Below are 56,232 nucleotides of genomic sequence, written 5' to 3' on the forward strand. Positions count from 1 at the left end.
CGCGGTACTTGCCCTGGGCGTGCAGCACATCATCGTGTGCGGGCATTCCGATTGCGGCGCCATGCGCGCAGTGCTCAACCCCCAGAGCCTGGAAAAGATGCCGACGGTCAAGGCCTGGTTGCGCCACGCCGAGGTCGCCAAGTCCATGGTCGAGGACAACTGCGACTGCGCCAATGAAGGCGAAAGCATGAAGGTGCTGACCGAAGAAAACGTCATCGCCCAGTTGCAACATTTGCGCACCCACCCTTCCGTGGCTTCGCGCATGGCCAATGGTCATTTGTTTATCCATGGCTGGATCTACAACATCGAGACCAGCGAAATTCGCGCATACGACGCTGACCAGGCGGCGTTCCGACCGCTGAGCGGCGACGGGCCAATCCCTTGCGCGACGCCTAAAGCGCGCTTCTAAAACACTTCCCTGCCGGGTAAAGCGGTGGCTGCCATGGATGCAGCCAGGCTTTGCCGCGCCCGGCGAATGCCTCGGGAGAGTCATCATGCGTGCTGCTCAATTGAAAGCTGTATTGCCACGGGAGCTGCTCGCGTCCGTGGTTGTGTTTCTGGTCGCCCTGCCCTTGTGCATGGGCATTGCGATTGCTTCCGGCATGCCGCCGGCCAAAGGGCTGATCACCGGGATTATCGGTGGGCTGGTAGTGGGCTGGTTGGCGGGTTCGCCGCTGCAGGTCAGCGGCCCGGCAGCGGGTTTGGCGGTGTTGGTGTTCGAGTTGGTGCGCCAGCACGGCATGATGATGCTCGGGCCGATCCTGCTGCTGGCGGGTTTCCTGCAACTGGTGGCGGGGCGCTTGCGCCTGGGCTGTTGGTTCCGGGTCACGGCCCCGGCCGTGGTGTACGGCATGCTGGCGGGGATCGGCGTGCTGATTGTGCTGTCCCAGGTCCATGTGATGCTCGACGGCGCCCCCAAACCTTCAGGGCTGGATAACCTGGCGGGCTTCCCGGCCGCATTGGTCGAAGCCATTCCGACCCTTGGCGGTGGCCTCGGCTGGCAGGCCGGTTTGCTGGGGCTGTCGACGATGCTGGTGATGTACCTGTGGGACAAATTCCGTCCGCACGCACTACGCTTCGTGCCGGGCGCCTTGTTGGGCGTGGGCCTGGCGACGGTCACCAGCCTGGTGCTGGCGTTGCAGGTCAAGCGCGTGGAAGTCCCGGAAAACCTCGCTGACGCGATCGACTGGTTGCGCCCCAGTGACCTCCTCAACCTGGCTGATCCACAGCTGTTGATCGCCGCGTTCGCCGTAGCGTTTATTGCCAGCGCCGAAACCCTGCTGTCCGCCGCAGCGGTGGACCGTATGCACAGCGGTCAGCGTTCTGATTTCGACAAGGAATTGTCTGCTCAAGGTGTGGGCAACATGCTATGCGGCCTGGTGGGTGCCCTGCCGATGACCGGCGTGATCGTGCGCAGCTCGGCCAATGTGCAGGCCGGCGCTACCACGCGGTTGTCAGCGATGTTCCATGGCCTGTGGCTGTTGGGGTTCGTGCTGCTGCTGTCGAGTGTGCTGCAAAGCATTCCGGTGGCGAGCCTGGCGGGCGTGCTGGTGTACACCGGGATCAAGCTGGTGGACGTAAAGGCGTTCCGGGCGTTGGGCCGCTATGGGCGGATGCCGATGTTCACCTATGCCGCGACGGCGCTGGCGATCATCTTTACCGACCTGCTCACTGGTGTACTGGTGGGCTTCGGGCTCACATTGGTGAAGCTGGCCTTCAAGGCTTCGCGACTGAAAGTCAGCCTGATCGACTTGCCTCAGGACGGTGAGATGGAACTGCGCCTGACCGGCGCGGCGACCTTTCTCAAAGTCCCGGCGCTGACCCAGGTGCTGTCGACGGTGCCTGCGGGGACCACGTTGCATGTGCCGCTGAGTAACCTGAGTTACATCGACCATTCGTGCCTGGAATTGCTGGAGGAATGGGGGCGGGCCAATGCGGCCAAAGGCTCCAGGCTGGTGATTGAGGCGCGGGGGTTGAAGCGCCGGCTGGAAGGCCGGGTGCGCACGACAGTGGGAATCGGTTCGGCGCCTGTCTGAACACCACAAAACACTGTGGGAGCCGGGCTTGCCCGCGATGAGGGCGTGTCAGTCAACACATTGGCTGACTGACACACCCTCATCGCGGGCAAGCCCGCTCCCACATGTGATCTGTATCAGGTCGCAAGTTTAAGCAGGCTGATCCAGCGCCAACTCAACCCCCAATTGCCGCGACAGGCACGGCCAGCGTTTCCACGCCGCTTCCGTGTTCGGGCTCTTGAGCGTCTCGCGATACGCCTCGACCGACTCCAGCGCAAAGCTGTCTTCGTTGAGCATTTCATCCACCGCCAAGTGCACGGCTTCATCCAGCTGGTTGGCGAATGCTTCACCGATCAGTTGGTGGGCAATCACGTTGGCCACAGTGGTATCCGCCGGAATCAACGGTTGGCCGAAATGCTTGATATACAGATCGTTGACTTCCTCCACCAAACGATGGGCCAGGTAGGCCTCGTCCAGCAGCCCGTCGAGGCCTTCATGGCCGGCCAGAATCGCGGGCGGTTGCAGGAAGAAATGCTCGGCGATTTTCAGTACCGGCTTGATCTGGCTTTCGATCCCGGCTTCGCGGGCCACGTCATTGGCGGCTTCCAGCAAGTCCGGGACGAGCTCGATGTAGGCGGTGACAAAACGGGTCATGACAATGTTGCGATCACCGTCAGCCAGGGAGATGGCCGAGTGCAGGTGCGGCAATTGTTTTTCCAGTTGCTGGGCAAGCTGGCCAGTGCTGGCTTCGTGTTGATGGGCACGGGAAATCTGCTCGCGCAATGCAGCGGTGTTCATGAAAGCTCCAGTGAAGCAGGCGTAGGAAAAGGGAGAAGATAAGGTAGCTCGTTTATACGAGCACCTAAGACGCATTTGTCATAATTATTTCATGGTTATGCGCAGGCGTTATATCGAAATGCCATCGCTCGTCGGATAAACGTTTCCGCCCCCGGCTTTATTAGGCCCGCCCGTCTGTTTTTGCTCATTTGCCCCTACACATTGCGGGGTTGGTGCGGCTGTCTATACTCGGTTTTGTACGCAATTAGCTGATGACGCCCAACTGCATGAAGCAGGCAAGGCTTGGCGGTTGTAAGCAGTATGGAAGCCGCTCCCTTCGCCGCAGGTGCAAACCGGCGGGATAACAAGAAACATAAAGGGGAACCCGCAATGACGCGACATCCACATGTTTGGATGGGCCTACTGTTGTGGTCAGTATTCGGCCAGGCGCAAGCCGCCTGGACAACGAATATGGCGCCAGGGGCTACTGAAGTCAGTCACGCCGTGTTTGACCTGCACATGACCATTTTCTGGATTTGTGTGGTGATCGGCATTGTCGTGTTTGGCGCGATGTTCTGGTCGATGATCATGCACCGCCGGTCCACGGGCCAGGTGGCCGCCAAGTTCCACGAGAGTACGACCGTGGAAATCCTCTGGACCGTGGTGCCCTTGCTGATTCTGGTGGCGATGGCCATTCCGGCGACCAAGACCCTGATCAATATCTACGACAGCACTGAGTCGGATATCGATATCCAGGTCACCGGCTACCAGTGGAAGTGGCATTACAAATACCTGGGTCAGGACGTGGAGTTCTTCAGCAACCTGGCCACGCCCGCCGAGCAGATCCATAACCAAGCCACCAAGGGCGAGCACTATTTGCTCGAAGTCGACCAGCCGCTGGTGCTGCCGGTAGGTGCCAAGGTGCGTTTCCTGGTGACGGCCGCTGATGTGATCCACTCCTGGTGGGTGCCGGCGTTTGCAGTCAAGCGCGACGCCATCCCCGGTTTCGTCAACGAGGCCTGGACCCGGGTCGAGAAGCCTGGCATCTACCGTGGCCAGTGCGCTGAGCTGTGCGGTAAAGACCATGGGTTCATGCCCATCGTGGTTGAGGTCAAATCAAAGGCCGACTACGACACCTGGCTCGGCGAGCGCAAGGCAGAAGCCGCCAAGCTCAAGGAGCTGACCTCCAAAGAGTGGACGCTCGATGAGCTGGTAGCCCGTGGCGACAAGGTCTACCACACTACCTGCGTGGCCTGTCACCAGGCCGAGGGCCAGGGCCTGCCGCCGATGTTCCCGGCACTCAAAGGTTCGCCGATTGCCACCGGGCCCAAGGAAGATCACCTGCACCGCGTGTACTTCGGCAAGCCCGGCACCGCCATGGCCGCGTTCGGCAAACAGCTGTCGGAAGTGGATATCGCCGCCGTAGTGACTTACGAACGCAACGCCTGGGGAAACAACAAAGGCGACATGGTCACGCCTAAAGACGTGCTGGCCATCAAGCAGGCGGAAAGCAAATGACTGCCTTCATAGCGTATGCCCTGAACCGCCTCGCCCACTCGTTTGCAGGAGAACGGCCATGAGCACTGTGATCGATGACCATGGTCACGCCGACCATGCCCACGGCCCCGCCAAAGGCCTGATGCGCTGGGTACTGACCACCAACCACAAAGACATCGGCACGATGTACCTGTGGTTCGCCTTCACCATGTTCCTGCTGGGCGGCTCGTTCGCCATGGTGATCCGCGCCGAACTGTTCCAGCCGGGCCTGCAGATCGTGCAGCCAGCGTTTTTCAACCAGATGACCACCATGCACGGCCTGATCATGGTGTTCGGTGCGGTGATGCCGGCGTTCGTCGGCCTGGCCAACTGGATGATCCCGCTGATGATCGGCGCGCCGGACATGGCCCTGCCGCGCATGAACAACTTCAGTTTCTGGCTGCTGCCGGCGGCGTTCCTGCTGCTGGTCTCGACCCTGTTCACCCCCGGCGGCGGGCCGAATTTCGGCTGGACCTTCTACGCCCCGCTCTCCACCACTTACGCGCCGGAAAGCGTGACGTTCTTCATCTTTGCCATCCACCTGATGGGCATCAGTTCGATCATGGGCGCGATCAACGTGGTCGCCACCATCCTCAACCTGCGCGCCCCCGGCATGACGCTGATGAAGATGCCGCTGTTCGTCTGGACCTGGCTGATCACCGCGTTCCTGCTGATTGCAGTGATGCCGGTACTGGCCGGGTGCGTGACCATGATGTTGATGGATATCCACTTCGGCACCAGCTTCTTCAGCGCGGCCGGTGGCGGTGACCCCGTACTGTTCCAGCACGTGTTCTGGTTCTTCGGCCACCCCGAGGTGTACATCATGATCCTGCCGGCCTTCGGCGCCGTCAGCTCGATCATCCCGACCTTCTCGCGCAAGCCATTGTTCGGCTACACCTCGATGGTCTACGCCACCGCGAGCATCGCGTTCCTGTCGTTTATCGTCTGGGCACACCACATGTTCGTGGTCGGCATTCCGCTGGTGGGCGAGTTGTTCTTCATGTACGCCACGCTGCTGATCGCCGTGCCCACGGGCGTGAAGGTGTTCAACTGGGTCAGCACCATGTGGCAAGGCTCGCTGACCTTCGAGACGCCGATGCTGTTTGCCGTGGCCTTCGTGATTCTGTTCACCATCGGCGGCTTCTCCGGGCTGATGCTGGCGATTGCCCCGGCAGACTTCCAGTACCACGACACCTATTTCGTAGTGGCGCACTTCCATTACGTACTGGTGCCCGGTGCGATCTTCGGCATCTTCGCCTCGGCCTACTACTGGCTGCCGAAATGGACCGGCCACATGTACGACGAAACCCTGGGCAAGCTGCACTTCTGGCTGTCTTTCGTGGGCATGAACATGGCGTTCTTCCCGATGCATTTCGTGGGGCTGGCCGGCATGCCGCGCCGGGTGCCGGACTACAACCTGCAGTTCGCCGACTTCAACATGGTCTCGTCCATCGGCGCGTTCATGTTCGGCGCTACACAGATCTTCTTCCTGTTCATCGTAATCAAGTGCATCCGTGGCGGCCCGCCGGCACCGGCCAAGCCGTGGGATGGCGCCGAAGGCCTGGAATGGAGCATTCCTTCGCCTGCGCCGTACCACACGTTCACCACGCCGCCGGAGGTCAAGTGAATACCCTGACCCAGGCTACCTCGCTCTCCTGTGGGAGCTGGCTTGCCTGCGATAGCGGTATGTCAGTCGCCGAATCTATCAACTGCCAGACCCTCATCGCAGGCAAGCCAGCTCCCACAGAAAGTCAAAAGCGGGGTGGCTGCCATGCTTGAGTCCGTGCCCATCAAGCGCCTGGTCACCCGCCTGCTGATCCTGGTAGTGGCGATGTTCGCCTTCGGCTTCGCCCTGGTGCCGATCTACGACGTGATGTGCAAGGCGTTCGGCATCAACGGCAAGACCGCCGGGCAGTACGAGGGCGAGCAGGTGGTCGACCCTACGCGCCAGGTGCGCGTGCAGTTCCTGTCGACCAACGCTATCGACATGGTCTGGGAGTTTCACTCCAAGGCTGACGAGGTGGTGGTTAACCCTGGTGCGGTCACCGAAATGCTGTTCGTCGCCTACAACCCCACCGACAAGGCCATGACCGCCCAGGCGGTGCCGAGCATCTCCCCGGCGGAAGCGGCGATGTACTTCCACAAGACCGAATGCTTTTGCTTCACCCAGCAAGTGCTGCAGCCCGGTCAGCGTATCGAAATGCCGGTGCGCTTCATTGTCGATCGCGACATGCCCAAGGATGTGAAGCATTTGACCCTGGCGTACACGCTGTTTGACATCACTGCGCGCCAGCCGCCCGTGGCTGTACATACCGGCGGCTAGCGACTGTTTGCAGGCTTAATCAGGAGAGCGAATACATGTCGGCTCATGATACGTACTACGTACCGGCGCAAAGCAAATGGCCAATAATTGCGACCTTGGGCATGCTGACCACCGTGTACGGTTTGGCGGTGTGGTTCAACGACTTGAAGGCGGCGCGCCCGGAATCCCACGGGCCGTGGATCCTTTTCGTCGGCGGCCTGTTACTGGCCTACATGCTCTTCGGTTGGTTCGGCGCGGTCATCAAGGAAAGCCGCGCGGGGTTGTACAGCCCGCAGATGGACCGCTCGTTCCGCTGGGGCATGACCTGGTTCATCTTTTCCGAGGTGATGTTCTTTGTCGCGTTCTTCGGCGCGCTGTTTTATGTGCGGCACCTGTCCGGCCCCTGGTTGGGCGGTGAAGGGCATAAGGGCATCGCGCACATGCTGTGGCCGAACTTCCAGTTCACCTGGCCGTTGCTCAATAACCCAGACCCCAAAATGTTTCCCGCGCCAGAAGGCACCATCAGCCCGTGGGGCTTGCCGCTGATCAACACGATCTTGCTGGTCAGCTCCAGCGTGACCATCACCATCGCCCACCATGCCTTGCGCAAGGGCCATCGTGGCGCGCTGAAAATCTGGCTGGCACTGACCGTGCTGCTGGGCTGGGCGTTCCTGGCCTTCCAGGCCGAAGAATACATGCACGCCTACAAGGAACTGGGCCTGACCCTCGGCTCGGGCGTGTACGGCGCGACCTTCTTCATGCTCACCGGCTTTCACGGCGCGCACGTGACCATCGGCACCATCATTTTGTTTGTGATGCTGATGCGCATCCTGCGCGGGCATTTCAATGCCGAGCACCAGTTCGGCTTTGAGGCGGCGAGCTGGTATTGGCACTTTGTGGACGTGGTGTGGATCGGGCTGTTTTTCTTCGTTTATGTGCTCTGAGGCGCCTTACCACGGTGCATGAGAAACCAGCTGGCCGCTGAAAAAGCCCCAGGTGATTAACCCCACGGTGATCGCGGCCAGTACGACACGCACGGTCAAGGCAGTGACGAGGCGGTTGGAGTTGCCCTCGTCCTTGACCAGAAAGAACAAGCCACTGAACAGGCTTACGACAGTCGCGATCAGCATCAGGGCAATGGCTGCTTTGAGCATGGTCAGGTTCCATTCGGATGGGCGGGCAATGAAAACCAGTATAGCCAGCGCCATAAAAGACTTTCGCCCAGGGCTCGCGCCGACGCTGGTAGTGCTGGTGCTGCTGCCGTTGATGGTGGGCCTGGGGTTCTGGCAATTGGCGCGCGGCCATGAAAAACAGCAGCTGGTAGACAGCTACGCTGAGCGACGTGTGGCCGAGCCGATCAACAGCGTGCAACTGAATGACATGGCCGACCCAGCCTTTCGCCGCGTGCGCCTGCGCGGCCAATTCGACGCCGAGCACAGCGTGTTGCTCGACAACCGCATGCGCGACGGCAGGGCCGGTGTAGAGCTGTTGCAAGCCTTTCACGACCAAGCCAGCGGTGCGTGGCTGTTGCTCAATCGCGGCTGGCTGCCGTGGCCGGATCGGCGCACACCCCCCGTCTTTACGACCCCCGAGCAACCTTTGAATCTCGACGCCTGGGTGTACGTCGCCCCCGGCGAAACCTTCCAACTGCACGCCGACCCTGCCACCACGCAATGGCCGCGTTTGCTCACCGCGCTGCATCCCGCCGCGCTGTGGGCTGAATTGGGTCGCAGCGGTTTTGCCTACGAACTGCGCGCCGAACCTGGCCCCGGTACGTACGACACCACCTGGCCCATCGTCGCCATGGGCCCGGAAAAGCACTTGGGCTATGCCGTGCAGTGGTTCGCCATGTCGTTGGCGCTGCTGGCGCTTTACCTCTACCTCGGATGGCACAACAAAAAGGAGAAGTCCCATGGGAGCGGCCATGAATCCACCCAGCACGTCTGAGGCGCCTGATCGGCGCAAAGGCCGCTGGCAGCTGATGTTGATCCTGATGATGGTGATCGGCCCGATGGCGCTGGCCACCTTCATGTACAAACTGCAGTTCTGGGTGCCGGACAGCCGCAGCTATCACGGTGAACTGATCGGCAGCGGCCAGACCCGCGCCGACATTGGCGTGCAGGCGGACGAGGACCGTTGGCAACTGCTGGTGACCGCGCCCACCGCCTGTGCTGCCGAGTGCCAGCAACTGGTGTATCTGGCGCGCCAGCTGCAAATCAGCCTGGGCCGTGATGCTTCCCGCGCCAGCCATGCCCTGGCCAGTGCGCAGCCGGTGAGCACCGAGTATGACGCCAAGCTCAAGGCCGAATACCCGCAACTGCAACGCTACCCGCTGGACCTGTCGACCTTCACCAAGGACGCCGCCGCGCCCGGCGACGCGCAACTGTGGATCGTCGACCCCCACGGCAACCTGGTGCTGCGCTACGACGCCAAGGTCAAGGGCAAGGACTTGCTCAACGACCTGCGCCTGCTGCTGAAACTGTCGAACATCGGATAAGGGCATCGTCATGGCCAAACCTGGATTTCGCCTCGCGTTGTTTGCCACCTTGTTAGCGTTGATCGTTGTGCTGCTCGGCGCCTACACCCGGCTGACCCATGCCGGCCTCGGCTGCCCGGACTGGCCGGGCTGCTACGGCTTCATCAGCGTGCCGCAAAGCGAAGCCCAACTGGCCCATGCCGAGCTGCATTTTCCCGACACGCCGGTGGAGGCCGACAAGGGGTGGGCCGAGATGACGCATCGCTACTTTGCCGGCACTTTGGGTGTGTTGATCGTGCTGCTGGCGGCGCGCTCGTGGAGCCATCGGCGTGACCCCGGCCAGCCGGTGAAACTGCCGCTGTTCCTGTTGGCAGTGGTGTTCGCCCAGGCGGCGTTTGGCATGTGGACGGTGACGCTGAAGCTGTGGCCGCAAGTGGTGACCGGCCATCTGCTCGGTGGTTTTGCCACCTTGAGCTTGCTGTTTTTGCTGACGTTGCGCCTGTCCGGCGTGCTGCCGGCGTTGATCGTGCCCAAGCGCCTGCAATATTGGGCGACCGCCGGTTTGGTGTTGGTGATCGGCCAAATTGCGCTGGGCGGTTGGGTCAGTTCCAACTACGCGGCGGTGGCCTGTATCGACCTGCCCACCTGTCATGGCGAGTGGTGGCCGGCGGCGGACTTTGCCAACGGTTTTCACCTGACCCAGCACATCGGGCCCAATTACCTCGGTGGCCAGCTTGATAGCGAAGCGCGCACGGCCATTCACCTGACCCATCGCGTTGGCGCGATGCTGGTTACGTTGGTGTTGTTCGGCCTGGCCTGGCAGTTACGCGCCGTGGGCATGACCCGGCTCGCGGGCCTGTTGCTGATCGCCCTGGCGGCGCAAATCGGCTTGGGCCTGAGCAACGTGTACTTTCATCTGCCGCTGCCGGTTGCGGTCGGCCATAACGCCGGTGGCGCGGCGTTGTTGCTGACGCTGGTGCTGGTCAATTACCACGCGCGCACCAGCCTGGTCCGGGTGCGCAATCAGCTGCCGTTCGGCTGGCGTTTCATCCCCCGTAAACACGTATCGGGCCTCATCACCCTTAAAGGAGAGATGCCATGGCGACCTTGATCGGCGCGCGTCGCGATCAGGCTATCTGGCGTGACTACCTGGAGCTGACCAAGCCGAAAGTCGTGGTGCTGATGCTCATCACCTCGCTGGTGGGCATGTTCCTCGCGACCCGCGCCGGGGTGCCGTGGACGGTGCTGATTTTCGGCAACCTGGGTATTGTGCTGTGCGCCGGTGGCGCGGCGGCGGTCAACCATGTGGTGGATCGACGGATTGATGCGGTGATGGCACGCACGCATAAACGGCCCATGGCAGACGGGCGGGTATCGCCGGTGGCGGCATTGGCCTTTGCATTGTTTCTAGCCGTTGCGGGGTTGGCCTTGTTACTGGCGTTCACCAATCCGCTGGCGGCCTGGCTGACGCTGGCGTCGCTGCTCGGCTATGCGGTGATCTACACCGGCTTTCTCAAGCGTGCGACCCCGCAAAACATTGTCATCGGTGGCCTCGCGGGCGCCGCGCCGCCACTGTTGGGTTGGGTCGCCGTCACCGGGCATGTCAGCGCCGAGCCGCTGCTGCTGGTGCTGATCATCTTCGCGTGGACCCCGCCGCATTTTTGGGCCCTGGCCATTCACCGCAAGGAGGAATACGCCAAGGCCGACATTCCGATGCTGCCGGTCACCCACGGCGAGCATTACACCAAGGTGCATATCCTGCTTTACACCTTCGCCCTGCTGGCGGTGAGCCTGATGCCTTATGTGATCCACATGAGCGGCCTGCTGTACCTGGCGTGTGCGCTGGTATTGGGCGGGCGCTTTCTGCAATGGGCCTGGGTGCTGTACCGTGGCAGCAAGCCGCACGCGGCGATCAACACGTTCAAGTACTCTATTGGGTACTTGCTGTTGCTGTTTATCGCCCTGCTCGTAGACCACTACTTACTGTTGAACCTATGACTCGAACTCAAAAAACCGTGTTTATCCTGGTGGCCATCGTCGCGTTGATCATGGGCCTGACCGTCAACAAAGTGCTGAACAGCAAAGGTCAGGGCGACCCTACCGCGCTGATCGACGCCGGTATCATCCTGCTGCCGCAAAGCCGCCAGTTGCCGCCGGTGACCATGACCAACCAGGACGGCCAGCCGGTAGTGGTCAACGAGTTGAAAGGCAAGTGGAGCCTGCTGTTCTTCGGCTACACCTTCTGCCCGGACATCTGCCCGACCACGCTCGCCCAACTGCGCCAGATCAAGAGCGAGCTGCCTAAAGAGGTGGTGGATAAGTTGCAGGTGATCCTGGTCAGCGTTGACCCGAACCGCGACACACCGACCCAGCTCAAGCAGTACCTGGGCTACTTCGACCCGCAATTCGAAGGCCTGACCGGCGCGAATGTGGAGGATGTGCAGAAGGTCTCGAATGCGGTGAGCATTCCGTTTATTCCGGCGGACACCAGCAAGCCGAACTACACCGTCGACCACAGCGGCAACCTGGCGCTGATCGGCCCGGATGGTACGCAGCGTGGGTTTATCCGTGCGCCGTTGAACAACCAGAAGCTGGTGGCACAATTGCCGGGTCTGCTGCAGCGCAAATAAGCCGATCGCCGACCCAGCCAACAACACAAATCACCTGTGGGAGCTGGCTTGCCCGCGATAGCGATAGTTCAGTGGCTAATAGGCTGACTGACCCCACGCTGTCGCAGGCAAGCCAGCTCCCACAGTGGTTCTGTGCAAGGGTTGAACGCAAGTGTGTTGCACTGATCTTTCAGGCAACACAAAACAAGTGTGGGAGCGGGCTTGCTCGCGAAGACGATGGTTCAGTCGACCGATTCGGTGACTGACACTCCGCTTTCGCGAGCAAGCCCGCTCCCACATTGGGTTTTGAGCAAGGGTTGAATAGTGAGTCGTCGGACATTTCCTGCAAGTTGTGGCGCTGTGCGTGAACTTGTTGGGTGCGGTTGGGGTGGCTAGTCTTTGCGCTGTCGCTGCAAATTCAGTGACAGGGTGTGGAAGCCCTTATATCGTTAGGCGCACAAAGCGCCACCATGTGTCAGGCGCTTTTTCTTGTCTGTGTTTTATGGTGGCTGTGCGCGGGGCGCTTTCGAGTGCGCCGGGTGCCTAACGTCCCGGTCTTCCACACCTGCGTACAGCCGCCACCCATTACGTGGAAGTAGTGCTTGGCGGTCCCTTGATACGTTAGGAGCCAGACCATGCAAGCACTTACCCCCGACCCACCCGTCACCCCCGAAGTCTTCACCCGCCACCATCACCAACTGCACGCCGTGTTGATCGACAGCCAACCCTGGTTCAGCGCCGCTGACATCGGCCACTTGATGGGCCTGCACCTCAATCCAGCGTTACTGCGCAAACTCGACCCCGATCAACAGCACGCCGTGCCCCTGATCACCCACGGCCAGTGCGCGCCGACCTTGATGGTCAGCGAGTCCGGCGTGTACGCGCTGCTCATCTACCACTACTACCCGGAGAACCGCTGCCTGCGCCAGTGGCTGACCCATGCGGTGATACCGGCCTTGCGCGGTAAACAGCAGACAGGTGTGTTGGCCTGATCTAGCCAACAACACAAAACAAATGTGGGAGCTGGCTTGCCTGCGATAGCGGTGGGCCAGTCAACATCTTCGCTGACTGACGCTCTGCTATCGCGAGCAAGCCCGCTCCCACATTTTTTGATCTTCGGTGTGTTGAAATCGAGTTTGATCAGAACGCCGGCAGAATCGCGCCTTTGTACTTCTCTTGGATGAATTTCTTCACTTCTGGGGTGTGCAGGGCTGCAACCAGCTTCTTCACCGCGTCCGAATCCTTGTTGTCTTCGCGGGTCACCAGGATGTTCACGTAAGGCGAGTCGTTGCCTTCGATCACCAGTGCATCCTTGGAAGGGTCCAGCTTGGCTTCCAGGGCGTAGTTGGTGTTGATCAGTGCCAGGTCGACCTGGGTCAGCACGCGCGGCAGGGTGGCGGCTTCCAGTTCGCGGAATTTCAGGTTTTTAGGGTTACCGGTGATGTCCTTGATGGTCGACAGGATGTTGGTCGGGTCCTTCAGGGTGATCAGGTTGTGCTTGGCCAGCAGCAGCAGGGCGCGGCCGCCGTTGGTGGCGTCGTTCGGAATCACCACGTTGGCGCCGTCAGGCAGATCTTCGAGTTTTTTGTATTTGCTGGAGTAGGCGCCCAGAGGCTCCAGGTGTACAGCGCCGACGCTCACCAGGTGAGTGCCCTTGGCTTTATTGAACTCGTCCAGGTACGGCTGGTGCTGGAAGAAGTTGGCGTCCAGGCGCTTTTCGGCTACCTGTACGTTCGGCTGCACGTAGTCGGTGAAGACTTTAACCTGCAAATCCACGCCTTCTTTGGCGAGTGCAGGCTTCACGAATTCCAGGATTTCTGCGTGGGGCACCGGCGACGCGGCAACCTTGAGGGTCTCGGCGGCGTGAGCGGAAAACGCGGCAACGGCGGCGAAAGCAACCAGTAGTTTTTTCATCCAACAAGCTCCTTGTTCGGGCATTTGCCGGCTTTTTGGCCGGCAATGGCCGTTATTTTCGAGAAAAGTGCACCACCAGCTTGTCGCCGACGGTTTGCAGAATTTGCACCAGGATCAACAGCATCACCACGGTGACCACCATCACATCGGTCTGGAAACGCTGGTAACCGAAACGGATCGCCAGGTCACCCAGGCCACCGGCGCCTACGACACCGGCCATTGCCGTGTAGGAAACCAGTGTAATCGCCGTGACCGTAATCGCCGCGAAAATGCCGGGGCGTGCTTCGGGCAACAGGGCGTTGGTGATGATCTGGCGCGTGCTCGCGCCCATGGACTGCGTGGCTTCGATGATGCCACGGTCCACTTCACGCAAGGCGGTTTCCACCAGGCGCGCAAAGAACGGCGTTGCGCCCACGACCAGCGGTGGAATCGCCCCGGCGACCCCCAGCGAGGTGCCGGTGATCAGTACCGTAAACGGGATCATCACGATCAGCAAAATGATAAACGGCAGCGAGCGCAGGATGTTCACGATCAGCGACAGCAGTGCGTAGAGGCCTTTTTGTTCGAACAGTTGGCGCGGGCTGCACAGGAACAGCAGCACGCCCAGCGGCAGGCCGAGCAATACGGTAAAGAACAGCGAGCCGAACAGCATGGTCATGGTGTCGCCGGTGGCGAGCCAGATTTCGGACCAGTCGATATTGGCGAAGAAACTCAACAGGACTTCCATTAGCGCAGAACCTCCATGTGGACGTCTGCCGCGGTAAAGCGGGCAAAGGCAGCTTCCATGTCCCCACCGGTCACGGCGAGGGTCAGTTGGCCGTAGGGAATGTCTTTAATGCGGTCGATACGACCGGCGAGGATGCTGTAGTCCACGCCCGTTTCGCGGGCGACGGTGCCCAGCAGCGGTGCGTAGGTCGCTTCGCCCTGGAAGGTCAGGCGCACGATGCGGCCCGGCACGTGCGCGAAGTCATCGCGCTGCTCGCTTTCGTCGATCTGATCGGCTTCTTGCACGAAGCGCTTGGTGGTCGGGTGCTTGGGGTGCAGGAACACATCAGCCACCGAGCCGTGCTCGACGATCACGCCGGCGTCCATCACGGCCACTTGGTCGCACACGCGGCGGATCACGTCCATCTCATGGGTGATCAGCACGATGGTCAGCTTCAGCTCGCGGTTGATCTCGGCCAGCAGTTGCAGCACCGAGGCGGTGGTCTGCGGGTCGAGGGCGCTGGTGGCTTCGTCGCACAGCAGGATTTTCGGCTTGGTCGCCAGGGCGCGAGCGATGCCGACGCGCTGCTTCTGGCCGCCGGACAACTGCGCCGGGTACTTCTTGGCGTGGTCCGACAGGCCTACACGGGCGAGCAATTCAGCCACGCGTACGTCGATTTCCTTGCGCGACAATTCGCCGGCCAGGGTCAGTGGCAGCGCCACGTTATCGGCAACGGTCTTGGACGCGAGCAGGTTGAAGTGCTGGAAGATCATCCCGACTTGCTGGCGGAAACGGCGCAGGCCGTTGGCGTCCAGGGCGGTGACTTCTTCGCCGTCGACGTTGATCTGGCCACCGCTGGGTTGCTCCAGGCGGTTGATCAGACGCAGCAGGGTACTTTTTCCCGCGCCGGAGTGGCCAATCAGGCCGAACACCTGGCCGTTTTCGACACGCAGGCTGGTGGGATGCAGCGCGGGGATTTCCTTACCGGCGACGCGGTAGGTTTTATGGACGTTATGAAACTCGATCACGTAGCGAACCTTGTGGGGCGCATGAAAAGGGGATCAGCGGTTAGCCGGGCGCGCATTTTAGCCTGTCCGTATAGCGTTTCTTAGCATTTATTTCGCATTCAACCAGCGATTTGGCAATAACGCGATCAAAGGTCATAAAAAAGGAACGGTGCAAAACCGCGTCAGTCACTACTTAAGCAACTCGATTTCCCAGGTGCCGTGCCTGGGGTTTTTGCTCAAACGAGCCGGGGACCGCTCTGGCCAATTTGAATAAGGAGTTTTGTCTGATGAGTACCAAGAAGCCAGCTACCCCGCCGAAGAGTGAGCTCGCGGGCACCGATACCCTGGACCGTGGCAACACCAACGCCAAGTTGCAGGCCCTGGAGGAATTCCGCTCAGATGCAACCGGCCAGGCGCTGCGCACCAACCAAGGCGTCAACATTTCCGATAACCAGAACACCCTGAAAGTCGGCGCCCGTGGCCCTTCGCTGCTGGAAGACTTCATCATGCGTGAAAAAATCACGCACTTTGACCATGAGCGAATCCCGGAGCGCATCGTGCATGCCCGTGGCACGGGGGCCCATGGTTATTTCCAGACTTACGAGAACCATTCGGCGCTGACCAAGGCCGGTTTCCTACGCGACCCTGGCCACAAAACCCCGGTATTTGCGCGATTTTCCACCGTGCAGGGCCCGCGTGGTTCCGGCGATACGGTGCGTGACGTGCGCGGCTTTGCCGTGAAGTTCTTCACCGACGAAGGCAACTTCGATCTGGTGGGTAACAACATGCCGGTATTTTTTATTCAGGACGCGATCAAGTTCCCCGACTTTGTGCACGCGGTGAAGCCTGAGCCGCACAACGAGATTCCTACCGGTGGCTCGGCTCACGATACGTTCTGGGATTTTGTCTCGCTGCAGCCGGAGTCGGCGCACATGGTGATCTGGGCCATGTCTGACCGTGCCATTCCAAAAAGCCTGCGCAGCATGCAGGGCTTTGGTGTGCACACGTTCCGCCTGGTGAATGCCGAGGGTAAATCCAACTTCGTCAAATTCCACTGGCGCCCTACGGCAGGCACCTGCTCGCTGGTGTGGGACGAGGCGCAAAAGCTGGCCGGTAAAGATACCGACTACCACCGCCGCGATTTGTGGGAGTCGATTGAAAGTGGCGATTACCCTGAGTGGGAGCTGGGCGTACAGGTGATTCCTGAAGACAAGGAGCACTCGTTCGACTTCGATATCCTCGACCCGACCAAGCTGATCCCCGAAGAGCTGGTACCGATCACGCCGCTGGGCAAGATGGTGCTGAACCGCAACCCGGATAACTTCTTTGCTGAAGTCGAGCAGGTCGCGTTCTGCCCAGGCCATATCGTGCCGGGTATCGACTTTTCCAACGACCCGCTGCTGCAAGGTCGCCTGTTTTCCTACACGGATACGCAGATTAGCCGTCTCGGTGGCCCGAACTTTCACCAACTGCCGATCAACCAGCCGGTGACACCGCTGCATAACAACCAGCGCGATGCCATGCACCGCAGCACCATCGACAAAGGGCGCGCGTCCTACGAGCCGAATTCGATTGATGGCGGCTGGCCGAAAGAAACCCCGCCGGCGGCACAGGACGGTGGGTTCGAGTCTTACCCAGAGCGCATCGATGCTCACAAGATCCGTGAGCGCAGCGAGTCGTTCAGCGATCACTTCTCCCAGGCGCGCCTGTTCTTCCGCAGCATGAGCAAGCACGAGCAAGAGCACATCATTGCGGCTTACAGCTTTGAGCTGGGCAAGGTCGAGCGTGAGTTTATTCGTGCCCGTCAGGTCAACGAGATCCTGGCCAATATCGACCTGGAACTGGCCAAGCGTGTGGCACACAACCTGGGCCTGCCTGCGCCGACCAAAGGCACGGTGCCTGAGCGCAAAACCAAGCCGGAGCGTTCACCTGCACTGAGCCAGGCCAACTTGCTGCCCGGCGATATCAAGACCCGCAAGGTGGCGATTCTGGCGGCGAATGGCGTGGAGGGGGCTGCGATTGATGCACTCAAGAAGGCGCTGGAAGCGCAAGGCGCGCACGCCAAATTGTTGGGGCCTACCTCGGCACCCGTGAAGACGGCCGATGGCAAGAGCTTGCCGGTGGATGCGTCGATGGAAGGCATGCCGTCCATCGCGTTTGATGCGGTGTTCGTACCCGGCGGTAAAGAGTCGATCAAGGCGTTGAGCGGTGATGGCGTGGCGTTGCACTTCCTGCTGGAGGCGTACAAGCATCTGAAGGCGATTGCGGTGGCCAGTGATGCGAAGCCATTGCTGGATCTGCTGAAGCTTGAGGTGGATGCGGGGCTGATTGTTGGCGAGGATGCCAAGGCGTTCAAGGCGTTTTTTGCCGCGATCGGCCAGCACCGGGTTTGGGATCGTGAGCCTAAGGCTAAGGCGATTCCGGCTTAAGCTTTTGATTGTTTGTTAGACCTCTATCGGGAGCAAGCCCTCTCCCACATTTGGAATGCATTTCAAATGTGGGAGGGGGCTTGCTCCCGATAGCTTTATTGCGCCTTGCGCGGTATCAGCACAATCTGCGCCGGAATACGTTTCAAGATCTGCCGGTGAATCTTCAGGTCATACCCCGAATCAATTCGCTTCACCCGTTTGGTCAGCAATGTGGCCAGCCATGGGTAATCCTGAGTGCGCGGCGCCTGGATGCTCACGTCGCACTGGTAATTCACCACGTCGGTGGCGATCGCATCCAACTGATGGCGAAGTTCTTCGATGTCAGTGAGGTTCAGCGCCACGGTGGTGCTTTCAGCGGCAGGGTCGATGACTTTGGCAGCCGGTTTTGCTTCGGCCGCTTTCAAGGCGGCTTCGGCTTTATCCAGCTCGGCCTTGCGGGCGTGGCTGATGGCGCTGTTTACGCCACCGGTCAGCGCCGGGGCCTTGGGCATCAGCGCGCGGGCACGGCTCAGGGCGGTGGCGGCGGCGTTGACGTCACCTTTTTGCAGCACGATTTGGCTGCGCTGCAGGTAGGCTTCGGCCAGTTGGCGCTGGTAAGGCTCCAGGGCCGGGTCGTTAGGCGATTGGGCCTGCAAGGCGGCAAGCTCGTCTTCGGCGGTAGCCAGTTCGCTGCTGGCCAGGTTTTGCTCCAGCTGCGCGATCGCCGCAGCGCGGGTGTCCGGTGCCTCGGTGGCAGCGGGCGGCGTGCTTTGACAGGCGCCCAGCAGCAGGGAAAATGCGGCAAGGAGCAGATAACGGAAGTTGAACGGCTTCATTCCTGCGACTCTCTATTTGCGCAAAAAGCGAGCAAGTCTACACCCCTCGACGGGGCAGGACAAAACTCAGCAGAAACAGGGCGGCCGCCGCTACTACAATCGACGGCCCGGCCGGCGTGTCCTTGAACCAGGACAGCGCCAGGCCCCCGCACACTGCAAGCATCCCCAGCAGGCTGGCGCCGATCGCCATCTGCTCGGGTGAGCGAGCGTGGCGCTGGGCAGCGGCTGCGGGAATGATCAGCAGCGACGTGATCAACAATACGCCGACAATCTTCATCGCGACAGCAATCACCACTGCGATCAATAGCATCAGGGTCATGCGCAGGGCCGGTACGGGCAAACCTTCCACCGTGGCCAGCTCTTCATGCACGGTGATCGCCAGCAATGGGCGCCACAGCGCTACCAGCAAAACCAGCACGGCGGCGCTGCCGCCGAGGATCCAGGCAAGGTCGGTCGGGCTGATCGCCAGCAGGTCGCCGAACAGGTAGGCCATCAGGTCGATGCGCACTTCATGCATGAAACTCAGCACCACCAGGCCCAGGGACAAGGTGCTCGGCGCCAGGATGCCGAGCAGGGTGTCGGAGGCCAGCGGCTGGCGCTGTTGCAGGGTCACCAGCAGCACTGCCAGCAGCAGGCAGCCGACGGTCACGGCGATGGTCGGGCTCACATCCAGCAAGAAGCCCATGGCCACGCCCAGCAGCGCGGCGTGCGACAACGTGTCGCCAAAATAGGCCATGCGCCGCCAAACCACGAACGAGCCCAATGGGCCCGCCACCAGTGCCAAAGCCAAGCCTGCCAGCAGGGCGTAGAGCAGAAAATCAGCCATGCTTGCAGCTATCTCCATGAACGTGGGTGTGGGGCGTAGCGGGATCGTCGACGACGGCGCCATGCAGATCGTGGGCGTGGTCGTGATGGTGGTGATAGATCGCCAGGCTTTGGGCGTTTTTGCCGAACAACTCGACGAACGCCGGATCGCCGCTGACCTGTTCCGGGTGGCCGGAGCAGCAGACGTGGCGGTTGAGGCACACCACTTGGTCGGTGGTGCTCATGACCAGGTGCAGGTCGTGGGAGACCATCAACACGCCGCAGCCATGACGGTCGCGCAGGCGGGTGATCAGGCTGTACAGCTCGGCCTGGCCGGCGACGTCAACGCCTTGCACGGGCTCATCGAGCACCAGCAATTCTGGTTCGCGCAACAAGGCGCGGGCCAGCAAGACGCGCTGCATTTCGCCGCCCGAGATACTTTGCACCGGGCTGTCGATGACTTGTTCGGCGCCGACTTCCTTGAGCGCAGCCTGCGCGCGGGTGCGGTCTACACCCGGCACCAGGCGCAAGAAGCGCAGCACGGACAATGGCAGCGTTGGGTCGACGTGCAGTTTTTGCGGCATGTAGCCGACGCGTAGCTTGGGCTTGCGCCACACGCTGCCGGTGTCGGGCTTGAGCAGGCCGAGCACGGCGCGAACCAGCGTGGTCTTGCCGGCGCCGTTGGGGCCGATCAGGGTGACGATCTGCCCCGGTTCGACGCTCAGTGCGATGTTATCGAGCACGGCTTGACCGGCGAACGTGACCCCGACCTGTTCCAGGCGGATTAACGCGTTGCTCATCAAGCCCCCTGGCAGCCCGAGCACAGGCCGACCACTTCGACCGTTTGCCCTTCGACCTTGAAGCCGACCTCGGCAGAGCTCTTGATGATGGCGTCGCTGATGCTTTTTTGTTCAAGCTCGATGGCAGCGTGGCACTCGCGGCAGATCAGGAACTGGCCCTGATGCGCGTGTTCCGGGTGGTTGCAGCCAACAAAGGCGTTGAGTGAGGCGATGCGGTGCACCAGGCCGTTTTCCAGCAGGAAATCCAGCGCACGATACACCGTAGGCGGCGCAGCGCGGCGGCCGTCCTGCTCGCTGAGCACGCCAAGAATGTCGTAGGCGCCCAGCGGCTTGTGGCTCTGCCACACCAGCTCCAGCACGCGACGACGCAGCGCAGTCAGCCGCAGGCCTTGGCGTGCGCACAGGGTATCGGCCTCCGACAACGCGGTATGCACGCAGTGAGAGTGGTCGTGGGGACGGCTGGCAAGCGGTGTAATAGGCATGAGCGGCGACAGACATTTGATAGAGACGTTATTATGTTACCCGTTCCTACGCCATTGAGTGGTCATCGTGTCCCGACTTTTTCCTGTTTTTGTCGTATTTGTCACCAGTTTGCTCATCGCCGGGGCTGCTCAAGCCGAGGTCAAGGTGCTGACCAGCATCAAGCCGTTGCAGTTGATCGCCGCGGCTGTGCAGGACGGCGTGGCCATTCCGGAGGTGTTATTGCCGCCCGGTGCATCGCCGCACAACTATGCCTTGCGCCCATCCGACGTACGGCGCGTGCAGTCGGTGGACCTGTTGTATTGGATCGGCCCGGACATGGAGAGCTTCCTGCCGCGCGTGCTCAAGGGGCGTAGCCTGCCGACCGTGGCGGTGCAGGACCTTGCGGGCATGAAACTGCGTCGTTTCGCCGAAGATAGCCACTCGCATGCCGAGGATGCCGACGAACATGATCACGATCACCGCCCAGGCAGCCTGGACGCGCATTTGTGGTTGTCGACCGTAAACGCTCGCGTCATCGCGGCGCGCATGGCGGCTGACCTCAGCACCGCCGACCCGGACAATGCCGCGCGCTATCAGAGCAACGTGAAGGCGTTCGATGAGCGTCTGGATGCGTTGGATGTGCGCTTGAAGGCTCGTTTGGCGAGTGTGGGTGACAAGCCTTACTTCGTCTTCCACGAGGCCTTTGATTACTTCGAAGACGCTTACGGGCTCAAGCACACCGGCGTGTTCAGCGTTGCCGCCGAAGTACAGCCAGGCGCCCAGCATGTGGCGGCGATGCGTACGCGGTTGCAGGAAGTCGGCAAGACCTGCGTGTTCAGCGAGCCGCCGCTGCGCCCGCGCCTGGCCGAGACGCTGGTCGCCGGTTTGCCGGTGAAATTGGCGGAGCTGGATGCGTTGGGCGGTTACACGCCAGCTACAGCGCAGGGTTACGAGCAGGTGCTGGAGAAGTTGGGGAATGATTTGGCTGGGTGCCTGGAATCGCTCTAACCGCCGCCGCATAACCAATGTGGGAGCGGGCTTGCCCGCGATGGCGATGTGTCAGTCGACACCGCTATCGCAGGCAAGCCAGCTCCCACATTTTTTGACCGAGCAGGTCTTTAGAGTGCGAACGGCAAGTGGACGCTGACCTGCTGACGCTGTGCCAGCCGATGCTCGAACTCTGCCGGGTCATGAATCAACACGTCCTGCCCGGCAAATGATTCAGCGGCGATCAGGCGTGACAGCCAGAAACGCACACACGCTACCCGCAACATCGTCGGCCACAATTGCGCTTCCTTGGCCGTGAAGGGACGCAGCCCCGCGTAGGCACCCAGCAGCGCGCGGGCGCGTTGGCCATCAATCACGCCATCGGCGTCCGAGCACCAGTCGTTCAGCGCGATCGCCACGTCGTACAGCATCGGGCCCGAGCAGGCGTTGTAGAAGTCGATCAACCCGGTCAGGTGCGTGCCTTCGAACATCGCGTTGTCGCGGAACAGGTCGGCGTGAACGTTGGCGCGGGGCAGGGCGAGGATCTGGGCCTTGTGAGCGTCTATTTCGGTCAGTGCATCTTGCAGCAGGCGCTGCTGGGCGTCGTTCAGGTGCGAAATCAGCTGCGCCCCTTCAGTCAGCATCCAATCCAGCCCGCGATCCGTCTTGCGCTCCAGCACCTTCTCGCCTTGAGTCGCCAGGTGAAGGTGGCCGAGCAGGTCGCCGACCTGGGCGCAATGCTGCGCATTGGCGTCCTTGATGTGCTTGCCGGCCAGGCGCGGTTGTAACAGCGCTGGTTTACCGGCAAGTTCGCGCAGGGCCACGCCATCGATGGTCCGCAGGGCGTAAGGCACCGGCAGATCGGCGTCGTGGAGCACGTCGAGCAGTTCGATGAAGAACGGCATTTCTGCGACGGGGCCGCGTTCAACCAGGGTCAGGACGAATTCGCCCTGTTCCAGGCTGATGAAGAAGTTGGTGTTTTCGCTACCGGCGGCAATCCCCTGGAAATCAAGCAGGCGGCCGAGCCCGTAAGGGGCGAGAAAGGTTTCCAGCTCGGGCCGAGCCAGGGGGGTAAACACAGACATGGTTAAAACTGCCAGTACGGGCGCCGCAGTGCGCGGCGCCAATTTAAGTTAAGAAATCATTTCCATTCGAAGATCTTCCATGACGGGATCAGCATATCCGGCTGGTCAGAACGGATGAAGTTCGCATCGGTTCCGTCCGCGCGCACCAGGAAATACGGCGGAAAGCCTTTCTGGGTGACCTTGATCGCGTACAGGAAGCCATTTTGGCGGTATTCCTGAATGGTCTTGTCGCCTTCCGTGCGAATGGTGACTTCCGGGTCGCCCGAAGGCGCACTGTCTGCCGCCATGGCCACCATCGGAGTGAGTGCAATCAAGCCGGTCAACAACAGGCGATTTACTGTACGCATGATAACCTTGTCCCTTTGTCGTCATTGGTCCGGCTATTCTAGCGCCTGACCCGCCGAAAAGGTTGATCCTGCTCATGAGCCAAGCCCCCCTCGTCCTGGTGGACGGTTCTTCTTACCTGTACCGCGCCTTTCACGCGCTGCCACCGCTGACTACCTCCAAAGGCCTGCCGACCGGTGCGGTCAAGGGCGTGTTGAACATGCTCAAAAGCCTGCGCAAGCAATACCCGGACAGCCCGTTCGCGGTCGTGTTCGACGCCAAGGGTGGGACCTTTCGCGATGACATGTACGCTGAATACAAGGCTAATCGCCCGAGCATGCCTGATGACATGCGCCTGCAGATCGAGCCCCTGCACCAAAGCGTGATCGCGCTGGGCTTCCCGCTGCTGTGCGTTGAAGGCGTCGAGGCCGATGACGTGATCGGCACACTGGCCCGCAGCAGCGCGGCGGCCGACCGCCCGGTGGTGATTTCCACCGGCGACAAGGACATGGCACAACTGGTCGACGGGCACATTACCTTGGTCAACACCATGACCGGTAGCGCGATGGACATCGAGGGCGTGAAGGAGAAATTCGGTGTCGCTCCCGAGCAGATCATCGATTACCTGGCGTTGATGGGCGATTCCTCCGACAACATCCCAGGCGTTCCGGGCATTGGTCCGAAGACCGCTTCCGGTCTGTTAGTGGGCGTGAATGGCGGCCTCAAAGAGCTTTATGAACAGTTGGATATTGTGCCGACCCTGCCGATTCGGGGCGCCAAGAACCTGCCGGCCAAGCTGGAAGAACATCGGGAAATGGCGTTCCTGTCCTATCAACTGGCGACGATCAAGATCGACGTGCCGCTGGATGTGGGCCTGGATGATCTGCACCTGATCGAGCCGGATCGCGACAAGCTGCTGGAGCTGTACACGCTGCTGGAGTTCAAGAGCTGGTTTGATGAGATTCAGCGCGACGCCAAGCGCGTTGAATTGAAGGCTTCGGCCCAGGCTGCGCCGACTGCTGAAGCTGTCGTTGAGGAGGTTGCGTCGGCCCCTGTGGAGACGGCGTACACCACCATCCTCGACCAAGCGACATTCGACCGTTGGCTGAAGAAGCTCAATGACGCGACGTTGTTCGCGTTTGACACGGAAACCACCGGGATTGACGCCCAACAGGCGCAGCTGGTCGGGGTTTCCTTTGCCGTGCAGCCTCACGAAGCGGCCTACATACCGCTGACCCACTCTTACGAGGGTGCGCCGCAGCAGTTGGACCGTGACACCGTGTTGCTGACCCTCAAGCCATTGCTGGAAGACCCGACCAAGCTCAAGGTTGGCCAGCACGCCAAGTTCGACATGAACATCCTGGCCAACTGCGCCATCGGTGGTGACTTTGAACGGGGCATTACCGTGCGCGGTATCGCCTTCGACACCATGCTTGAATCCTACGTGCTGAATTCCACTGCGACTCGGCATGATATGGACAGCCTGGCGAAGAAGTACCTGGACTACGACACCGTCAGCTTCCAGGACATCGCCGGCAAAGGCGCCAAGCAGCTGACGTTCGACCAGATCCCGCTTGAGCAAGCCGGCCCTTACGCCGCCGAAGATGCCGACGTGACGCTGCGTCTGCATCAGGCACTGCACGCACAACTCGCGGCCATCCCGAGTCTGGCCAGTGTGCTCACGGATATCGAAATACCCTTGGTGCCGGTGCTTGCACGTATCGAGCGCCAGGGTGCGTTGGTGGATAAGGAGCTGCTGGGCATCCAGAGCATCGAGCTGGGCAACAAGATGGTTGAGCTGGAGCGCCAGGCGTTCGAGATCGCGGGCGAAGAGTTCAACCTGGGCTCACCCAAGCAGCTTGGGGCGATTCTCTACGAGAAACTTGGGCTGCCGGTGCTGAAAAAGACCGGCAAGGGGCAGGCGTCCACGGCCGAAGAAGTGCTGGCCAAGTTGGCCGAAGATGACTTCCTGTTGCCCAAGGTGCTGATGCAGTACCGCAGCATGAGCAAACTGAAAAGCACCTACACCGACCGCCTGCCGGAGCAGATCAACCCGCGCACCGGGCGCATTCACACGTCTTATCATCAGGCTGTGGCGGCTACCGGGCGCTTGTCGTCCAGTGACCCGAACCTGCAGAACATCCCTGTGCGCACCGCCGAAGGGCGGCGGATCCGCCAGGCGTTTGTCGCGCCCAAGGGTTACAAGCTGCTGGCGGCGGACTATTCGCAGATCGAACTGCGGATCATGGCGCACTTGTCCAAGGACGAGGGCTTGATGAATGCGTTTCGCAACGACCTGGACGTGCACACCGCTACGGCGGCTGAGGTGTTCAAGGTTGAATTGTCTGAGGTCACTTCCAATCAACGTCGCAGCGCCAAGGCGATTAACTTTGGCCTGATCTACGGCATGGGCGCGCAGAAGTTGGGCAAGGATATTGGCGTCGATACCAAGACTGCCAAGGCGTACATCGATGTGTACTTCGCGCGCTACCCAGGTGTTCGCGAGTACATGGAGCGCACGCGTGCCCAGGCTGCTGATCAAGGCTATGTAGAAACCTTCTTCGGGCGTCGGCTGTATTTGCCGGATATCAATTCCAATAAGCCTCAGGAACGAGCGGCTGCCGAGCGCACGGCAATCAACGCGCCGATGCAAGGCACGGCGGCGGACATCATCAAAAAAGCCATGGTGCTGGTGGATAACTGGCTGACGGAATCGGGCCTGGATGCCAAGGTCATCCTGCAAGTGCACGATGAACTGGTGCTTGAGGTGCGTGAGGACCTGGTGGCGCAAGTCAGCGAGAAGATCCGCGAGCACATGAGCGCGGCGGCGCAGTTGGACGTGCCACTGGTGGTGGATGTGGGCGTGGGCGATAACTGGGACGAGGCGCACTGATTTCGCGGCTCTGCCACTTTCGAGGGGGTGGCAGAGCGCTTTAGATCAGAAATCGGCGACAGCTATTTCCAATAGTTTTTTGAACCTGCCGGAACTTAACCCGTGAATTGCTACTCAGAGTTACTGAATGGGTGGTGAAGCCCTTCAATGCTCCTATGTTGTGTTAAGTGTTGGCAGATATCTGGACCCCGCCCTAGCGGTCCGGAACTTGAACCCCGAACTTCCCCTCCCCATACGAAGTCCGGGGTTTTTTTTGCCCGCAGAAAAGTTATTCCGCGAGTTCAGCACTCTTGTCGGCCAATTCCATCCAGCCGGCCAGCACGGTGTAGGCGTCTTCCAGGCCCATCCGCTTAGGCGCAGAGAACAACTGGATGGTGATCGCATCACCCCAACCTTTGCGGATGTCGGATTGCACTTTGAGCAGGGTGTTCTTGGCGGCACCGTAGGTCAGCTTGTCGGCCTTGGTCAGCAGGATATGCATCGGCATGCCGCTGGCGACGGCCCAATCGAGCATCAGCAGGTCGAAGTCGGTCATTGGATGACGGATGTCCATCATCAGAATCAAACCCTTCAAACTCTCCCGACCACCCAGGTAAGCCTCCAGGTGACGCTGCCAGTGCAGCTTCAACGGGATAGGTACTTTTGCATAACCATAGCCCGGCAGGTCGACCAGACGCCGATCATCGTCTAGCTTGAAGAAGTTGAGAAGTTGCGTGCGGCCCGGGGTTTTCGAGGTGCGCGCCAGGCTGGCGTGAGTCAGGGTGTTCAGCGCGCTGGATTTGCCAGCGTTGGAACGACCGGCAAAGGCGACTTCAAAGCCTTCGTCATCGGGGCATTGGTCAACTTTGGCGGCGCTGAGCATGAATGTGGACTGTTGGCACAGACCGAGGATGGGATTCTTGAGTTGCATGAGATTTCCGATGTGGGCGGTGCCGAAAAAGGGTGCGGCAAGCGGTGTCGTTTCCGTTTCAGTAGCGCCAGTATATAATGCCGCAGATTTTGTGTGTGCTTTGTCCCAGCGAAGGATGAAGTTCACGGGAGCGAAAGACCTTCATTGCGCATTAGAACGCAAAACGCTCTCAAACCCTGAAAAGGTCGATGTATGACCCGATGGTTGCTCGCTTTTGGTGTCCTGGTGCCGTTTTACGGCGCTCAGGCTACACAGGATCCGGAGGCGGTGTACAACCGAGTTTGCGTGGCTTGCCATGCCGGCCAACTGCCCAACGCCCCCAAACGGGGTGACCAGGTAGCTTGGGCGCCTAGACTGGCGCAGGGTATGGACACGCTGGTGCAACACGTGACCCAGGGTTTCAAGGCAATGCCGCCGCGTGGTTTGTGCATGGACTGCAGTACTGAGGATTACCAGGCCATCATTGAGTTGATGGTGAGTAAACCCGGTAGATAACTCTTAAACCCTTAGCCGTAGTTGGATTAGCTGATGAACAAACTGATCGTGAGTCTGCTGTTGACCTTGGGCATCACCGGTGTTGCCCATGCTGCAGGCGACGCTACAGCGGGCCAGGCGAAAGCCGCCGTGTGTGGTGCTTGCCACGGACCGGATGGCAACAGCCCGGCGCCGAACTTCCCTAAACTGGCAGGCCAGGGTGAACGTTACCTGACCAAGCAGATGCACGACATCAAGGACGGCAAGCGCACGGTGCTCGAAATGACCGGCTTGCTGACTAATCTCAGCGATCAGGACCTAGCAGACATCGCGGCGTATTTTGCCAGTCAGCACGGCAGTGTGGGAGCTGCCGATCCAAAACTGGTGGCTCACGGCGAAGAACTGTTCCGTGGTGGCAACCTGGAAAAAGGCATGCCTTCCTGCCTCGGCTGCCATTCGCCTAATGGCGCCGGCCTTGCCGCTGCAGGTTTTCCGCACCTGAGCGGCCAGCATGCCCAGTACATCACCAAGCAACTGACGGACTTCCGTGAGGGTAATCGCACCAACGACGGCGATACCAAAATCATGCAAAGCATTGCCGGCAAGTTGAGTAACAAGGATATCGAAGCAGTTTCCCAGTACATTCAGGGCCTGCACTGATCCAGGCAGTACGTTAACGCTCGATTAATCTATCGATGCAAGCATAAAAAGGGTGGCTTAGGCCGCCCTTTTTTGTGGCCGGTGCCGTTACACTAACGAACTCATGCCCGCGTAGACCTGTCACAACTAAAGGTCGCGTGAGGCGACTTTATTTGTACAGGAGTAAAGCATGCGTAATCTGATCCTCAGCGCCGCTCTCGTCACTGCCAGCCTTTTCGGCATGACCGCCCAAGCTGCCGACGTGCCGCTTGAAGCCGGTAAAACCTATGTAGAACTGGCCAACCCGGTCCCCGTTTCGGAGCCTGGCAAGATCGAAGTGGTGGAGCTGTTCTGGTATGGCTGCCCGCATTGCTACGCCTTTGAGCCGACCATCAACCCTTGGGCTGAAAAACTCCCGGCCGACGTGAACTTCAAGCGCATCCCAGCGCTGTTCGGTGGCCCATGGGATGCCCATGGTCAGCTCTTCATCACCCTGGACACCATGGGCGTTGAGCAAAAGGTTCATAACGCCGTGTTCAATGCTATCCAGAAGGAAGGCAAGCGTCTGACCAAACCGGAAGACATGGCTGATTTCGTTGCTACCCAAGGGGTCGACAAAGCCAAGTTCCTCGAGACCTTCAACTCGTTCGCCGTCAAAGGCAAAATGGCCCAATACAAAGAGTTGGCCCAGAAGTATGGCGTGCAAGGCGTACCGACCATGATCGTCAACGGTAAATACCGTTTCGACCTGGGCACGACCGGTGGTCCTGAACAGACACTCAATGTTGCTGACCAACTGATCGCCAAAGAGCGCGCAGCCAAGTAAGGGGCCCACCATGCGCCGCTGGGGTACTGAACGTGTCGTTGGCCTGCATGATGCGCAGGTCAACGAACATCACCTGGAGTCCACAGGCCTGCCGGCAGACAGCCGCTTGCGCCTGCTCAGCTTCAATATCCAGGTGGGCATCAGCACCGAGAAGTACCGGCACTACCTCACCCGGGGCTGGCAGCACCTGCTGCCGCATAACGGGCGTGCGGTTAACCTGCAAAAGATCGGCAACCTGCTGAACGACTTCGACTTGGTCGCCCTGCAGGAAGCTGACGGCGGCAGCATGCGCTCTGGCTACATCAACCAAGTGGAACACTTGGCTCAACTTGGCGCGTTCCCCTACTGGTACCAGCAACTCAACCGCAATCTAGGGCGCCTGGCGCAGCACAGCAATGGCGTGCTGAGTCGCCTGAAACCGACCGCTATCGAAGATCACCCATTACCAGGCCCCAAGGGCCGTGGGGCGATCCTCGTGCGATTCGGCGAAGGCCCGGAAGCCTTGGTGGTGGTAATGATGCACCTGGCGCTCGGGGGGCGTGCGCGCAACCTGCAGCTTGCCTACGTGCGTGAAATGATTGGCAACTATAAGCATCAGGTACTGATGGGTGACATGAATACCCATGCCAATGACCTGTTGCAGAATTCTCCGTTGCGTGACCTCGGGTTACTGGCGCCGCAAGTCGAAGCCACGTTTCCCAGTTGGCGCCCGCAGCGTTGCCTGGACCATATCCTGCTTAGCCCGACCCTTACGCTTGAAAGCGTGCAGGTGCTGGCGCAGCCCATCTCCGATCACCTGCCGGTCGCGGTAGAGATTCGTCTGCCGGGTTCGCTCACGGCTGATGCATTACCCGCGTTGAGCCCCAGCCCTCGCGGACCCCTTGCATGAGCGACGACGCCCAGCGCTGGAAAGAGAAATACCTGAAAGGCGTCGAGCAGCAAGACAAGCTCGAACGTCGCTGGGCCGCCCGCCTTGACCTGCTGCGGCGAGGGCTGGTGCGCAGCACGCTGGCGGCTGAAGGGACCGACCGCGCGGTTGATCAATGCATGAAAGAGATGCGCGACGTCGTGCGTACGGACGACATGGACGCCGCTCTCGCCGCGTTGTTGCCGCGCCTGGAAAAAGCCGTGCTCGACTCGGAGCAGCGCCGCGAAACCCGGGTCGACCAGATCAGCACCGCGCTCACCGCCCTGGTCATGCAGTTACAGAAGTTGCCACTGCCGCGTGAGGTGGCCCGCCCGCTGAAAACCTTCGCCAAGCAGCTGGAGGGTCGGGTCGGGCAGGCGCGTGAGATCCCGCTGTTGCTCAGTGAGCTGAGCAGCCTGCAAGAGCAGGCGCTGAATAACCTGGAGCCGGACGGCGAAACCACGCGCACTGGGCCGGGCCTGCTGCAACGTCTATTTGGCGCGAAGGATGTTTCGAATGAAGTGCCGGTGGCCCAAGCTACGCCACTGCCTACACCGGAGCTGGCTGCGCCGAAACCCGCCCCCGTCCCCGCCGCGCCCAAACCTGAGCCTCAGGAACCTGCGCAATCCGAAGAACTGACACACGCCTTGCGCGCCTTCGCGCCGTTGCCGCAGACCCCGGTCGCTACGCAGCCTGAACCGATCACGCCTGTTAAAGCCGCAGAGGTTGCCGCCGAAACGTTTGTCTTTGAGGCCCCGGCGCCAGCGGAACCCACCCTTCTGCCTGCCGCAGCACCTGAACCCGAAGCAGAGGAAGTCGTTCCCGAGAGCGCACTCGCCGCGTTTATCGAGGTCCCTCAGGTTCTGGTCGATACCCCGGACGAAACCTCCATCGGCAGCCTGTCGCTACCTCCGGTGCAGGAAAGCCCGGAGCCTGACCCGGATACGCTGCAATCGGACGGCGTTTACGCGCTGCCCGATTCGCCCGAGCCGTCCTATAGCTCGGTCGCCAGTCATATCGAAGGCACCTTGCTCGGCTTGCTGGATGATCTGTCACTGCCCGAGCGCCACCGGCCCCAAGCCGAAGCCATGCGCGAACGCCTGGCCCACGGCTTGAACTGGTACGAGTTGCTGCCGATCCTTGATGACCTGGCGGTTCTGATGCTGGCGATTACCGACAGCGGCCAGCATGAGTTCGAAGCCTACCTCAAGCAGCTCAACGAGCGCCTCGAGGCATTCCAGGGTCATCTGCAGGTGGCCAGTGATGGCCACGCGGACAGCCGCTCGGCCGCGCGGGAACTGGATACGCAGATCCGTGAGCAGGTCGACGGCCTGCAAAGCAGCGTGCAGGACGCGGCCGACCTGGACAGCCTCAAGCAAGTGCTGGAAAGCCATCTTGAAGGCTTGCTCGGCACTATGGACGAACACCAGCAGCAGCGTGACCAGCGCGAGCAGGAGGTCGCGGCGCGGCTGAAGGGCTTGGCTGAGCGGGTTGCAAACATGGAACAGGAGGCCCAGGGCTATCGCGAGCATTTGGAGGTACAACGCCAGAAGGCCTTGATCGATCCGCTCACCGGCCTGCCCAATCGTGCTGCATGGAGTGAGCGCCTTGACCATGAAGTGAATACCTGGCACCAGCGCGGCAATAGCCTGTCACTGGCCATGCTGGATCTTGACCACTTCAAGCGTATCAACGACGGCTACGGTCACCTGGCGGGTGACAAGGTGCTGAAAATCATCGCCAATGTGTTGCGCAAAAACCTGCGCCCCAACGACTTTATCGCGCGCTTCGGCGGTGAGGAGTTTGTGTTGCTGATGCCTGACTCCGCCTTGGAGGATGCCTTGGCCGTGGGCGAAGGGCTGCGCGCAGCGATTGAAGCGTGCCCGTTCCACTTCAAGGGCGAGCCGGTGACGATCACGATGTCCATGGGCCTGGCGCAGTTTCAGCCAGGTGAGCGCAGTGACTTGGCGCTCAAGCGCGCCGATGAGGCGCTTTACCGGGCCAAGGCTGCCGGACGTAACCGGGTACAGGCGGCGTAAAAAATGTTCCATTTTGTTTAAAAGCCCGGATTTGGCCGCCGGGCCTTAAACGGTACGTTACACTGTTGCATTATCGTCTTCAGTGTAATGCCTTTGCCATGAAATCCTTGTACGTCGCTTTTGTGTTTCTCCTCCTCGCCGGCTGCGCCAGCGGCCCGCGCCTGGACACCAACCACCCTTCGATGAACCACGATAACCGCGTGCAGTTCGTCATTGTTCACTACACGGCCACCAACCTTGAACGCTCCCTGGCGCTGTTGACGCACGGCCAGGTCAGTAGCCATTACCTGATTGGCGACGACGCCTCAGGCACCATCTTCAAGCTGGTGGATGAGAGCCAGCGCGCCTGGCACGCTGGGGAAAGCGAGTGGACGGGGCGCACTTGGCTCAACTCCAGCTCCATTGGCATCGAGATCGTCAACCCAGGGTATCGCGACACGCCGACGGGTCGCGTGTGGTATCCGTACTCCGAAGCGCAGGTGCAGTCGCTGGTCGTGTTGCTCAAGGACATCAGCAAGCGCAATGGCATCAACCCCAGGAATATTATCGGCCACAGCGACATCGCGCCGCTGCGCAAGCTCGACCCGGGCCCGCTGTTCCCGTGGAAGCGTCTAGCCGCTGAAGGTTTGGGGATGTGGCCGGACGCGCAGGCAGTCGCCCGATTCCAGCAGCAGTACGCCGCTGCCCTGCCGAGTATTACCTGGTTCCAGGAAGAGCTGGCACGACTCGGCTACCAAACGCCGCAGACGGGTGAGCTGGATGTAGCTACGCGGCATGTGATCGCGGCCTTCCAGATGCACTTCCGTCCATCACTGTTCGATGGTACGCCGGATGCCGAAAGCGCCGCGATCCTGCGTGCGTTGAACCGCAGCTAAGCGTGTAAACCGATTCCAACGTGGGATCGGGACGGGTTTGCTTGTGGAAGCGGAATGTCAGGCGGCAGCAATGTTGGCTTTGAAATCGCCTTCGCGAGCAAGCCCGCTCCCACATTTTTCACATGTGCGTCGAAGGTTTGATTGTGGTCTTTCAGGTCCGTGTCGCTGTGACAAGGCAACCCGAGCAGCCAGATTACAGCGGCAGCGCCATGTAGAACTGTGTGCCTTGCCCCGGCCGCGAATACACGCCCATGCGGCCGCCGTGCAATTGCACGATCTCTTTGCAGAGTGCCAACCCCAGGCCGGCGCCGCCTTTCTTGCGGCCCACCTGCACGAAGGGCTCGAAGATCCGCCCTTGTTGGCCGTAAGCAATACCCTCGCCGTTATCTTCGACGCTGATAATCACCCGTTCGCCATGACGGCGCGCCTGCAGACGAATCTGGCCACCCTCTGCGGTGTGCCGCAAAGCGTTGCCTAAAAGGTTATCGAGCACTCGCTCCAACTGAGCCTGGTCGGCATACAGCCTGGGCAATTCTGCTTGGGCCTCCACCAATAACTCGATGTTCTGTGCATTCGCTGGCTCAGTGAATCGAGCCCGTGCGTGCTCCAGCAGGTCGGTGACATCACATGGCCCGAGCGTGAGCTTTTGCAGGCCGTTCTGGTAGCGTGAAAAGTTGAGCAGGTCATTGATAAGCTGCATCAGGCGCTGCATCTCTTCATTGACCGTATCCAGCAGGTCCGCTTCACGAGACTCCGCAGGGAACTTTGCCCGTTCGCGGAACAGCCCGAAGGCCATGTGCATGCCGGTCACCGGTGTGCGCAACTCGTGGGAGGCGCGCAACACGAATTCGCTACGCACCCGTTCGAAGGCGCGCTGTTCAGTGACGTCATGCAGCACCATCACCGCGCCAAGAATGTGGCCTTGGGTATGGCTGACGGGTGTCAGGCTATAGGTCAGCAGGCGTAATTCGCCTTCGACTTCGACTTCCAGGTCTTCCGGCGCCCGCTCGAGGTTGCCGCCACGCAGGACCAACTGAAGTTGTTCATCCATTTCCGGGCGGCCCAGTGCTTCGCCCAGCCCCTGGCCTAAGCGCGCCTCGTCCCAGCCCAATTGGCGCTGCGCCACAGGGTTGAGGTGTTCCAGGCAGCCTTGGCGGTCGATCATCAGTAGGCCATCGTCGATGCTGTCGAGCACCGCTTGCAGGCGCTGCTGGCCGGCCAGCAATTCGTCGACATTGGTCGCCTGATGCTGGCGCAGCGCCTCTGCCATGATGCCAAAGCGGCGCGTCAGCTGGTTCATTTCCGCTGCAGACGAGATGGGCAGCGTCACTTCGAAATCGCCTTGCCCGATCTTGTCGGCGGCTTTGGCCAAGGCTTCGATCGGCCCGCCAAACCGCCGTGCGATGCCGTGGGCAGTGACAAAGCCGATGATCAATACCGCGAGGCCAACCAACCCCAAAAGGCCGGCGATCAGCAATGCACGATCTCGCGATTTGTGTTCGCTGGTGTTGATATTCTCCAACGCTTGTTTGTGTTCGGCGATCAGGCCGTTGCGCAATACATTGAAGGTTTCGGTCAGTTTTTGGTTTTTATTGTTTGCCAGCGAGCTTTGGTGGGCCTCGTCGAACGCCTTGAGGAAGTTCAGGTAGTCGACGCGTGCCTGGCTGAACCCGCTGGGTCTGCCGTCTTGCTGTTCGTGGGCTATACCTTGATCCAGCAGGGCGAAATATTGCTGTTTCGAGGTTTGCAGGGCGGCGGGGTCCGGTTGATCCTCCAGCATCAGGATCAACTGGTCGCCCAAGCTCTGGCGCAGCTTGAGGCCCAGGTCCAGAGTAATGAAATTGCTGCGAATCAACGACTCCTGGCTCTTGGCCATTTGCATGACGCTGACCAGTCCCAGTACCAGTCCCAGCAGGGCGACGGTGATCAGCGCTGAGATGCTCAGGAATAGCCGAGTGCGCAGTTTCATCGCAAGCTTCATAAGGTACAGCTCATAAATTGTACTGTTTACGTTTGCGATAAAGGGTCGACGCGTCGATACCGAGGGTGCGGGCCGCTTGATCCAAGGTGTCGCTGGTGGCGAGTACTGCACCGATATGCGCTTTCTCCAGCTCATCCAGGCTCAGCGCGGCGCCGATACGCGGGGCATTGTTGGTCGGTTGTTCGGCCATCCCAAGGTGGCTGATTTCAACCTTTTCCTGTGGGCAGATGATGCTGGCGCGTTCCACCACGTTACGCAGTTCGCGAATATTGCCTGGCCATCGGTAGTTGAGCAGGGCTTCACGCGCGCTGTCGCTGAAACCGCGTGCCGGTCGGGCGTATTCCTTGACGAAGCGTGCCAGGAAGCGGTCGGCAAGGGTCAGGATGTCCTCACTGCGTTCACGCAGCGGCGGCAGGTGCAAAGTGATGACATTGAGGCGGTAGAGCAAGTCTTCCCGGAAGCGGCCGTCGCGCACCATGTCTTCCAGGTTCAGGTTGGTGGCCGCCAGGATGCGCACATCAGCGCGCCGGGTGACCGGGTCGCCTACGCGCTCATATTCCTTGTCCTGGATAAAACGCAGCAATTTTGGCTGCAAGGTGAGCGGGAAGTCGCCGATTTCGTCGAGAAACAGCGTGCCACCGTCGGCCTGGTTGACTCGGCCCAACGTGCTCTCACTGGCACCGGTAAACGCGCCGCGGCTGTGGCCGAACAACTCGCTTTCCATCAATTCCGCCGTCAATGACGGGCAGTTGATAGTAACGCAGGATTTTTTCGAACGTTTGCTCCAGCCATGAATGGCCCGCGCCAACTCACCTTTACCGGTGCCGGACTCGCCCAGAATCAGGATATTGGCGTCCGTGCCCGCGACTTGGCGTGCGGTTTCCAGTACCACCATCATCGCCGGGCTGTGGGAGTCGAGCCCGTCCTTGGGCTGGCGTACTTCGCCTTCCAGTGCTTCCAGGCGTGCGGACAGTTGGCGCACTTCCAACTGCTTGGCGGTGGCCAGCCGTAATTGGTCTGGGCTGCACGGTTTGACCAAGTAGTCGGCGGCGCCGGCCTGGATCGCATCGACTGCGGTGTCTACGGCGGAATGCGCGGTGACAATCACCACGCGCATCCACGGTGCCTGGATACGCATCTGGGCCAATACATCCAGGCCGTTATCTTCACCCAGACGCAAATCCAGGAAGCACAGGTCAAACACCTGGCGTTGCATCAGGGCATCGGCTTGGGCGGCGCTGTTGGCAGTCGCTACGTTGTAGCCTTCATCTTCCAGGCAGTAACGGAAGGTGCGAAGGATCGCGGATTCGTCATCCACTAAAAGAATGCGGCCTTGAAGTTCCTTGGCTGATTCCATCTGTCCCGCGCTCCTTAACTATGAATGATGCTGTTTAGTCCCGGAATAATCGGGCAAGTTGCATGGTTTATTCTGATTGATAAACGGCGTCTTCGCGCAGGTATCTTCACGCTCTCCTACAAACACGCCGATTGATAGCGTTTTCATGCCTTCTTGCCACTTCGGCAACTCCCCAACTGCTTTCGATCCGTTGATCCGACCATTGGCGGTCGTGCATTTCGCACGGCCTGGACAGAGGCATCGTGCAGGATGCTGGCTTCCATAACCTTGATGCATTCATAACGTGTTGATTTTATTGAGTATTATTTTGTAAAAAATCTGGCATGCACCCTGCAATACCTCTCCTGACAGCGTCATGAACGAATAATCAGAATGCGGGAGAAATGCAGCATGACTCGCCAAAGCCTCAGCAGCCAATTGCGTGTATCGCCAGTGCGCTTGCAGCAAGGTCTGTTCGCCAGCCTGGCCTTGATGGTCACGTTGATCGCCGGCCAGCAGCTGCAGCATTGGCAGCAGAGTCAGCAACAAACCCCGCAATTTGAACGTCCGCTCATGACTCAAACCCATTTCCGTTCCGTTGGCAGCGCTACCGCCGACGTAACCGCCCCGCAATTGAGAGTGGCTGACCAGGATTCCACCCTGGGTGAATTGCCAGCTCAGGAACGTTGGGTGTTCTAGGCAACACAAGGTCGCTTGAGTTGAGCGGCTGCACGGCACTACCGCTGTTACCCCTATAAAAGCGTAAGGAGAATCACCATGTTGAGTTGGGCAATCACATTTCTGATCATCGCCATTGTGGCTGCAGTCCTGGGCTTCGGTGGCATCGCGGGCACTGCCACGGGTATCGCAAAAATTCTGTTTGTGGTCTTCCTGGTGATGTTCATCGCTTCGTTCTTCTTTGGTCGTCGCGGCCGAGGCTGAAAATGACCACTCTGTCTCTCAAAGCTATAGCTGCCGCCCTGCTCTTGGGCGGCAGCGGTTTGGTAATGGCCGCCAATGACGGTCAGACCCGGGCCAACGAATTGCTGAGCGCCGATCCACAGTTTCGTGAGACCTGGCAAGGCGTTGTGAAGAAAGAAGAGCGTCTGCCGGAATGGGTAATGAACCTCTCCGGTACGGCCGAACAAATGAATGCTGTGGAAGAAGATGGCGACAAGTACCTGGTCGGGCCGCTCTGCGAGACAGCAGACACGTGCCTGAACAAGCGCTTGGTCGTTGCGTTCAGCTACAACAAGAAACATGCCTACGCCATGTTGGTACAGGTCCCGGCAGGTCTGCCGGCAGACAAGTCACCGACACGGCACGCCGACTACCGTTTCCTCGGTAAGCCGAATGAAGGCATGCAGAAGCTGCTGATGGAGCAGCTTAAGAAAGATCCGAATTGGTACTAGGTTCCGTCTGACGCATCTGTCGTCTGCGGAGCTGGCGTCCATGGAAAGAAGCCACTTTGTTTCTTTCCTCTTGTATCGCTCGCCAAGGGCGATGCATGACCAGGGGGCCGGGTTGCTCTGATCAATCGAGATCGGCGTGACCTACGGGTACAGGGAGTGCCTGCGCAAGGGCCGGGTCAGGTGAAAAGCTGCGACGCAAGTTCACAAGTCCTCAAGCTTGCTGAACTTGCGGCGGGCTTATGACTCTCATTACCCATCTTCTATGTCGTCCATAGCCGCTATTTTCTTTTCTGCCTCCTCCCAACCATTACTTGGTGTGTCGGAGCGACCTTCTATCTAGAAAATTTTGCTCACGCTATAGGACTTCTCCGACGCCAAGCTCATCAAATCCCAGGCATTTTTGCCAGTGACTTGAAGTCGTCCAACATCTCTGAGCGAGCCTGTATTGGCCGGTCCACGGCATATTAACCTGCTTAAATGGCGTATTTGAACTGACCGTTCGGACAGTTATTTTCAAAAAAAGCCATGCCGATTCGGCATAGGGTAGGCGTTTACGGCATTAGACGTCGCTCCCTTGCATGGGAATAGTTGCGCCTTTTTTCGCCTGCCAGTAAGCCATTTCGGCCACGCTGCGGTGACCTTCTACGGAGGCAGATGCACACACTTTTTCGCTTCCGAGCGTTCCAGATGGCGCATTTGCCTTAAGTCCACTTGAAGTAAGGGTAATGACATGAAGAAGGCAAAGCTAAGCCTCGCCTGGCAGATCCTCATCGGTTTGGTGTTGGGGATCGCAATCGGTGCAGTGCTCAACCATTTCAGTGCTGAAAAAGCCTGGTGGATCAGCAATGTGTTGCAGCCAGCGGGCGATATCTTTATTCGTCTGATCAAGATGATCGTGATCCCGATTGTGATTTCCTCGCTGATCGTGGGCATCGCCGGTGTGGGGGACGCGAAGAAGCTCGGCCGAATCGGTGTCAAAACCATCCTTTACTTCGAAGTGGTCACCACCATCGCTATTGTGGTCGGCCTGCTGCTTGCCAACCTGTTCCACCCGGGCGCCGGCATCGACATGAGTACCCTGGGTACCGTCGACATCTCCAAATACACCGCCACCGCCGCCGAAGTGCAGCATGAGCATGCGTTCATCGAGACGATCCTCAACCTGATCCCGTCGAACATTTTTGCGGCGGTCGCCCGCGGCGACATGTTGCCGATCATCTTCTTCTCGGTGCTGTTCGGCCTGGGGTTGTCGAGCCTCAAGCCTGAGCTGCGCGAGCCGCTGGTGACCATGTTCCAGGGCGTGTCGGAGAGCATGTTCAAAGTCACCCACATGATCATGAAGTACGCCCCGATCGGTGTATTTGCCCTGATCGCGGTGACCGTTGCCAATTTCGGCTTCGCCTCCTTGCTGCCGCTGGCCAAGCTGGTGATCCTGGTTTACGTGGCCATCCTGTTCTTCGCCTTTGCGGTACTGGGCTCGATCGCACGCCTGTTTGGCTTCTCGATCATCAAGTTGATGCGCATCTTCAAAGACGAATTGGTACTGGCCTACTCCACTGCCAGCTCCGAAACCGTGTTGCCTCGCGTGATCGAGAAGATGGAGGCGTACGGTGCGCCAAAGGCCATCTGCAGCTTCGTGGTGCCGACCGGCTACTCGTTTAACCTCGACGGTTCGACCCTGTACCAGAGCATCGCCGCCATCTTTATCGCCCAGCTGTATGGCATCGACCTGTCGATCGGCCAGCAGCTGATGCTGGTGCTGACCCTGATGGTCACCTCCAAAGGTATCGCCGGCGTGCCGGGCGTATCCTTCGTGGTACTGCTGGCCACATTGGGCAGCGTGGGCATTCCGCTGGAAGGCTTGGCGTTCATCGCCGGTGTCGACCGTGTGATGGACATGGCGCGTACCGCACTGAACGTGATCGGTAATGCCTTGGCCGTACTGGTCATCTCCCGTTGGGAAGGCATGTACGATGACGCCAAGGGCGAGCGCTACTGGAACTCCCTGCCACACTGGCGCAGCAAAGAAGCGCTGCCGGCCGGCGAGGCCAGCCGCGGCTGATGCGCGAGTGATTTGAAACAAACCCCGGGAAATCCGGGGTTTGTCGTTTCTGCCAGCCCCGTTATCATTCGCTCCATCTTTCGGGGGATTCAACTGATGCTCAATGGCCTGTGGCTTGGCTTCTTTGTCGTGGCAATGGTGTCAGCACTGGTGCAGTGGCTGGTTGGCGGTAATGCCGGGATTTTTGCGGCGATGGTCGAAAGCATTTTCGCCATGGCCAAATTGTCGGTGGAAGTGATGGTGCTGCTGTTCGGCACCCTGACCTTATGGCTGGGCTTTTTGCGTATCGCCGAAAAGGCTGGGATCGTCGATTGGCTGGCCAGGGCCCTCGGGCCGCTGTTTCGCCGCCTGATGCCTGAGGTGCCCGCTGGCCACCCGGCTATCGGCTTGATCACCCTCAACTTCGCCGCCAACGGTCTGGGCCTGGACAACGCCGCTACGCCTATCGGCCTGAAAGCCATGAAGGCGTTGCAGGAACTCAACCCGATCCCGAACGTTGCGAGCAACGCGCAGATTCTGTTCCTGGTGCTTAACGCCTCCTCGCTGACGCTGTTGCCGGTGACGATCTTCATGTACCGCGCCCAGCAAGGTGCTGCGGACCCGACGTTAGTGTTCCTGCCGATCCTGTTGGCGACCAGTGCCTCGACCTTGGTCGGCCTGCTCTCGGTGGCGGTGATGCAACGCCTGCGTCTGTGGGACCCGGTGGTGCTGGCCTACCTGATTCCCGGCGCACTGGTGCTGGGCGGCTTTATGGCGCTGCTGGCGACCCTGTCCGCCACGGCCCTGGCCGGCCTTTCTTCGATACTCGGCAACCTCACGCTGTTTGGGTTGATCATGCTGTTCCTGGTGATCGGCGCACTGCGCAAGGTGAAGGTCTACGAGGCCTTTGTCGAAGGCGCCAAAGAGGGCTTCGACGTTGCCAAGAACCTGCTGCCGTACCTGGTGGCGATGCTGTGTGCCGTGGGTGTGTTGCGCGCCTCCGGGGCGTTGGATTTCGGCCTGGAGGGGATTCGCCATGTGGTGGCCTGGAGCGGGATGGACACGCGCTTTGTCGACGCGCTGCCGACTGCGATGGTCAAGCCGTTTTCCGGCAGTGCCGCACGGGCGCTGTTGATCGAGACCATGCAAACCAAGGGCGTGGACAGCTTCCCGGCACTGGTGGCGGCGACGATTCAAGGCAGTACGGAAACCACCTTTTATGTGTTGGCAGTGTACTTCGGTTCGGTGGGGATACAGCGGGCGCGGCATGCGGTGGGGTGTGCGTTGCTGGCGGAGTTTGCTGGCGTCGTGGCGGCGATTTCGGTGTGCTACTGGTTCTTTGGTTAAGGCTTAGATTGCTATCGCAGGCAAGCCAGCTCCCACCTGTTTGAATGTATTTACACATCAAAATGTGGGAGCTGGCTTGCCTGCGATGAGGCCCTCAGCGTTTCGCAGCAGTATTGCCCTGCTGCACCACCCAATCCACCACCTGCTTATTCAACTGATCACCCGCCTGCCCAAACGCTGCCACCACCGCCGGCACCTTGGTATCACTCGCAGCCTGCCTCACCTCAAAGCGGCGGCTGGCAATAATCCGCTGATCACTCCCGCGCACCAATCGCGCGTCAAGTCGAATCACCACGTCCACCTGATTACCCCTGTATTCACTCTGAAACACCTGCAACTGGCCGCCCAGCTCGTAGTCGGCCTGCAGGTTGGTCTCGTCGGTGCTCAGCAGCGTTACCCGCCCATCGCGCTGGAAACCGTCCATGAATCGATTGCGCAGCAACACCGGGGTCGGGTCGCTCCAGCGTGAGTTCGTATAGCTGCTGATCAGGTCACCGTTGGGCACCACGGCAATGCGCGGGCTGTCGAGAAACTCGCTGCTCTGCGGCTTTGACACGCGCAGCGACCAACTGACCGGCGTGCCTTGGCTGCTCGTTTGTGCTGAAGCCAGGCGGTATACGTCCGACGGGTCCGGCTTGGGCAAGATCGAGCACGCGCTGATGAGGGCCAGGGCCAGAGGGGCGATCATTTGGTAAGCACGCTTCATGGCGTGAACTCCTTGTTCTTGTCGCTGCCCAGCAGGTAACCGCTGGGGTTGGCTTCGAGGCGGCGGGAGATGGCGCGCAGCGAACCCAAGGTTTCGCGCAGTTCGCGCACGGCGGGTGCCAATTCGTTGAGGCCCTGCATGCCGCTGTTCACCGAGTCCTTGTTGTTGGTCAGCAAGGTGTTGATGGTCGCGGTGCTTTGCTCCAGGGACTTCATTGCCTGCTCGGCGCTGCCGAAGGCCTGCTTGCCTTGCTCGTTGAGCAGGCCATTGGCATTGCGCATCAGCACGGTGGTTTGCTCCAGCGCGGCAGTCGCCTGTTTGCTCACTTGCATCAGTTGCTGCATCACCACCTTGATATCGCCGCGCTGTTCAGCGATGGCGCCGGTGGTCTGCTGCAGGTTGTCCAGCGTATTGCTCAGGCGCTCGACGTTCTCCCGGGAGAACATGTGGTTGGCGTTGTGCAGCAGCAGGTTGATGCTGGTCATCAGGTCGTTGCTGTTATTGAGCAGGCGCGCGATCGGCGATGGCGACGCGATGATTTCCGGCAGGTTGCCGTCCTTGCCCTTGAGTTCGGGGCTTTGCGGGGTACCGCCGCTGAGCTGGATGATCGAGGTGCCGGTGATACCGGTCAGTGCCAGTTTGGCCTGGGTGTCTTCCTTGATCGGCGTTTGCCCGGCCAGGCGAATGCGTGCGAGAACACGGCGCGGGTCTTTCGGGTCCAGACGCAGGCTGGTGACGTCGCCCACCTTGATCCCGCTGTATTGCACCGAGCTGCCCTGGGACAGGCCGCTGACCGCCTCGTTGAACACCACCTCATATTCCTGGAAGGCGCTGTCGACGCTGGACTTGGCCAGCCACAGGCCGAACAGCATTGCGCCGACCACCACGATCACGCTAAACAGACCGATCATCACATGATGGGCTCGGGTTTCCATGTCATACCTCGTTGAGCGATTGAGCGGCAGCCAATGCCGCACGGCCACGGGGGCCGTGGAAATATTCGTGAATCCAGGCGTCGTTCGTTTCCGAGACAACATCGATGGCGCCTGCCACCAGCACTTTCTTCTGCGCCAGCACGGCCACGCGGTCGGTGATGGTGTACAGCGTGTCGAGGTCGTGGGTGACCAGGAATACGCTCAGGCCCAGCGCATCACGCAGGGTCAGGATCAGTTGGTCGAACTGCGCTGCGCCAATCGGATCGAGGCCGGCGGTGGGTTCGTCGAGGAACAGGATGTCCGGGTCCAACGCCAAGGCTCGTGCCAAGGCCGCGCGCTTGATCATGCCGCCGGAGAGTGACGCCGGGTACTTGTCGGCAGCCGAAAGAGGTAGCCCGGCCAATGCCAGTTTGACGGCGGCCAGGTGTTCGGCGTCGGCACGGCTGAGGCCCGCGTGCTCAATCAATGGCAGGGCGACGTTTTCGGTGACCGTCAGCGAGGAAAACAGCGCGCCCTTCTGAAACAGCACGCCAAAGCGCCGTTCCACCAACGAGCGTTCATGTTCCGACAGGCTTGGCAGGTTCTTGCCGAACACCCGTATTTCGCCTTCGCTGGGGCGGCGCAGGCCGACGATGCTGCGCAACAGCACGGACTTGCCGCTGCCGGAGCCGCCGACCACCGCGAGGATCTCGCCTTTATACAAATCCAGATCGAGGTTCTCGTGCACGCTCTGGCTGCCAAAGCGGTTGCACAGGCCGCGCACTTCGATCACCGCCTCGCACGGCGCACGGTGTAGACGACTCACCAGCCCATCTCCATGAAGAACAGCGCGGCGACCGCATCCAGCACAATTACCACAAAGATCGATTGCACCACGCTGGAGGTGGTGTGGGCGCCGACCGACTCGGCACTGCCGCTGACTTTGAAACCTTCGAGGCAGCCAATCGCCGCGATCAGGAAGGCGAAGAAGGGGGCTTTCACCATGCCCACCAGGAAATGCTGTACGCCGATGTCCGATTGCAACAGCGAGAGAAACATGGCCGGCGAAATATCCAGCGCGACAGCGCACACCACCCCGCCGCCGATAATCCCCGAGAGCATCGCCAGGAAGGTCAGCATCGGCAGCGACACCAGCAGCGCCATCACGCGTGGCAGAACCAGCAGCTCCATCGGGTCCAGGCCCAGGGTACGGATGGCGTCGATTTCTTCGTTGGCTTTCATTGAGCCGATTTGCGCGGTAAAGGCGCTGGCGGTACGACCGGCGATCAGGATGGCGGTGAGCAATACGCCAAATTCACGTAGGAAAGAAAACGCCACCAAGTCCACGGTGAAAATGGTCGCGCCGAAACTCTTGAGTACTGTGGCGCCGAGAAACGCGACTACCGCGCCGACCAGAAACGTCAGTAGCGCCACGATGGGCGCGGCGTCGAGGCCGGTTTGTTCGATATGCGCGACCATCGGCGTGATGCGCCAGCGCTTGGGGCGGAAGATGCCGCGAGCGAGGGTTTCGAGGATTACCCCGATAAAGCCCAGCAGCTGATTGCTGTCCTGCCAGACGGTGTGCACCGCGCGGCCGATGCGTGCCAGCACCTGGATACCGGCGGTTTCTTCGGGCGCCTTGTCCGGCACACAAAAATCATTCAGGGAACGGTAGACGGTCTTGAGCAGTGCGCGGTCGGGGGCGGACAGGCTGCAGTCGGTTTGCTCGGCAGATTGCTCGATGCGGTCCGGTCCCAGCAACTCGACCAACAGCGACGCGCCGGCGGTGTCCAGGGCACCGAGGCCATTGAGGTCAATACGGGCACCGGCGTCGTATTGGCCGTCGAGTTTGTCCGACAGCTTCTTCAGGTTTGCATAGTGGGCAAGCGTCCAGTCCCCTGTAATCCTGAGTAACGGGGGAACGGTAGACGAATCGAGATGGGCTGCGCCGGCCGTCGTACGAGTGGTCATAAGCTCCGAGCTTGTTTGGCTATCCACAATCCCTACGTAATAGCACGATACGGCCTACTTTGGCGTGTCCGTTTGTGCTGTGTCAGTGACTTTGAAGCGCAGCACACCGATGACCTGCCCGTCTTCCGTCAACACCCGCACCTGCCAGCGCCCTACCGAATCGGCCGGGAAGTTCTGCTTGTGGGTCCAGGCGCGGTAGCCTTCCTTGCGGCCACCGTGGATATCCAGGGCGATGCGGTCGACCTCTTGGCCGTTGAATTTCCACACATGGTAAATCCGCTCATCCAGCCCGCGCGGTGCGTTGATCGCGGTATAGGCGTACAGCCCGCCACTGCGCAGTTGGGCGGCGCTGACTTCCTTGAGGTCGTCGCCCGGCGTGCGGTCTTGCAGCTGGGTGCTGATCGCGACTTCGGTCATCCATAACGTGGCCGGCGGTACCCAGCTGCGCAGGAACCAACCGGCGCAGCCAATGGCGGCCGTGACTCCCAGCAGCATCGCCCAGCCTTTGATACTGCGCAGCGGCAGGCTTGCGGCCAGGCTTGGAATCGACAATGCCATGGCGACGCCCAGCGCGAGCTTGTAACTCTCGGCGGTGGTCAGGTGCAGGATGATCGGCAGCGCGGTGAGCAGCGCGGCGAACAGAGTCAGGGTGTGCAGCGCCAGGAACAGCGAGCGTTTGGGCGCCAGCCACTTGTAGTACAGCGGGTCGGTAATCGACACGAGTGCCGCCGCACCGAGCAGGCCGGTGAAAATCGATTGGCCACTGTTCCAGCTGGTTGTGACGAAAAAGAACGGCAACACAAAAAACAGACTTTCCTGGTGGATCATCTGGGTGGCATAGCGCAGCAGCGGTTCGGGGATTTCGCGCTTGAAGACTTTGGCGAACAGTTGGGTAAAGCTGTTTTCCAGCATCAGCCACAGCCAGCTCACCAGCATGATCACCGCGATCCAACTGGCCATGCCTTGCTGACGATCCACCAGAATGAAGCTGCACACACCCGAGATAAAACCGCCGAGTGCGATCACCCCTGGATAGCGCTTGATCAGTACGAGAATGCGCTGGATTAGGGGCGGCAGGTTTGGCATGGGCGGTTCACAGTGGGTGTAGGAAAAAACCCGGACAGAATAACGTCTTAGGCCTGGGCTCGGTGCTTCATTACGCGATCCGTTTGCGATAAAGCCGAACGCCGATCAACCCGCTGGCGATCAGCGCAAGCGCACCGACGCCGATCCAGGCCAGGGTGTCATAGCTCAGCAGCGGTTTTTCCACGCGCCAATAGCCCGGTTGGTCGAACACCTGGCGCATCGCCTGATTGGTCTGTGCCAGGGTCACGGCCTTGATGCGCTTCACCGGGTCACTGAAATGGCCGTTGTTGTAGTCGCCCGAGGCACTCCAGTAATAGTCGGCCAGGGCGCTGTTGCCTTGCACTGCCCAGGCCTGGCGGGCGATGGCGGCTTGCTGCAGGCGGGCGAATGTCGTCGGGTCGAGGCCGTCTTTGAGCAGTTGCGCCTTGAGATTTTGGAGCACCTGTTCGGCTTCGGGCAGGTTGTCCCGCTCAAGGTCGGCATTCAGGCTCAGGAAACCGACGCCGCCGAGCACTTCTCGCTCGCTCCACGGACCGTAGGATAAACCGTGCTTGAGGCGCAGTTGACGGTAGAGCGCCCAGTCCAGGTAGTCCTTGAGCAAGTCGTAGGTTTCATCATGTTGATCGTCGAGTACCGGTTCGGGGAACAGCCAGTGCAGCTTGGCACTGTCACCGACCCAGCCGTGGACAAGATCCCGGTGGCTGGCGGCGGCCTGCTGGATTTCCGGGAGCGGCAGATGCTCACTCGGCTCGACCGGGTCGAGTTGGCCATAGGTGCGTTCCAGGTAGGCCGGCAGCAGTTTGTCGAGGTCGCCGACGATGATCAGGGTCATGTTGTTGGGCGCGTACCAATTTTTGCGCAGGGACTCCAATTGATCGCGGGTCAAGTGGTCGACTTGCGCACGTTCGGCGCATTTAAGCCCCAGTTCGACGGCCAGTTGGTTGCTGGCAGTGTGGCCAAGGTCCTGGCGGTCGAGCAGGCGTTGCAGGTGTGAGTAGTGGCCGCCATCTTCGCGTTCGACCACCTGCTTGGCCGCTTTGATGTTGGCATCGGACAGTTCAGTGCGGGTGATGATCGCGAGTAGCAAGTCCAGCACCTTGCGCTGGTTTTGTGCGGGCGCTTCGATCACAAAGGTGGTGTCGGCGTTGCTGGTGTAGGCGTTCCACTCACCGCCGAGGGCCTGCATGCGGTCTTCCAGGTCGCCTTCGCCGCCGCCGTCTATGCCGCTGAACAATAGGTGTTCGAGCAGGTGCGGCAGCTCCTTTTCATCACAACGGAAATCATCCAAACCCACGCCTACGACCAGGCGGATGGCCACATGCCCGCGCTCGGTGCCCGGTTTGAGCAGCAATTGCAGGCCGTTGGGCAGGGTGTAGCCCTCGACTTGCAGACGATCAAAGGCGAAGGCGTGTGCAGAGCCCAACAACAGGCAGGCGAATAACAGGCGACGCATAACAAGCTTCCTGGCGAATGATTGTGGGAGCGGGCTTGCTCGTGAAGGCGGTGGTTCAGTCGGCCGAATCGTCGACTGGCGCACCACTTTTTTCGCGAGTAAGCCCGCTCCCACATTGCCGGTTTGGTTTTAAGTCCATTTTTTACTGACTGTGCAGCCGCCCGTACGTTCAGGGCGAATGGGTGATGTCGGCAATATCTTCAGCGGAGAGTGCACCGGTGTCGGAGGTTTCGAGCACCACATAGGCGCTGCTGCAGAACAGTGAGTTGAGACGCTTCATGTCGGCAATCAGCTCCAAGTGCAAGGAGCTGGTCTCCAGGCTCTGTACGATTTTGCGTTGCAGGCGGCTGACGTGAGCATGCGCCAGGCGGCGTTCCTGGGCGCGAAAGCGGCGCTTCTCGCGCAGCAATTGGCGGGCGCTTTCGGGGTCGGCACTCAGGAACACCGACAGGCCCAGACGCAGGTTGGCAATCAGTTGCGTATGCAGGCCGGCCAGTTCTTCCAGGCCCACTTCAGAAAACTGGCGACGCTGCGAGGTTTTCTGCTGCTGGACCTTGCGCAGCATGCGCTCGATCAGGTCGCCAGCCAGTTTCAGGTTGATTGATAGCTCGATGATCTCGGCCCAACGGCGGCTGTCTTGTTCACTGAGGTCTTCGCGGGGCATTTGCGCGAGGTAGAGCTTGATCGCGCTGTAGAGTGCCTCGACATCATCGCTGAGACTGCGCATTTCCTGGGTAATCGCCGTTTGCTTGCCGCGCAGCACTTCGAGCATGGCGGTGAGCATGTTGTCGATCAAGTCGCCCAAGCGCAGGGTTTCGCGGGCGGCGTTGGCCAAGGCCAGGCTTGGTGTGGCAAGTGAGGCCAAGTCCAGGTGGCGCGGCTTGGCTTTGCCGTTGACCTCTGCTTGTTCCGGCAGTAACCAGGCGCACAGACGTGCCATCGGGCTAATGCTCGGCAGCAGGATCAGGCAGCGGCTGGTGTTGTAGAGCAGATGGAAGGTGATGACCATGCCTTGGGCGCTGTAGTCCAAACCGTCCATCCAGCGCACGAGCGGGTCGAGTACGGGGATGATCAGCAGCAGGCCGATCAGTTTGTACAGCAGGCTGCCCAAGGCAACCTGGCGACCTGCGGCGTTCTGCATGCTGGTGCTGAGGAAGGCCAGCACGCCACTGCCGATGTTGGCGCCGATCACCAGGCCGATGGCCACGTGCAGGCCGATCACACCGGCGCCGGCTAACGTTGCCGTGAGCAATACGGCGGCCAGGCTGGAGTAGGAAATCATTGCGAACAACGCGCCGACCAAGGCGTCCAGCAAGATGTCGCCAGTCAGCGAGGCAAAGATGACTTTGACGCCTTGGGCATGGGTAATCGGCCCGGCAGCTTCGACGATCAGTTGCAGGGCGAGAATGATCAGGCCCAGGCCGATCCCGACCCGTCCCATCTGGCCTGCTCGCGTCTGTTTGCGCGACAGGAAGAAAATCACCCCCAGAAAGATCAGCAGCGGTGACAGCCAGGACAAGTCGAAGGTCAGCACACGCGCCATCAATGCCGTACCGACGTCGGCGCCAAGCATGGTCGCAAGCGCGGGTGTGAGGCCCATCAGGCCCTGGCCGACAAACGAGGTCACCAGCATTGCCGTGGCGTTGCTGCTCTGCACCATGGCCGTCACCAGAATACCGGCGACAAACGCCAGCCAGCGCTTGGACATGTTCTGCCCGATGACTTGGCGCAAGTTGGAACCGTAGACCCGCAAGATGCCGGTACGGACAATGTGCGTGCCCCAGATAAGCAGGGTCACGGCGGAAAGCAGATTGAGCAAGGTCAGCATGCTCGGCCCCCCGTGTGGGTGCGCCCCAATTGGGGCGAAGGAAAGTTGCCGCGTGCCGTTCTACGTCTTGTACTTAAGCTGTAGTTGGCGAATGGGCTCTGCGCCAGCATCGCATAGCTAAAGTAGGTATTGAAACAAAACTGTCATGAAATCAGCTTTTTGCGGATGAAAAAAAGGGGCTTATAAAAGCCCCTTTTTGTCTGGCTCGGGCTTATTGACCCGGAATGTCCTTGCGCAGTTTCACCGGGTCCTGTTGTTTCTTCTTCTTCGCGATCGAGGTGCGCATCTTGATGTTGATCGCTTCCACCGCCAGCGAGAACGCCATGGCGAAGTAGACGTAGCCCTTTGGCACGTGTACGCCGAAGGATTCGGCGATCAGCACAGTACCCACTACGAGCAGGAACGACAGCGCGAGCATTTTCAGCGACGGGTGCTTGTCGATGAATTCGCTGATGGTGCCGGCAGCCAGCATCATCACCAGTACGGCGACGATGATCGCGGCGACCATGACGGGTACATGGGAAACCATGCCCACCGCCGTGATGACCGAGTCCAGGGAGAAAACGATGTCGATGATCGCGATCTGGATGATGGTGTAGATGAACTTGCCACCGGCGCCCTTGGGCTCATCGTGGGTTTCGTCTTCACCTTCCAGTGCGTGATACATCTCCTGGGAGCTTTTCCACAGCAGGAACAGGCCACCGAAGAACAGAATCAGGTCGCGACCGGAAATGCCTTGGCCGAAGACCACGAACAGGTCGGCGGTCAATTGCATGACCCACGTAATCGACAGCAGCAACAGGATTCGCGTCACCATGGCCAGGGCCAGGCCGAAGATCCGGGTGCGCGCTTGCATGTGCTTGGGCATGCGGCTGACCAGGATCGAAATCATGATGATGTTATCGATGCCCAGGACGATCTCGAGGGCCGTCAGGGTGAAGAAGGCAATCCAGATTTCCGGATTGGTCAGCCATTCCATGTGTATTCCTTTGAGCAAGTGTGAAACCGCGCAAGCTGCAGCGCCGCGCGGTTAGGTCGGTAGGATTATAGAGTGCTGAATAGCGGAAAAATCCCCATCAGCAAAGCGGCGAACATTATGCACAGGCATACCAGCACTGCCCACTTGAGGGTAAAGCGTTGGTGATCGCCAAATTCGATGCCGGCCAGGGCGACCAACAGGTAGGTCGAAGGTACCAACGGGCTGAGCAAATGCACGGGTTGGCCAACGATGGAGGCGCGCGCCATTTCCACGGCGGTGATGCCGTAATGGCTGGCCGCTTCGGCGAGTACCGGCAGTACGCCGTAGTAGAACGCATCGTTGGACATGAAGAAGGTAAACGGCATGCTTACCAGCGCGGTGATCACCGCGAGGTACGGGCCCAGCGCGTCCGGGATGACCGCCAGCAAGCTCTTGGACATAGCATCGACCATGCCGGTGCCGGACAGAATGCCGGTGAAGATGCCGGCGGCGAAGATTAGCCCGACTACCGCCAGTACGCTGCCGGCGTGGGCGGCGACGCGGTCTTTTTGCTGTTGCAGGCACGGGTAGTTGACGATCATCGCGATACTGAACGCCACCATGAACAGCACCGGCAGCGGCAACAGGCCGGCGATCAGGGTGCACATCAGGGCGAAGGTCAGGGCGCCGTTGAACCAGATCAGCTTTGGACGGCGGGCGTCCGGGAATTGCGAAACGCTGATCTCGCTGTGGTCGATTTCATCACCTTGCAGGTGCAGTTCACCCAGGCGCGCACGTTCGCGCTTGCCGTACATGTAGGCGATCACCAGGATCGCCACTACACCGGCGGCCATGGCCGGGATCATCGGCACGAAAATATCCGACGGGTCCACATGCAGCGCACTGGCGGCGCGGGCAGTCGGGCCGCCCCAGGGCGTCATATTCATCACGCCGCCGGCGAGGATGATCAGGCCGGCCATGATGCGTGGGCTCATGCCGATACGCTGGTACAGCGGCAGCATGGCAGCCACGCAGATCATGTAGGTGGTGGCGCCGTCACCGTCGAGGGAGACGACCAGGGCCAGCACGGCGGTGCCGACCGACACTTTCAGCGGGTCGCCCTTGACCATCTTGAGGATCTTGCGCACGGCCGGGTCGAACAGGCCGGAGTCGATCATCAGGGCAAAGTAGAGGATGGCGAACATCAGCATCACGCCGGTTGGCGCAAGCTTGGTGATACCCGCAAGCATCATCGGGCCGATTTCCGGTGCAAAGCCACCAAACAGGGCGAACAGGATCGGCACAATGATCAAAGCAATCAGCGCAGACAGGCGCTTGGTCATGATCAGGAACATAAACGTGATGACCATGGCAAAGCCAAGGAAAGTCAGCATAGGAATACTCCAGGCGTAGCGCGGCTAGGGAATGGCGAACCGGTTGGGGGTCAGCGCAGTACGAAAGGCACGTAGCGTACGGTGGGAGTTGGAGCGAACAGGCGGGTACGAACAGACATCAGGAATCACCATTGTTGTTGTTAACAGCCGGTCTGTTGCCGGCAGTGGGGGCGATCCTAGACGGGGAAGCTTTCAGCCAGCTTTCGCTGAGCACTCAGATGATCAGAGGTTCGTAGGACTTCTCTTTAAGGTGGGTTAAGGCAGTTCCAAACCCCCTGCCGCTTTGTGCAGGGCCCGCAGATGCTCACCTACCTGTTTGAGGTTGGCCTCGCAGGCGGCGATCTCGGCAGCGCGGGACGGCTCCAGCAGCACCCGCACCTCTTTATCCAGGTCGCCGCTCAAGGATTGCAGTTGCTTCTGGCGTTCGGCACTTTCCGATTCCAGGCGTTGGGCTTCTGACGGTTGTGGCAGGCCGTAGCCGCTGGTGCCCAGCAGTTCTGCGGGGCGGCTGAGGAAGCCGCTGTTGGCGAGGATCTGTTGTAACGTGTGGTTGGCTTTTTCCATGCCGCCGTTTTTCAGTTCGCGTGCACCGAGGTAGCGTTGTTTGACTTCGTCCTGAGCGAGCATCAGTTGCCTGCGATAGCTTGCCTGCTCCAGCAGCAACAATGCGGCGCTGGTGCGCAGGTCGGCCTGGCTGAACCATTGGCGGCGTTCCTCGGCGCTGAGAGACAGCCAGTCTTCCACCTGGGTCTGTTTAATCGGCAGGTGTTTGCGCAACACGTCGAACATCGCCTGGTAGCGTTCGCGGAACGAGTCGAAGTGATACCCCAGGCGCAACGCCTCGCGTTTGTCATTGAGCACGCTGGTGTCGGCCAGGCCACGGGCGCTGAGTACTTCCAGCAGACCGTTGGGGGTGATGTTGTCCAGGCCGGTCAATTGCGGGTTGGCGCTGCCACTGCGTAACAGTTTCAGGCTTTCCACTGCGCAGTTATTGGAAATGAAGAAGTAGTTGCCGTCATAGCTCCAGTGCATTTCGGCGGCATGCTCGACGGTGTCGTTGATCTCTTGGCGCGAGAGCTTAAGTGGCACTGACGCCAGGCCGCGCAACTCGGTCTTGGTGTATTCGTCGATCACTTGGGCCAGCGGCAGCACAAATAGCCGTGACGGGTACTTGCCCACCAGGCCATCCCAGCTCGACAGCTGTACGTCACCGACAAATGCGCGGTAGGACAGCACCAGGTGCTGGTCCAGGTCCAGCCGGCAATCCGGGCCGCGTGGGCGACCGGGCGCGCAGATCACCAGGCGCAACATGCTGTGGCCCCAGCGGCTGACCAGGTTTTGGTTGGCTTCGGCCAGCAGGTAGTCGATTTCATACACCCGCTCCGGATCGATCTGGCCCAGCGGCGTCTTGGCGAAATCGTTGCCGGCGTTCAGGAACGCGTAGGTCGTGGCGCAGGTGTCTTGCTCGGGCGGCGCCCAGCCGAAGTGTTCCTTGTAATAGCGAAACAGCGCGGGGCGACGGCAGGCGTAGCTCGGGTCGAGGAGGAAGTACTCCATGTTGACGGCCACGAATTCCAGCGGGCTGGTGGTTTCGTAGATGTCCGGGCTGCGGGCGACTTGATGGTTGTGCTGCTCCCGTTCGCCGCGACGCCCCACGTATTGCGGCCATCCGGCAAGGTCCAGCAGGCGCGGGTCGTCACTTAAGGTAAAGCGGCGGTCGTTCTGGCCTCGGCATTGATCGGGGAGGCCGATCAGGCCGGTGATGTTGTTCTGGCGGCTGCAGCGCTGGATCAGTGTGCGCTCGTCTTTGGTCCACAGGCGCGCCCGGTCGTAAATGTGGGTCAGTTCATGCAGCACGGTGGCGAGCATTTCGCGGCGTACGGTGCCGTGGGGGCGGTTGGTCTTCTGCGTGGCCGCGCTGCCGTCGGTCAGGCTGGCAAGCAGGTTTTGGTTGAGGTCCAGTTCGGACACCAGAGATGCCTGGCCATAAGCGTTTTCAGGCATTTTGTCGGTCCAGCCGACATCAATGCGCCGGTCCAGCTGCTCGATAAAGCGCGGCGGCAAAGCGCGCATCGCCTCATCGAGCAATGCCTGGCTGGCCTGCTGTTCGGCCGGGCTCAAGCCTTCGGTCTTGAGCCGCAGTTGCAGGCTGGCCTGGGCTGCGCTTGCACAGAGCAGCACAGTCCCGGCCAGTAGCCAGGCGACTAGCCGCCTCACAGAGCGAGGATAGCTTCGGCGAGAGTCTGGTCACTGGCATCGCGCGCTTCCGGTACGCGGGTTCGCAGGGTGTCGAAGGCGGCTTCCAACTGCGCGCCACGGATCTCGCCATTGGTGGCGACGAAGCTGGCGGCGTCATCGTGGGCTTCGCGCACGATTTTGGAGTCGCGGATGGACGTGGTGGTGTCCGAGGTGAAATCAATGGTGCGGGCCGAGGCACGCACGACGATGTTACTGGTGGCCTTGAGAGTTTGCGCGTGGGCAACATCGGCCAACAACAGCAGGCCGAGAGCGGCGGCGATCAGCGGGCTACGCATGGGATGACTCCAAAATACAAAGATGGAAATACAAAGATGATTATTGGACGAGAATTGCCTGCGCCAGTTCAAGGTCGCTGGCATGAAGTTTTGGCTGGGTCCGACGCAGATAATCCAGCGCAGATTCCAGACGAGCTCCCCGCCATTGGCCGTCAGTGGCAATAAATGCGGCAGCGTCATCCTGGGCGGCCAGTACCAACTTTCTGTCAAAGGGTGCTGACGTCACCTTGCTGGTGGCATACGCACTGATGACGGTGCTCTGGGTGGACACGTCAAAGGCCGAAGCCAGGGGTGACCAGCAGGCGCAAAACAACACGGGAACGATCAACAGGCGGTATGAAAAAGCCATGGGACTCGACAACTGAAAGCGAGCGCCAAGGCTAGCGCAACGCCCCGGCGAGAGCCAGCGCTGACACATCTGGTGGTGGCTGGCGCTCTCTTGGGTCGACTTGGCGTCAGATGGCCAGAATGGCCTGCGCCAACTGTGCGTCCGTTGCGGTGTTCAGCTGGGGAGCCTGTTGGCGGATCTGTGCCAGGGCGCTTTCGAGCTTCACACCACGAATGGCGCCTTCGCTGGCGACAAAGCTGGCTGCGTCGTCGCGGGCCGCTTGCACGACCTTGTTGTCGCGCAGGGAAGAGGTGGCATCCGAGCTGGCATCGGACGTCGCTTTCAGCGCGCCGACGATCGAATCAGTGGTCACGATAAGGCTGCTCGCGTTGGCGTTGGCAGCTACGGCCAACAGGGCGGCAGCACTCAGCAGGCGAAGACGGGACATGGAATCACTCCTGTAGATAATCAAATAAAGCGGCGCAAAGCGCCCACTGTGAAACGGACAGTGTTGCTGTTGAGCATCAGACGCCCGTTCTACAAGGTTCGCCACGTGATGGTGGAATCTTAAGCTGCCGCTTATCCGTTCGGGAAGTTTATTCACTGTTCAATCACGCCAGAACGGCTTGGACAGCTCGGCGATTCGGTCTCCCGAACTGATTCCAGCGTCGGACAGTTCGCGCGGGTCAAGTTGTGCCAGTTGGCGCCGCTCATGGGTTTTTCGTCCCCAGCTGCCTACGGCATGGGCCATACGCACTATCAACTGCTTATAAGATGAAGTGTCTGTCTTCATGGCTGGAGCCTTTCATGAGGTCTTGGGACACCCTGTTGGCTGGCTCGAGCTCACCGATACAGATACACCGAAGTTAAATTGTACTGCTTAACTGTAGTTATTTTTAAACTGTACTGGTTTTCATGAAGTGCATCTGTTTAACGGTACAAAAGCTGAACGCCAGAAACAGCAAAGCCCGCCTCCGGTTACCCGGGGCGGGCTTTGCTTTGACAAATCAGGGTGCTGGCGGTGGACCCGGCGGGTCAGGGCCAGCGGGCGCCAATTAGCGCCAGAACGGCTTGCTCAGCTCTTCGTAGCGTTGCGCTTCGCTGATACCGGCGTCGGCCAGCAGACGCGAATCCAGACGAGCCAGTTGGTGGCGGCTGGAGATGCGGCGCTGCCACAACATCAGGTTGGCGAGAACGCGCAAAGGCAGGGAAGCCTGGGTGTTTACAGCTTTTTCTTCGAAGAACAGATCGGAACTGAGTGTACGTTCCATGATGACATCCTTCCGCTTGTGGCGGGATTAGGTAGTGGTTTAACTGATGCCAATGATCCTCCTCCGACGCAAGACTCTCTAGATACAGTTCACCTGTATTGTGAGGGGCCAGTTAACTGTTTATAGCGGCTGTACGGTACGTAAATGGGGCAACTGTACCTGTCCGCACTGAAACAGTGCGAAATAGGCATTTTAGGCGAGGGGCGTAGGAGAATTCAGTAGGAAATGACCGGTACAGCAGTACAGTTTTTGTAAAAAGTACTGCTGAGATTCCCAAGCTGATGAAACTGTATTTGCATCAGCCTGGATCTGTATCAATCAAGCCTTGAGCATGTGCCCGGTTTCTTCCAGGTTGATGTGCCAACTCAGTGCTTCACGCAGGATATGCGGGGTATGACCGCCGATCGCGCAGGCGGCATTGAAGTAAGTGTTCAGCGCATCGCGGTAGGCCGGGTGTACACAGTTGTCGATGATCACCCGAGCCCGCTCACGCGGCGCCAGGCCGCGCAGGTCGGCAAGGCCAATCTCGGTCACCAGAATGTCGACGTCATGTTCGGTGTGGTCCACGTGGCTGACCATCGGTACCACGCTGGATATCGCGCCGCCTTTGGCTATCGACTTGGTGACGAAGATCGCCAGGTGCGCGTTGCGCGCGAAGTCTCCGGAGCCGCCAATGCCGTTCATCATCCGTGTGCCGCAGACGTGGGTGGAGTTGACGTTGCCGTAGATGTCGAATTCCAGCGCGGTGTTGATGCCGATAATGCCCAGGCGCCGAACCACTTCGGGGTGATTGGAGATTTCCTGTGGGCGCAGTACCAACTTGTCCTTGTAGTGTTCCAGGTTGCCGAACACATCGGCGTTGCGTCGCTCCGACAAGGTAATCGAGCTGCCCGAGGCGAAGCTCAGCTTGCCCGCGTCGATCAGGTCGAACGTTGAGTCCTGCAACACTTCCGAGTACATGGTCAGGTCTTCGAACGGCGATTCGATCAGGCCGCACATCACCGCGTTGGCGATGTTGCCGATCCCGGCCTGCAGCGGGCCGAGCTTGTTGGTCATGCGTC

General features: G+C 60.1%; 56 protein-coding genes (2 of these 56 only partly in view). 26 read left to right on the forward strand and 30 right to left on the reverse strand.

Translation table 11 applies throughout. The features are described 5' to 3' along the window. Together ACI77D_RS21540 and ACI77D_RS21545 are read left to right on the forward strand one after the other, a co-directional pair. Nucleotides 1–409: the 3' portion of a carbonic anhydrase gene (locus ACI77D_RS21540; RefSeq protein WP_064450031.1), read on the forward strand. 323 nt of this gene lie to the left of the window's left edge; only the last 409 of its 732 coding nucleotides appear in the window; its start codon lies beyond the left edge, outside the window; the stop codon is at nt 407–409. 85 nt (nt 410–494) lie between these two features. Next, the gene (locus ACI77D_RS21545) at nt 495–2,036 is read left to right on the forward strand and encodes a SulP family inorganic anion transporter (protein ID WP_221295990.1); all 1,542 of its coding nucleotides are present in this window, start codon (nt 495–497) and stop codon (nt 2,034–2,036) included. Nucleotides 2,037–2,165: 129 nt separating this feature from the next. On the opposite strand, the gene ACI77D_RS21550 is transcribed toward ACI77D_RS21545, so the two are convergent. Further along, nucleotides 2,166–2,813, reverse strand: coding sequence for a hypothetical protein (locus tag ACI77D_RS21550; RefSeq protein ID WP_064450033.1), 648 nt, complete (start codon nt 2,811–2,813; stop codon nt 2,166–2,168). A gap of 369 nt (nt 2,814–3,182) precedes the next feature. Here ACI77D_RS21550 and coxB point away from each other — a divergent pair, with 369 nt between their 5' ends. The 4 genes from coxB to ACI77D_RS21570 all read left to right on the forward strand — a co-directional run bounded on the left by coxB (nt 3,183) and on the right by ACI77D_RS21570 (nt 7,574). After that, a complete protein-coding gene (gene coxB / locus ACI77D_RS21555) occupies nt 3,183–4,310 on the forward strand; it encodes a cytochrome c oxidase subunit II (protein WP_262666657.1) in 1,128 nt (375 codons plus the stop codon). A 58-nt stretch (nt 4,311–4,368) separates the two neighbouring features. Beyond that, nucleotides 4,369–5,955: a cytochrome c oxidase subunit I gene (ctaD, locus tag ACI77D_RS21560; RefSeq protein WP_064450035.1), complete on the forward strand. Its 1,587-nt coding sequence runs from the start codon at nt 4,369–4,371 to the stop codon at nt 5,953–5,955. A 144-nt stretch (nt 5,956–6,099) separates the two neighbouring features. Continuing rightward, on the forward strand, nt 6,100–6,651 hold the full coding sequence (locus ACI77D_RS21565) for a cytochrome c oxidase assembly protein (RefSeq protein ID WP_102367829.1): 552 nt from the start codon (nt 6,100–6,102) through the stop codon (nt 6,649–6,651). Between the two features lie 35 nt (nt 6,652–6,686). Next, nucleotides 6,687–7,574 carry a cytochrome c oxidase subunit 3 gene (locus ACI77D_RS21570; protein ID WP_407017451.1) on the forward strand — a complete coding sequence of 296 codons (888 nt, stop codon included), beginning with the start codon at nt 6,687–6,689 and terminating at the stop codon, nt 7,572–7,574. Between the two features lie 6 nt (nt 7,575–7,580). Here ACI77D_RS21570 and ACI77D_RS21575 read toward each other — a convergent pair whose 3' ends face one another. Then, nucleotides 7,581–7,784, reverse strand: a complete 204-nt coding sequence (locus ACI77D_RS21575; RefSeq protein WP_179610078.1) for a twin transmembrane helix small protein — start codon at nt 7,782–7,784, stop codon at nt 7,581–7,583. A 28-nt stretch (nt 7,785–7,812) separates the two neighbouring features. On the opposite strand from ACI77D_RS21575, the gene ACI77D_RS21580 reads away from it, so the two are divergent. The 6 genes from ACI77D_RS21580 to ACI77D_RS21605 all read left to right on the forward strand — a co-directional run bounded on the left by ACI77D_RS21580 (nt 7,813) and on the right by ACI77D_RS21605 (nt 12,707). Then, nucleotides 7,813–8,577, forward strand: coding sequence for an SURF1 family protein (locus ACI77D_RS21580; protein WP_407017452.1), 765 nt, complete (start codon nt 7,813–7,815; stop codon nt 8,575–8,577). Beyond that, a complete protein-coding gene (locus tag ACI77D_RS21585) occupies nt 8,543–9,127 on the forward strand; it encodes a hypothetical protein (RefSeq protein WP_221295992.1) in 585 nt (194 codons plus the stop codon). The genes ACI77D_RS21580 and ACI77D_RS21585 overlap by 35 nt, the downstream gene beginning before the upstream one ends. 10 nt (nt 9,128–9,137) lie before the next feature. Next, entirely contained in the window at nt 9,138–10,217 is a 1,080-nt protein-coding gene (locus ACI77D_RS21590; RefSeq protein ID WP_407017453.1) for a COX15/CtaA family protein, read from the forward strand. Continuing rightward, nucleotides 10,205–11,104 carry a heme o synthase gene (gene cyoE / locus ACI77D_RS21595; RefSeq protein ID WP_064450040.1) on the forward strand — a complete coding sequence of 300 codons (900 nt, stop codon included), beginning with the start codon at nt 10,205–10,207 and terminating at the stop codon, nt 11,102–11,104. The genes ACI77D_RS21590 and cyoE overlap by 13 nt, the downstream gene beginning before the upstream one ends. Then, on the forward strand, nt 11,101–11,736 hold the full coding sequence (locus ACI77D_RS21600) for an SCO family protein (RefSeq protein WP_064450041.1): 636 nt from the start codon (nt 11,101–11,103) through the stop codon (nt 11,734–11,736). Before cyoE ends, ACI77D_RS21600 begins: the two co-directional genes overlap by 4 nt. Nucleotides 11,737–12,350: 614 nt before the next feature. After that, a complete protein-coding gene (locus tag ACI77D_RS21605) occupies nt 12,351–12,707 on the forward strand; it encodes a Bro-N domain-containing protein (RefSeq protein ID WP_064450042.1) in 357 nt (118 codons plus the stop codon). 148 nt (nt 12,708–12,855) lie between these two features. On the opposite strand, the gene ACI77D_RS21610 is transcribed toward ACI77D_RS21605, so the two are convergent. The 3 genes from ACI77D_RS21610 to ACI77D_RS21620 are packed head-to-tail and all read right to left on the reverse strand — an operon-like array spanning nt 12,856 to nt 15,363. Next, nucleotides 12,856–13,629, reverse strand: coding sequence for a MetQ/NlpA family ABC transporter substrate-binding protein (locus tag ACI77D_RS21610; RefSeq protein ID WP_221295995.1), 774 nt, complete (start codon nt 13,627–13,629; stop codon nt 12,856–12,858). A gap of 52 nt (nt 13,630–13,681) precedes the next feature. After that, nucleotides 13,682–14,356 (reverse strand): methionine ABC transporter permease, encoded by a 675-nt coding sequence (locus ACI77D_RS21615; RefSeq protein ID WP_064450044.1) that lies wholly within the window; start codon nt 14,354–14,356, stop codon nt 13,682–13,684. Beyond that, complete coding sequence (locus ACI77D_RS21620) at nt 14,356–15,363, reverse strand: methionine ABC transporter ATP-binding protein (protein ID WP_064450045.1); 1,008 nt, start codon at nt 15,361–15,363, stop codon at nt 14,356–14,358. Before ACI77D_RS21620 ends, ACI77D_RS21615 begins: the two co-directional genes overlap by 1 nt. 263 nt (nt 15,364–15,626) lie before the next feature. Between ACI77D_RS21620 and katE the strand changes: the two genes are divergently transcribed. Continuing rightward, nucleotides 15,627–17,771: a catalase HPII gene (katE, locus tag ACI77D_RS21625; protein ID WP_407017464.1), complete on the forward strand. Its 2,145-nt coding sequence runs from the start codon at nt 15,627–15,629 to the stop codon at nt 17,769–17,771. Nucleotides 17,772–17,866: 95 nt separating this feature from the next. Here the strand turns inward: katE and ACI77D_RS21630 are convergent, their stop codons facing one another. Genes ACI77D_RS21630 through zur form a run of 4 tightly spaced genes read right to left on the reverse strand, consistent with a single transcriptional unit; the run spans nt 17,867 to nt 20,672 of the window. Next, nucleotides 17,867–18,586, reverse strand: a complete 720-nt coding sequence (locus ACI77D_RS21630; protein WP_221295997.1) for a PA5502 family lipoprotein — start codon at nt 18,584–18,586, stop codon at nt 17,867–17,869. A gap of 37 nt (nt 18,587–18,623) precedes the next feature. Beyond that, nucleotides 18,624–19,412, reverse strand: a complete 789-nt coding sequence (znuB, locus tag ACI77D_RS21635; protein ID WP_064450048.1) for a zinc ABC transporter permease subunit ZnuB — start codon at nt 19,410–19,412, stop codon at nt 18,624–18,626. Then, entirely contained in the window at nt 19,405–20,190 is a 786-nt protein-coding gene (znuC, locus tag ACI77D_RS21640; RefSeq protein WP_407017454.1) for a zinc ABC transporter ATP-binding protein ZnuC, read from the reverse strand. Before znuC ends, znuB begins: the two co-directional genes overlap by 8 nt. Beyond that, nucleotides 20,190–20,672 (reverse strand): zinc uptake transcriptional repressor Zur, encoded by a 483-nt coding sequence (zur, locus tag ACI77D_RS21645; RefSeq protein WP_053253668.1) that lies wholly within the window; start codon nt 20,670–20,672, stop codon nt 20,190–20,192. Before zur ends, znuC begins: the two co-directional genes overlap by 1 nt. A 58-nt stretch (nt 20,673–20,730) precedes the next feature. On the opposite strand from zur, the gene ACI77D_RS21650 reads away from it, so the two are divergent. Beyond that, entirely contained in the window at nt 20,731–21,660 is a 930-nt protein-coding gene (locus tag ACI77D_RS21650) for a zinc ABC transporter substrate-binding protein (protein ID WP_221295998.1), read from the forward strand. A gap of 110 nt (nt 21,661–21,770) precedes the next feature. Here the strand turns inward: ACI77D_RS21650 and ACI77D_RS21655 are convergent, their stop codons facing one another. After that, a complete protein-coding gene (locus ACI77D_RS21655; protein WP_407017455.1) occupies nt 21,771–22,724 on the reverse strand; it encodes a homoserine kinase in 954 nt (317 codons plus the stop codon). A 56-nt stretch (nt 22,725–22,780) separates the two neighbouring features. Beyond that, nucleotides 22,781–23,071 carry a DUF2782 domain-containing protein gene (locus ACI77D_RS21660; protein WP_053253671.1) on the reverse strand — a complete coding sequence of 97 codons (291 nt, stop codon included), beginning with the start codon at nt 23,069–23,071 and terminating at the stop codon, nt 22,781–22,783. A 74-nt stretch (nt 23,072–23,145) separates the two neighbouring features. On the opposite strand from ACI77D_RS21660, the gene polA reads away from it, so the two are divergent. After that, complete coding sequence (gene polA / locus ACI77D_RS21665; protein ID WP_407017456.1) at nt 23,146–25,941, forward strand: DNA polymerase I; 2,796 nt, start codon at nt 23,146–23,148, stop codon at nt 25,939–25,941. 268 nt (nt 25,942–26,209) lie between these two features. On the opposite strand, the gene yihA is transcribed toward polA, so the two are convergent. Then, entirely contained in the window at nt 26,210–26,851 is a 642-nt protein-coding gene (yihA, locus tag ACI77D_RS21670; protein WP_407017457.1) for a ribosome biogenesis GTP-binding protein YihA/YsxC, read from the reverse strand. Between the two features lie 192 nt (nt 26,852–27,043). Here yihA and ACI77D_RS21675 point away from each other — a divergent pair, with 192 nt between their 5' ends. The 6 genes from ACI77D_RS21675 (at nt 27,044) to ACI77D_RS21700 (ending at nt 32,611) form a co-directional block, all read left to right on the forward strand. Then, the gene (locus tag ACI77D_RS21675; protein WP_221296000.1) at nt 27,044–27,346 is read left to right on the forward strand and encodes a cytochrome c5 family protein; all 303 of its coding nucleotides are present in this window, start codon (nt 27,044–27,046) and stop codon (nt 27,344–27,346) included. A 33-nt stretch (nt 27,347–27,379) separates the two neighbouring features. Next, nucleotides 27,380–27,985 carry a cytochrome c4 gene (locus ACI77D_RS21680; protein ID WP_064450053.1) on the forward strand — a complete coding sequence of 202 codons (606 nt, stop codon included), beginning with the start codon at nt 27,380–27,382 and terminating at the stop codon, nt 27,983–27,985. A gap of 169 nt (nt 27,986–28,154) precedes the next feature. Further along, a complete protein-coding gene (locus ACI77D_RS21685; RefSeq protein ID WP_128591137.1) occupies nt 28,155–28,790 on the forward strand; it encodes a thiol:disulfide interchange protein DsbA/DsbL in 636 nt (211 codons plus the stop codon). A 10-nt stretch (nt 28,791–28,800) separates the two neighbouring features. Beyond that, nucleotides 28,801–29,679: an endonuclease/exonuclease/phosphatase family protein gene (locus ACI77D_RS21690; RefSeq protein ID WP_064450055.1), complete on the forward strand. Its 879-nt coding sequence runs from the start codon at nt 28,801–28,803 to the stop codon at nt 29,677–29,679. Then, a complete protein-coding gene (locus ACI77D_RS21695) occupies nt 29,676–31,736 on the forward strand; it encodes a GGDEF domain-containing protein (protein WP_221296001.1) in 2,061 nt (686 codons plus the stop codon). Before ACI77D_RS21690 ends, ACI77D_RS21695 begins: the two co-directional genes overlap by 4 nt. Before the next feature lie 98 nt (nt 31,737–31,834). Then, nucleotides 31,835–32,611 (forward strand): N-acetylmuramoyl-L-alanine amidase, encoded by a 777-nt coding sequence (locus ACI77D_RS21700; RefSeq protein ID WP_064450057.1) that lies wholly within the window; start codon nt 31,835–31,837, stop codon nt 32,609–32,611. Nucleotides 32,612–32,804: 193 nt separating this feature from the next. Here ACI77D_RS21700 and ACI77D_RS21705 read toward each other — a convergent pair whose 3' ends face one another. Next, nucleotides 32,805–34,592 carry a KinB sensor domain-containing domain gene (locus tag ACI77D_RS21705; protein ID WP_407017458.1) on the reverse strand — a complete coding sequence of 596 codons (1,788 nt, stop codon included), beginning with the start codon at nt 34,590–34,592 and terminating at the stop codon, nt 32,805–32,807. Between the two features lie 10 nt (nt 34,593–34,602). Then, a complete protein-coding gene (gene algB / locus ACI77D_RS21710; protein WP_053253681.1) occupies nt 34,603–35,949 on the reverse strand; it encodes a sigma-54-dependent response regulator transcription factor AlgB in 1,347 nt (448 codons plus the stop codon). Nucleotides 35,950–36,339: 390 nt separating this feature from the next. On the opposite strand from algB, the gene ACI77D_RS21715 reads away from it, so the two are divergent. From ACI77D_RS21715 to ACI77D_RS21735, 5 genes are all read left to right on the forward strand, one after another. Beyond that, the gene (locus ACI77D_RS21715; protein ID WP_064450059.1) at nt 36,340–36,627 is read left to right on the forward strand and encodes a hypothetical protein; all 288 of its coding nucleotides are present in this window, start codon (nt 36,340–36,342) and stop codon (nt 36,625–36,627) included. A gap of 78 nt (nt 36,628–36,705) precedes the next feature. Further along, a complete protein-coding gene (locus ACI77D_RS21720) occupies nt 36,706–36,870 on the forward strand; it encodes a DUF1328 domain-containing protein (protein WP_003170804.1) in 165 nt (54 codons plus the stop codon). Nucleotides 36,871–36,872: 2 nt separating this feature from the next. Further along, nucleotides 36,873–37,340, forward strand: coding sequence for an inhibitor of vertebrate lysozyme family protein (locus ACI77D_RS21725; protein ID WP_064450060.1), 468 nt, complete (start codon nt 36,873–36,875; stop codon nt 37,338–37,340). Nucleotides 37,341–38,070: 730 nt separating this feature from the next. Further along, on the forward strand, nt 38,071–39,402 hold the full coding sequence (gene gltP, locus ACI77D_RS21730; RefSeq protein WP_064450061.1) for a glutamate/aspartate:proton symporter GltP: 1,332 nt from the start codon (nt 38,071–38,073) through the stop codon (nt 39,400–39,402). Nucleotides 39,403–39,498: 96 nt separating this feature from the next. Next, complete coding sequence (locus ACI77D_RS21735) at nt 39,499–40,728, forward strand: nucleoside recognition domain-containing protein (protein WP_064450062.1); 1,230 nt, start codon at nt 39,499–39,501, stop codon at nt 40,726–40,728. 94 nt (nt 40,729–40,822) lie between these two features. On the opposite strand, the gene ACI77D_RS21740 is transcribed toward ACI77D_RS21735, so the two are convergent. From ACI77D_RS21740 to ACI77D_RS21815, 16 genes are all read right to left on the reverse strand, one after another. Continuing rightward, nucleotides 40,823–41,434 carry an ABC-type transport auxiliary lipoprotein family protein gene (locus ACI77D_RS21740; RefSeq protein WP_407017459.1) on the reverse strand — a complete coding sequence of 204 codons (612 nt, stop codon included), beginning with the start codon at nt 41,432–41,434 and terminating at the stop codon, nt 40,823–40,825. Then, a complete protein-coding gene (locus tag ACI77D_RS21745) occupies nt 41,431–42,369 on the reverse strand; it encodes an MlaD family protein (RefSeq protein WP_053253687.1) in 939 nt (312 codons plus the stop codon). The genes ACI77D_RS21740 and ACI77D_RS21745 overlap by 4 nt, the downstream gene beginning before the upstream one ends. A 1-nt stretch (nt 42,370) precedes the next feature. After that, nucleotides 42,371–43,174 (reverse strand): ABC transporter ATP-binding protein, encoded by an 804-nt coding sequence (locus ACI77D_RS21750; RefSeq protein ID WP_407017460.1) that lies wholly within the window; start codon nt 43,172–43,174, stop codon nt 42,371–42,373. Beyond that, entirely contained in the window at nt 43,171–44,319 is a 1,149-nt protein-coding gene (locus ACI77D_RS21755) for an MlaE family lipid ABC transporter permease subunit (protein WP_407017461.1), read from the reverse strand. Before ACI77D_RS21755 ends, ACI77D_RS21750 begins: the two co-directional genes overlap by 4 nt. Nucleotides 44,320–44,373: 54 nt before the next feature. After that, a complete protein-coding gene (locus ACI77D_RS21760) occupies nt 44,374–45,405 on the reverse strand; it encodes a DUF5924 family protein (RefSeq protein WP_221296003.1) in 1,032 nt (343 codons plus the stop codon). A 70-nt stretch (nt 45,406–45,475) separates the two neighbouring features. Continuing rightward, nucleotides 45,476–46,858 (reverse strand): pitrilysin family protein, encoded by a 1,383-nt coding sequence (locus ACI77D_RS21765; RefSeq protein ID WP_221296004.1) that lies wholly within the window; start codon nt 46,856–46,858, stop codon nt 45,476–45,478. Between the two features lie 169 nt (nt 46,859–47,027). Continuing rightward, nucleotides 47,028–48,686 (reverse strand): Na/Pi cotransporter family protein, encoded by a 1,659-nt coding sequence (locus tag ACI77D_RS21770; RefSeq protein WP_064450068.1) that lies wholly within the window; start codon nt 48,684–48,686, stop codon nt 47,028–47,030. Nucleotides 48,687–48,897: 211 nt separating this feature from the next. Beyond that, entirely contained in the window at nt 48,898–49,665 is a 768-nt protein-coding gene (locus tag ACI77D_RS21775) for a TerC family protein (protein ID WP_064450069.1), read from the reverse strand. A 65-nt stretch (nt 49,666–49,730) separates the two neighbouring features. Continuing rightward, nucleotides 49,731–51,038, reverse strand: a complete 1,308-nt coding sequence (locus tag ACI77D_RS21780; RefSeq protein ID WP_064450070.1) for a CitMHS family transporter — start codon at nt 51,036–51,038, stop codon at nt 49,731–49,733. Nucleotides 51,039–51,293: 255 nt separating this feature from the next. Beyond that, nucleotides 51,294–53,255 carry a DUF4105 domain-containing protein gene (locus tag ACI77D_RS21785; RefSeq protein WP_407017462.1) on the reverse strand — a complete coding sequence of 654 codons (1,962 nt, stop codon included), beginning with the start codon at nt 53,253–53,255 and terminating at the stop codon, nt 51,294–51,296. Further along, nucleotides 53,252–53,572, reverse strand: a complete 321-nt coding sequence (locus tag ACI77D_RS21790) for a DUF2388 domain-containing protein (RefSeq protein ID WP_064450072.1) — start codon at nt 53,570–53,572, stop codon at nt 53,252–53,254. Before ACI77D_RS21790 ends, ACI77D_RS21785 begins: the two co-directional genes overlap by 4 nt. A gap of 40 nt (nt 53,573–53,612) precedes the next feature. Then, the gene (locus tag ACI77D_RS21795) at nt 53,613–53,921 is read right to left on the reverse strand and encodes a DUF2388 domain-containing protein (protein WP_064450073.1); all 309 of its coding nucleotides are present in this window, start codon (nt 53,919–53,921) and stop codon (nt 53,613–53,615) included. Between the two features lie 106 nt (nt 53,922–54,027). Beyond that, entirely contained in the window at nt 54,028–54,348 is a 321-nt protein-coding gene (locus ACI77D_RS21800; RefSeq protein WP_064450074.1) for a DUF2388 domain-containing protein, read from the reverse strand. A 159-nt stretch (nt 54,349–54,507) separates the two neighbouring features. Further along, nucleotides 54,508–54,693, reverse strand: coding sequence for a DUF1127 domain-containing protein (locus tag ACI77D_RS21805; protein ID WP_082895802.1), 186 nt, complete (start codon nt 54,691–54,693; stop codon nt 54,508–54,510). 262 nt (nt 54,694–54,955) lie between these two features. Then, nucleotides 54,956–55,171: a DUF1127 domain-containing protein gene (locus ACI77D_RS21810; protein ID WP_003214752.1), complete on the reverse strand. Its 216-nt coding sequence runs from the start codon at nt 55,169–55,171 to the stop codon at nt 54,956–54,958. A 318-nt stretch (nt 55,172–55,489) separates the two neighbouring features. Next, on the reverse strand, nt 55,490–56,232 hold the end of the coding sequence (locus ACI77D_RS21815) for an acetyl-CoA hydrolase/transferase family protein (protein ID WP_064450075.1). It continues 751 nt past the right edge of the window; the window shows 743 of its 1,494 coding nt (coding positions 752–1,494); its start codon lies off the right edge, out of view; the stop codon is at nt 55,490–55,492.

Origin of the sequence: Pseudomonas sp. O39, from assembly GCF_045447295.1 — a bacterium.
In the GTDB taxonomy this organism is placed as follows: Bacteria; Pseudomonadota; Gammaproteobacteria; order Pseudomonadales; family Pseudomonadaceae; genus Aquipseudomonas; species Aquipseudomonas antarctica_A.

Coding starts and splice junctions, on each gene's coding strand:
- gltP (WP_064450061.1), top strand. CDS start 38,071: ATGAAGAAGGCAAAGCTAAGCCTCGCCTGGCAGATCCTCATCGGTTTG.
- ACI77D_RS21585 (WP_221295992.1), top strand. CDS start 8,543: ATGGGAGCGGCCATGAATCCACCCAGCACGTCTGAGGCGCCTGATCGG.
- ACI77D_RS21745 (WP_053253687.1), bottom strand. CDS start 42,369: ATGGAAACCCGAGCCCATCATGTGATGATCGGTCTGTTTAGCGTGATC.
- ACI77D_RS21630 (WP_221295997.1), bottom strand. CDS start 18,586: ATGAAGCCGTTCAACTTCCGTTATCTGCTCCTTGCCGCATTTTCCCTG.
- ACI77D_RS21810 (WP_003214752.1), bottom strand. CDS start 55,171: ATGGAACGTACACTCAGTTCCGATCTGTTCTTCGAAGAAAAAGCTGTA.
- ACI77D_RS21805 (WP_082895802.1), bottom strand. CDS start 54,693: ATGAAGACAGACACTTCATCTTATAAGCAGTTGATAGTGCGTATGGCC.
- ACI77D_RS21775 (WP_064450069.1), bottom strand. CDS start 49,665: ATGGAATGGCTGACCAATCCGGAAATCTGGATTGCCTTCTTCACCCTG.
- ACI77D_RS21760 (WP_221296003.1), bottom strand. CDS start 45,405: ATGCCAAACCTGCCGCCCCTAATCCAGCGCATTCTCGTACTGATCAAG.
- ACI77D_RS21790 (WP_064450072.1), bottom strand. CDS start 53,572: ATGCGTAGCCCGCTGATCGCCGCCGCTCTCGGCCTGCTGTTGTTGGCC.
- coxB (WP_262666657.1), top strand. CDS start 3,183: ATGACGCGACATCCACATGTTTGGATGGGCCTACTGTTGTGGTCAGTA.
- ACI77D_RS21615 (WP_064450044.1), bottom strand. CDS start 14,356: ATGGAAGTCCTGTTGAGTTTCTTCGCCAATATCGACTGGTCCGAAATC.
- ACI77D_RS21780 (WP_064450070.1), bottom strand. CDS start 51,038: ATGCTGACTTTCCTTGGCTTTGCCATGGTCATCACGTTTATGTTCCTG.
- ACI77D_RS21795 (WP_064450073.1), bottom strand. CDS start 53,921: ATGGCTTTTTCATACCGCCTGTTGATCGTTCCCGTGTTGTTTTGCGCC.
- cyoE (WP_064450040.1), top strand. CDS start 10,205: ATGGCGACCTTGATCGGCGCGCGTCGCGATCAGGCTATCTGGCGTGAC.
- znuB (WP_064450048.1), bottom strand. CDS start 19,412: ATGGCTGATTTTCTGCTCTACGCCCTGCTGGCAGGCTTGGCTTTGGCA.
- ACI77D_RS21800 (WP_064450074.1), bottom strand. CDS start 54,348: ATGTCCCGTCTTCGCCTGCTGAGTGCTGCCGCCCTGTTGGCCGTAGCT.
- ACI77D_RS21655 (WP_407017455.1), bottom strand. CDS start 22,724: ATGTCTGTGTTTACCCCCCTGGCTCGGCCCGAGCTGGAAACCTTTCTC.
- ACI77D_RS21695 (WP_221296001.1), top strand. CDS start 29,676: ATGAGCGACGACGCCCAGCGCTGGAAAGAGAAATACCTGAAAGGCGTC.
- ACI77D_RS21690 (WP_064450055.1), top strand. CDS start 28,801: ATGCGCCGCTGGGGTACTGAACGTGTCGTTGGCCTGCATGATGCGCAG.
- ACI77D_RS21610 (WP_221295995.1), bottom strand. CDS start 13,629: ATGAAAAAACTACTGGTTGCTTTCGCCGCCGTTGCCGCGTTTTCCGCT.
- znuC (WP_407017454.1), bottom strand. CDS start 20,190: ATGAGCAACGCGTTAATCCGCCTGGAACAGGTCGGGGTCACGTTCGCC.
- ACI77D_RS21680 (WP_064450053.1), top strand. CDS start 27,380: ATGAACAAACTGATCGTGAGTCTGCTGTTGACCTTGGGCATCACCGGT.
- ACI77D_RS21700 (WP_064450057.1), top strand. CDS start 31,835: ATGAAATCCTTGTACGTCGCTTTTGTGTTTCTCCTCCTCGCCGGCTGC.
- algB (WP_053253681.1), bottom strand. CDS start 35,949: ATGGAATCAGCCAAGGAACTTCAAGGCCGCATTCTTTTAGTGGATGAC.
- ACI77D_RS21590 (WP_407017453.1), top strand. CDS start 9,138: ATGGCCAAACCTGGATTTCGCCTCGCGTTGTTTGCCACCTTGTTAGCG.
- ACI77D_RS21770 (WP_064450068.1), bottom strand. CDS start 48,686: ATGCTGACCTTGCTCAATCTGCTTTCCGCCGTGACCCTGCTTATCTGG.
- ACI77D_RS21580 (WP_407017452.1), top strand. CDS start 7,813: ATGAAAACCAGTATAGCCAGCGCCATAAAAGACTTTCGCCCAGGGCTC.
- zur (WP_053253668.1), bottom strand. CDS start 20,672: ATGCCTATTACACCGCTTGCCAGCCGTCCCCACGACCACTCTCACTGC.
- ACI77D_RS21600 (WP_064450041.1), top strand. CDS start 11,101: ATGACTCGAACTCAAAAAACCGTGTTTATCCTGGTGGCCATCGTCGCG.
- ctaD (WP_064450035.1), top strand. CDS start 4,369: ATGAGCACTGTGATCGATGACCATGGTCACGCCGACCATGCCCACGGC.
- ACI77D_RS21765 (WP_221296004.1), bottom strand. CDS start 46,858: ATGCGTCGCCTGTTATTCGCCTGCCTGTTGTTGGGCTCTGCACACGCC.
- ACI77D_RS21735 (WP_064450062.1), top strand. CDS start 39,499: ATGCTCAATGGCCTGTGGCTTGGCTTCTTTGTCGTGGCAATGGTGTCA.
- ACI77D_RS21720 (WP_003170804.1), top strand. CDS start 36,706: ATGTTGAGTTGGGCAATCACATTTCTGATCATCGCCATTGTGGCTGCA.
- ACI77D_RS21565 (WP_102367829.1), top strand. CDS start 6,100: ATGCTTGAGTCCGTGCCCATCAAGCGCCTGGTCACCCGCCTGCTGATC.
- ACI77D_RS21715 (WP_064450059.1), top strand. CDS start 36,340: ATGACTCGCCAAAGCCTCAGCAGCCAATTGCGTGTATCGCCAGTGCGC.
- ACI77D_RS21550 (WP_064450033.1), bottom strand. CDS start 2,813: ATGAACACCGCTGCATTGCGCGAGCAGATTTCCCGTGCCCATCAACAC.
- ACI77D_RS21575 (WP_179610078.1), bottom strand. CDS start 7,784: ATGCTCAAAGCAGCCATTGCCCTGATGCTGATCGCGACTGTCGTAAGC.
- ACI77D_RS21740 (WP_407017459.1), bottom strand. CDS start 41,434: ATGAAGCGTGCTTACCAAATGATCGCCCCTCTGGCCCTGGCCCTCATC.
- ACI77D_RS21725 (WP_064450060.1), top strand. CDS start 36,873: ATGACCACTCTGTCTCTCAAAGCTATAGCTGCCGCCCTGCTCTTGGGC.
- ACI77D_RS21605 (WP_064450042.1), top strand. CDS start 12,351: ATGCAAGCACTTACCCCCGACCCACCCGTCACCCCCGAAGTCTTCACC.
- ACI77D_RS21660 (WP_053253671.1), bottom strand. CDS start 23,071: ATGCGTACAGTAAATCGCCTGTTGTTGACCGGCTTGATTGCACTCACT.
- polA (WP_407017456.1), top strand. CDS start 23,146: ATGAGCCAAGCCCCCCTCGTCCTGGTGGACGGTTCTTCTTACCTGTAC.
- ACI77D_RS21570 (WP_407017451.1), top strand. CDS start 6,687: ATGTCGGCTCATGATACGTACTACGTACCGGCGCAAAGCAAATGGCCA.
- yihA (WP_407017457.1), bottom strand. CDS start 26,851: ATGCAACTCAAGAATCCCATCCTCGGTCTGTGCCAACAGTCCACATTC.
- ACI77D_RS21675 (WP_221296000.1), top strand. CDS start 27,044: ATGACCCGATGGTTGCTCGCTTTTGGTGTCCTGGTGCCGTTTTACGGC.
- ACI77D_RS21545 (WP_221295990.1), top strand. CDS start 495: ATGCGTGCTGCTCAATTGAAAGCTGTATTGCCACGGGAGCTGCTCGCG.
- ACI77D_RS21755 (WP_407017461.1), bottom strand. CDS start 44,319: ATGACCACTCGTACGACGGCCGGCGCAGCCCATCTCGATTCGTCTACC.
- ACI77D_RS21705 (WP_407017458.1), bottom strand. CDS start 34,592: ATGAAGCTTGCGATGAAACTGCGCACTCGGCTATTCCTGAGCATCTCA.
- ACI77D_RS21685 (WP_128591137.1), top strand. CDS start 28,155: ATGCGTAATCTGATCCTCAGCGCCGCTCTCGTCACTGCCAGCCTTTTC.